This is a genomic window from Klebsiella sp. CN_Kp066 (genome assembly GCF_040065135.1).
GTDB lineage: Bacteria > Pseudomonadota > Gammaproteobacteria > Enterobacterales > Enterobacteriaceae > Klebsiella > Klebsiella oxytoca.
On record NZ_JBEAIU010000056.1, the window covers coordinates 226,972 to 284,642 of the forward strand.

The 57,671-nt window shown below is 56.8% G+C and carries 48 protein-coding genes and 1 pseudogene (2 of these 49 only partly in view); 26 read left to right on the plus strand and 23 right to left on the minus strand.

The window, feature by feature from the left end; translation table 11 throughout:
• A protein-coding gene (locus tag ABLV75_RS24700; RefSeq protein WP_032704698.1) for a PhnD/SsuA/transferrin family substrate-binding protein crosses the window boundary here: on the plus strand, nt 1–412 show its 3' portion. 389 nt of this gene lie to the left of the window's left edge; the window shows 412 of its 801 coding nt (coding positions 390–801); its start codon lies off the left edge, out of view; the stop codon is at nt 410–412.
• Nucleotides 413–605: 193 nt separating this feature from the next.
• Here the strand turns inward: ABLV75_RS24700 and ABLV75_RS24705 are convergent, their stop codons facing one another.
• The gene (locus tag ABLV75_RS24705; protein ID WP_004103197.1) at nt 606–1,292 is read right to left on the minus strand and encodes an RluA family pseudouridine synthase; all 687 of its coding nucleotides are present in this window, start codon (nt 1,290–1,292) and stop codon (nt 606–608) included.
• A gap of 59 nt (nt 1,293–1,351) precedes the next feature.
• Complete coding sequence (locus tag ABLV75_RS24710; protein WP_004103196.1) at nt 1,352–2,245, minus strand: LysR substrate-binding domain-containing protein; 894 nt, start codon at nt 2,243–2,245, stop codon at nt 1,352–1,354.
• 315 nt (nt 2,246–2,560) lie between these two features.
• On the opposite strand from ABLV75_RS24710, the gene pckA reads away from it, so the two are divergent.
• Nucleotides 2,561–4,201, plus strand: coding sequence for a phosphoenolpyruvate carboxykinase (ATP) (gene pckA / locus ABLV75_RS24715; RefSeq protein WP_004103194.1), 1,641 nt, complete (start codon nt 2,561–2,563; stop codon nt 4,199–4,201).
• A 232-nt stretch (nt 4,202–4,433) separates the two neighbouring features.
• Complete coding sequence (locus ABLV75_RS24720; protein WP_004103192.1) at nt 4,434–4,928, plus strand: hypothetical protein; 495 nt, start codon at nt 4,434–4,436, stop codon at nt 4,926–4,928.
• Nucleotides 4,929–5,006: 78 nt separating this feature from the next.
• On the opposite strand, the gene ABLV75_RS24725 is transcribed toward ABLV75_RS24720, so the two are convergent.
• Complete coding sequence (locus ABLV75_RS24725) at nt 5,007–5,534, minus strand: lipocalin family protein (protein ID WP_004103190.1); 528 nt, start codon at nt 5,532–5,534, stop codon at nt 5,007–5,009.
• A 213-nt stretch (nt 5,535–5,747) separates the two neighbouring features.
• Between ABLV75_RS24725 and uraH the strand changes: the two genes are divergently transcribed.
• Nucleotides 5,748–6,158, plus strand: a complete 411-nt coding sequence (uraH, locus tag ABLV75_RS24730; RefSeq protein WP_004103189.1) for a hydroxyisourate hydrolase — start codon at nt 5,748–5,750, stop codon at nt 6,156–6,158.
• A 96-nt stretch (nt 6,159–6,254) separates the two neighbouring features.
• Here the strand turns inward: uraH and ABLV75_RS24735 are convergent, their stop codons facing one another.
• A complete protein-coding gene (locus tag ABLV75_RS24735) occupies nt 6,255–6,689 on the minus strand; it encodes a PTS sugar transporter subunit IIA (protein ID WP_004103186.1) in 435 nt (144 codons plus the stop codon).
• Entirely contained in the window at nt 6,686–8,125 is a 1,440-nt protein-coding gene (locus ABLV75_RS24740; RefSeq protein WP_004103185.1) for a sugar porter family MFS transporter, read from the minus strand. The genes ABLV75_RS24735 and ABLV75_RS24740 overlap by 4 nt, the downstream gene beginning before the upstream one ends.
• Before the next feature lie 1,011 nt (nt 8,126–9,136).
• Between ABLV75_RS24740 and ABLV75_RS24745 the strand changes: the two genes are divergently transcribed.
• From ABLV75_RS24745 to ABLV75_RS24755, 3 genes are all read left to right on the plus strand, one after another.
• Complete coding sequence (locus tag ABLV75_RS24745) at nt 9,137–12,349, plus strand: molybdopterin cofactor-binding domain-containing protein (RefSeq protein ID WP_047721044.1); 3,213 nt, start codon at nt 9,137–9,139, stop codon at nt 12,347–12,349.
• 12 nt (nt 12,350–12,361) lie between these two features.
• Nucleotides 12,362–12,820 carry a (2Fe-2S)-binding protein gene (locus ABLV75_RS24750; protein WP_004103181.1) on the plus strand — a complete coding sequence of 153 codons (459 nt, stop codon included), beginning with the start codon at nt 12,362–12,364 and terminating at the stop codon, nt 12,818–12,820.
• Between the two features lie 65 nt (nt 12,821–12,885).
• Nucleotides 12,886–13,491 carry an NTP transferase domain-containing protein gene (locus ABLV75_RS24755; RefSeq protein ID WP_004103180.1) on the plus strand — a complete coding sequence of 202 codons (606 nt, stop codon included), beginning with the start codon at nt 12,886–12,888 and terminating at the stop codon, nt 13,489–13,491.
• 73 nt (nt 13,492–13,564) lie between these two features.
• On the opposite strand, the gene fdhF is transcribed toward ABLV75_RS24755, so the two are convergent.
• Both fdhF and ABLV75_RS24765 read right to left on the minus strand, forming a co-directional pair.
• Nucleotides 13,565–15,712 carry a formate dehydrogenase subunit alpha gene (gene fdhF / locus ABLV75_RS24760; protein ID WP_077252900.1) on the minus strand — a complete coding sequence of 716 codons (2,148 nt, stop codon included), beginning with the start codon at nt 15,710–15,712 and terminating at the stop codon, nt 13,565–13,567.
• 133 nt (nt 15,713–15,845) lie between these two features.
• Complete coding sequence (locus tag ABLV75_RS24765; protein WP_004103176.1) at nt 15,846–17,321, minus strand: nucleobase:cation symporter-2 family protein; 1,476 nt, start codon at nt 17,319–17,321, stop codon at nt 15,846–15,848.
• Nucleotides 17,322–17,831: 510 nt separating this feature from the next.
• Here ABLV75_RS24765 and ygfT point away from each other — a divergent pair.
• Nucleotides 17,832–19,772, plus strand: a complete 1,941-nt coding sequence (ygfT, locus tag ABLV75_RS24770; RefSeq protein WP_348855200.1) for a formate-dependent uric acid utilization protein YgfT — start codon at nt 17,832–17,834, stop codon at nt 19,770–19,772.
• Nucleotides 19,769–20,245 (plus strand): 4Fe-4S dicluster domain-containing protein, encoded by a 477-nt coding sequence (locus ABLV75_RS24775; RefSeq protein ID WP_004103174.1) that lies wholly within the window; start codon nt 19,769–19,771, stop codon nt 20,243–20,245. Before ygfT ends, ABLV75_RS24775 begins: the two co-directional genes overlap by 4 nt.
• A 98-nt stretch (nt 20,246–20,343) precedes the next feature.
• On the opposite strand, the gene ssnA is transcribed toward ABLV75_RS24775, so the two are convergent.
• Together ssnA and ygfK are read right to left on the minus strand one after the other, a co-directional pair.
• Nucleotides 20,344–21,675, minus strand: coding sequence for a putative aminohydrolase SsnA (gene ssnA / locus ABLV75_RS24780; protein WP_175438969.1), 1,332 nt, complete (start codon nt 21,673–21,675; stop codon nt 20,344–20,346).
• Nucleotides 21,676–21,677: 2 nt separating this feature from the next.
• Nucleotides 21,678–24,782 carry a putative selenate reductase subunit YgfK gene (gene ygfK / locus ABLV75_RS24785; protein ID WP_004103172.1) on the minus strand — a complete coding sequence of 1,035 codons (3,105 nt, stop codon included), beginning with the start codon at nt 24,780–24,782 and terminating at the stop codon, nt 21,678–21,680.
• Nucleotides 24,783–25,313: 531 nt separating this feature from the next.
• Between ygfK and ABLV75_RS24790 the strand changes: the two are divergent.
• Nucleotides 25,314–26,090, plus strand: a pseudogene (locus ABLV75_RS24790) (XdhC family protein); the annotation flags it as partial.
• Nucleotides 26,091–26,197: 107 nt separating this feature from the next.
• On the opposite strand, the gene arcC reads toward ABLV75_RS24790, so the two are convergent.
• From arcC to ygeW, 5 genes are all read right to left on the minus strand, one after another.
• Complete coding sequence (gene arcC / locus ABLV75_RS24795; protein WP_004103169.1) at nt 26,198–27,130, minus strand: carbamate kinase; 933 nt, start codon at nt 27,128–27,130, stop codon at nt 26,198–26,200.
• Between the two features lie 12 nt (nt 27,131–27,142).
• Entirely contained in the window at nt 27,143–28,549 is a 1,407-nt protein-coding gene (gene hydA, locus ABLV75_RS24800) for a dihydropyrimidinase (protein ID WP_004103167.1), read from the minus strand.
• A 50-nt stretch (nt 28,550–28,599) separates the two neighbouring features.
• Nucleotides 28,600–29,811: a YgeY family selenium metabolism-linked hydrolase gene (locus tag ABLV75_RS24805; RefSeq protein WP_004103166.1), complete on the minus strand. Its 1,212-nt coding sequence runs from the start codon at nt 29,809–29,811 to the stop codon at nt 28,600–28,602.
• A gap of 62 nt (nt 29,812–29,873) precedes the next feature.
• Nucleotides 29,874–31,073, minus strand: coding sequence for a diaminopropionate ammonia-lyase (gene dpaL / locus ABLV75_RS24810; protein ID WP_004103165.1), 1,200 nt, complete (start codon nt 31,071–31,073; stop codon nt 29,874–29,876).
• 61 nt (nt 31,074–31,134) lie between these two features.
• A complete protein-coding gene (gene ygeW / locus ABLV75_RS24815; protein WP_004103164.1) occupies nt 31,135–32,322 on the minus strand; it encodes a knotted carbamoyltransferase YgeW in 1,188 nt (395 codons plus the stop codon).
• 490 nt (nt 32,323–32,812) lie between these two features.
• Between ygeW and ABLV75_RS24820 the strand changes: the two genes are divergently transcribed.
• Nucleotides 32,813–34,597: a sigma-54-dependent Fis family transcriptional regulator gene (locus ABLV75_RS24820; protein ID WP_004103163.1), complete on the plus strand. Its 1,785-nt coding sequence runs from the start codon at nt 32,813–32,815 to the stop codon at nt 34,595–34,597.
• Between the two features lie 71 nt (nt 34,598–34,668).
• Here the strand turns inward: ABLV75_RS24820 and ychF are convergent, their stop codons facing one another.
• The gene (ychF, locus tag ABLV75_RS24825) at nt 34,669–35,763 is read right to left on the minus strand and encodes a redox-regulated ATPase YchF (RefSeq protein WP_004103162.1); all 1,095 of its coding nucleotides are present in this window, start codon (nt 35,761–35,763) and stop codon (nt 34,669–34,671) included.
• A 117-nt stretch (nt 35,764–35,880) separates the two neighbouring features.
• Nucleotides 35,881–36,465 carry an aminoacyl-tRNA hydrolase gene (gene pth, locus ABLV75_RS24830; protein WP_004103161.1) on the minus strand — a complete coding sequence of 195 codons (585 nt, stop codon included), beginning with the start codon at nt 36,463–36,465 and terminating at the stop codon, nt 35,881–35,883.
• Nucleotides 36,466–36,737: 272 nt separating this feature from the next.
• Between pth and ychH the strand changes: the two genes are divergently transcribed.
• Complete coding sequence (ychH, locus tag ABLV75_RS24835) at nt 36,738–37,013, plus strand: stress-induced protein YchH (protein ID WP_004103160.1); 276 nt, start codon at nt 36,738–36,740, stop codon at nt 37,011–37,013.
• 209 nt (nt 37,014–37,222) lie between these two features.
• Complete coding sequence (locus ABLV75_RS24840) at nt 37,223–38,269, plus strand: MerR family transcriptional regulator (protein WP_004103159.1); 1,047 nt, start codon at nt 37,223–37,225, stop codon at nt 38,267–38,269.
• Here ABLV75_RS24840 and dauA read toward each other — a convergent pair whose 3' ends face one another.
• The 4 genes from dauA to lolB all read right to left on the minus strand — a co-directional run bounded on the left by dauA (nt 38,270) and on the right by lolB (nt 42,788).
• Nucleotides 38,270–39,949: a C4-dicarboxylic acid transporter DauA gene (dauA, locus tag ABLV75_RS24845; protein WP_026055944.1), complete on the minus strand. Its 1,680-nt coding sequence runs from the start codon at nt 39,947–39,949 to the stop codon at nt 38,270–38,272.
• Between the two features lie 249 nt (nt 39,950–40,198).
• The gene (prs, locus tag ABLV75_RS24850) at nt 40,199–41,146 is read right to left on the minus strand and encodes a ribose-phosphate diphosphokinase (protein WP_004103157.1); all 948 of its coding nucleotides are present in this window, start codon (nt 41,144–41,146) and stop codon (nt 40,199–40,201) included.
• Nucleotides 41,147–41,328: 182 nt separating this feature from the next.
• Nucleotides 41,329–42,177, minus strand: a complete 849-nt coding sequence (gene ispE / locus ABLV75_RS24855; protein WP_024274374.1) for a 4-(cytidine 5'-diphospho)-2-C-methyl-D-erythritol kinase — start codon at nt 42,175–42,177, stop codon at nt 41,329–41,331.
• Nucleotides 42,177–42,788 (minus strand): lipoprotein insertase outer membrane protein LolB, encoded by a 612-nt coding sequence (gene lolB, locus ABLV75_RS24860; RefSeq protein WP_004103154.1) that lies wholly within the window; start codon nt 42,786–42,788, stop codon nt 42,177–42,179. The genes ispE and lolB overlap by 1 nt, the downstream gene beginning before the upstream one ends.
• Nucleotides 42,789–43,061: 273 nt before the next feature.
• Between lolB and hemA the strand changes: the two genes are divergently transcribed.
• From hemA to kdsA, 6 genes are all read left to right on the plus strand, one after another.
• Nucleotides 43,062–44,318: a glutamyl-tRNA reductase gene (hemA, locus tag ABLV75_RS24865; protein ID WP_004103152.1), complete on the plus strand. Its 1,257-nt coding sequence runs from the start codon at nt 43,062–43,064 to the stop codon at nt 44,316–44,318.
• A 42-nt stretch (nt 44,319–44,360) separates the two neighbouring features.
• Nucleotides 44,361–45,443 carry a peptide chain release factor 1 gene (gene prfA, locus ABLV75_RS24870; RefSeq protein WP_004103150.1) on the plus strand — a complete coding sequence of 361 codons (1,083 nt, stop codon included), beginning with the start codon at nt 44,361–44,363 and terminating at the stop codon, nt 45,441–45,443.
• On the plus strand, nt 45,443–46,282 hold the full coding sequence (prmC, locus tag ABLV75_RS24875) for a peptide chain release factor N(5)-glutamine methyltransferase (RefSeq protein WP_004103149.1): 840 nt from the start codon (nt 45,443–45,445) through the stop codon (nt 46,280–46,282). The genes prfA and prmC overlap by 1 nt, the downstream gene beginning before the upstream one ends.
• Nucleotides 46,279–46,671 carry an invasion regulator SirB2 gene (gene sirB2 / locus ABLV75_RS24880; RefSeq protein WP_004103148.1) on the plus strand — a complete coding sequence of 131 codons (393 nt, stop codon included), beginning with the start codon at nt 46,279–46,281 and terminating at the stop codon, nt 46,669–46,671. Before prmC ends, sirB2 begins: the two co-directional genes overlap by 4 nt.
• Nucleotides 46,672–46,674: 3 nt before the next feature.
• A complete protein-coding gene (gene sirB1 / locus ABLV75_RS24885; RefSeq protein WP_004103147.1) occupies nt 46,675–47,487 on the plus strand; it encodes an invasion regulator SirB1 in 813 nt (270 codons plus the stop codon).
• A gap of 251 nt (nt 47,488–47,738) precedes the next feature.
• The gene (gene kdsA / locus ABLV75_RS24890; protein ID WP_004103146.1) at nt 47,739–48,593 is read left to right on the plus strand and encodes a 3-deoxy-8-phosphooctulonate synthase; all 855 of its coding nucleotides are present in this window, start codon (nt 47,739–47,741) and stop codon (nt 48,591–48,593) included.
• Between the two features lie 88 nt (nt 48,594–48,681).
• On the opposite strand, the gene chaA is transcribed toward kdsA, so the two are convergent.
• On the minus strand, nt 48,682–49,782 hold the full coding sequence (gene chaA / locus ABLV75_RS24895; protein WP_004103145.1) for a sodium-potassium/proton antiporter ChaA: 1,101 nt from the start codon (nt 49,780–49,782) through the stop codon (nt 48,682–48,684).
• A gap of 265 nt (nt 49,783–50,047) precedes the next feature.
• Here chaA and chaB point away from each other — a divergent pair, with 265 nt between their 5' ends.
• Complete coding sequence (chaB, locus tag ABLV75_RS24900; protein WP_004103144.1) at nt 50,048–50,278, plus strand: putative cation transport regulator ChaB; 231 nt, start codon at nt 50,048–50,050, stop codon at nt 50,276–50,278.
• Between the two features lie 149 nt (nt 50,279–50,427).
• Complete coding sequence (locus ABLV75_RS24905) at nt 50,428–51,108, plus strand: gamma-glutamylcyclotransferase (RefSeq protein WP_004103143.1); 681 nt, start codon at nt 50,428–50,430, stop codon at nt 51,106–51,108.
• A gap of 35 nt (nt 51,109–51,143) precedes the next feature.
• On the opposite strand, the gene ABLV75_RS24910 is transcribed toward ABLV75_RS24905, so the two are convergent.
• Both ABLV75_RS24910 and ABLV75_RS24915 read right to left on the minus strand, forming a co-directional pair.
• Nucleotides 51,144–51,386: a DUF1883 domain-containing protein gene (locus ABLV75_RS24910; protein ID WP_004103142.1), complete on the minus strand. Its 243-nt coding sequence runs from the start codon at nt 51,384–51,386 to the stop codon at nt 51,144–51,146.
• A 238-nt stretch (nt 51,387–51,624) separates the two neighbouring features.
• Complete coding sequence (locus ABLV75_RS24915) at nt 51,625–51,978, minus strand: DsrE/DsrF/TusD sulfur relay family protein (protein WP_004103141.1); 354 nt, start codon at nt 51,976–51,978, stop codon at nt 51,625–51,627.
• A 68-nt stretch (nt 51,979–52,046) separates the two neighbouring features.
• On the opposite strand from ABLV75_RS24915, the gene nasR reads away from it, so the two are divergent.
• The 5 genes from nasR to nirB form a co-directional block, all read left to right on the plus strand.
• Nucleotides 52,047–53,243, plus strand: coding sequence for a nitrate regulatory protein NasR (gene nasR / locus ABLV75_RS24920; RefSeq protein ID WP_004103140.1), 1,197 nt, complete (start codon nt 52,047–52,049; stop codon nt 53,241–53,243).
• Nucleotides 53,244–53,489: 246 nt separating this feature from the next.
• Nucleotides 53,490–54,746 (plus strand): CmpA/NrtA family ABC transporter substrate-binding protein, encoded by a 1,257-nt coding sequence (locus ABLV75_RS24925; RefSeq protein ID WP_004103139.1) that lies wholly within the window; start codon nt 53,490–53,492, stop codon nt 54,744–54,746.
• Nucleotide 54,747: 1 nt separating this feature from the next.
• Complete coding sequence (gene ntrB, locus ABLV75_RS24930) at nt 54,748–55,632, plus strand: nitrate ABC transporter permease (RefSeq protein WP_004103138.1); 885 nt, start codon at nt 54,748–54,750, stop codon at nt 55,630–55,632.
• Nucleotides 55,633–55,642: 10 nt separating this feature from the next.
• Nucleotides 55,643–56,431 carry an ABC transporter ATP-binding protein gene (locus ABLV75_RS24935; protein WP_004103136.1) on the plus strand — a complete coding sequence of 263 codons (789 nt, stop codon included), beginning with the start codon at nt 55,643–55,645 and terminating at the stop codon, nt 56,429–56,431.
• 9 nt (nt 56,432–56,440) lie between these two features.
• Nucleotides 56,441–57,671: the 5' portion of a nitrite reductase large subunit NirB gene (gene nirB, locus ABLV75_RS24940; protein ID WP_004103134.1), read on the plus strand. 2,840 nt of this gene lie beyond the right edge of the window; 1,231 of the gene's 4,071 nt are visible here — the first part of the coding sequence; its start codon is at nt 56,441–56,443; the stop codon falls past the right edge of the window.

Here is a 57,671-nt window from a genome sequence, read left to right on the forward strand (position 1 = left end):
AATGATCGCGCCGCTGTCGCGCGATGGGCGTTTCTTCTCAACGGTCGCGTTTAGCGGCAGCCATCGCCAGTCGCTGCGTGAACTTCAGCAGGGGACGGCGGATATTGCCGCCATTGATTGCGTGACCTGGGCGCTGCTGCAGCGTCATCAGCCGGAGGCGCTGGCGGGGCTGACGGTGATTGCCCATAGCCCGCTGGCCCCGGGGCTACCGCTGATTACGTCGGCGACGACGCCCGCGGCGACGCTGGAGTTGCTCAGAGAGGCATTGCAGCAGCTGGTGAGCGATGAACGCTACCAGCCGCTTTGCGAAGCGCTGTTTATCTGCGGCTACAGCGATATGCGGCGCGCGGACTATCAGCCGCTGCTGGCGTGGCGTGAAGAGGCCGCGGCCAGAGGCGTTGTGCGGCTATAGTTGGCAATTGCCCCGGGCCGCGGCGCAAGCGCCTTGCCCGGGCTACCCGATCGCAGGCGGCTGTGAACCCGTAGCCCGGTCAGCACAGCGCCACCGGGAAGCAAGTCGCAGCGCGGTCAGCGAGTCGAATTCAGGCGTTGACGTCAATTGGCGTAGGGGAGCGTCGGCCCAGCGGGCTGGCGAGCGAAGCGAGTTAAAACGCGCTCGGGCTGACGGCGTCGATCCTCTCTCCGCTAACCGGATGCACGAAATGCAGTTCGCTGGCGTGCAGCATCAGGCGCGGTGCCTGTTCTGTTCCCGGAAGCGCCATGCCGCCGTACAGATCGCAGCCCAGAATAGGGTGGCCAAGGTGCTGGCAGTGAATACGCAACTGATGGGTGCGGCCGGTTTCCGGCGTCAGCTGGACTCGCGTTACCGGCACTTGACCTTGATAGCGCAGGCGCTCCACGACCCGATAGCCGGAGCGGGCAGGTTTGCCGTGGCGCGGGCAAATCGTCATCAGCGGAAACAGCGCCGGATCTTTGGCTATCGGAGCGTCAACGGTTCCTTCATCATCCGCCAGATGCCCGCACAGCAGCGCGCTGTAGACTTTGCTCACCGCACGCTGGCTGAACTGCTGGCAGAGCGCGGCGTTGATGGCCTTGTTGCGCGCAATCACCATCAGCCCGGAGGTGCCGAAATCAAGACGATGCGCCAGCGTGCAGCCGGGAAACTGTTGTACCAGTCGATAATGTACCGAGTCGAGATTCAGGGGATTTTTCCCCGACAGGCTCAGCAGGCCTGAGGGTTTATCGATCAGCAGCAGATGGTCATCCTGGTAGAGGATATCGATTTCAGCGTGGCACGGCGGGGCGATAAAGGTATCGATAACGGTAGACATCAGGCTGCACGGAGAGAGAGTGGAGGCGGATAATAGCGTATTATTCGCCTTCACGCGAGCTATGCGGTGACGGTACTCATGGCCTTAATATGCTGCCAGAAACGTTCGGCGGACTGGTTGAGCCGCGCACCGGAGCGATAAATATAGGCGCCGATCGGCAAGGACAGGCTCTCATCCATTATCGTCAGGCGGCCTTCCTCGAGCTCGCGCTTGATAGAGTATTGCGGCAGCCAGCCCACGCCGTCGCCGTTGAGGATCATACGTTTTAACAGCTCGCTCATTGAGGAGACAAAGGTCAGCGAGAAGGTAATTTCCGGCTTGCGGTCGATCACCTGATTCACCTGTCGTCCCATATAGCTGTCGTTGGCGTATTTCATCAGCGGCAGCACCCCGCGATGCAAATTAAAAAGCGGTCTGCCGTGCTTATCGCAGGGAGAAACGAGGTGCAGCGCTGAGTCGAAAATTTTATGATTGATAAACGGATAGTTCATCAGCTCTTCATTATAAAACGACAGGATAAAATCACTTTTTCCTTCTTTAAGATTAAATACGGCATCGTTGACATTAATCGATTCAACATGAAAAGTTTTATTCTTCCGGTCGGTATAACCGGCGATAATTTCTGGCAGTAATAAAACGGAAAGCGACGGCGCAGCGTCGATTCTTATTTTCTGCGTGGTGTTGTTCAGCCCTTTAATTCGGCTGATCTGGAAGTCCATATCGTCGAGCATATTTCGTGCGTAGCCAACGAAAATCTTCCCGCGGTTGGTCAGCTGCAGCGGGTTTGCCGAACGGTCGAAGATGCTGAAGCCCAGCGAAGACTCAAGCGCCTGAATGCGGCGGCTGAAGGAGGACTGCGAAATATTGCGGCTTTTGGCCGCGAGCGTAAAGCTTCTGGCTTCCTCAAGGGCAATCACATCGTAAAGCCATTTTACTTCAAGATTCGCCAGCACCGATCCATTCCTCATTCCTGCAATAAATGCTATGCAATTTTAGCATAACGCATAGAAACTATGCAATTAACATACTTACCTACAGGTGTTAACATTTTTAGCAGAGTTAGCTTATGAGGTATACGTGCCAACGATATTTCTAAAGTACAGGCGAAACCCTACACGAGCACGATTTTAAATCGCCGGCTCTGGTCTGTTCATCCTGGTTATTTAATTGCACGATGGTTTTTTTATTAAAATAAATCCATCTGCTTAACTGACGGGTTGAAATAACCGAATAGCATCTTATCCAGCCAATAGTTTGTCAGGAGTGCCATGTCACGTATTGAATCAGTAAAAGACGCTCTTCTTGCGCTCGGAATTCAGGAAAGCAGCGAGCTGTTTTATAACCCCGATTACGACTTGCTGATTGCGCATGAAACCAGTGCAGAGCTCACCGGCGCGGCGCGCGGCGTCATGACCGAGTCCGGTGCCGTTGCCGTGGATACCGGGATCTTTACCGGACGCTCTCCGCGCGACAAATATATCGTCAGAGACGAGCTGACGCGTGACACCGTCTGGTGGTCCGATTCCGGCCTTGGCCGCAACGATAATAAGCCGTTATCCACGGAGATTTGGGCTGACCTGAAGACGCTGGTTGCCGGACAGCTGAGCGGCAAAAAATTGTATGTTGTCGATGCCTGGTGCGGCGCCAGTCCGGCAACGCGCCTGGGCGTCCGCTTCGTCACCGAAGTGGCCTGGCAGGCGCACTTCGTCAAAAACATGTTTATTGCGCCGAGCGCGGAAGAGCTGGCTGAATTTACGCCGGACTTCGTCGTCCTCAACGGCGCGGGCTGCACCAACGACAAATGGCAGGAACAAGGGCTGAATTCCGAGAACTTTGTCGCCTTTAACCTGAGCGAAAAAATTCAGCTGATCGGCGGCACCTGGTACGGCGGCGAAATGAAGAAGGGTCTCTTCTCGGTGATGAACTATCTGCTCCCGCAGCAGGGGATCGCCTCGATGCACTGTTCAGCTAACCGCGGCGAAGCGGGAGACGTGGCGCTCTTCTTTGGTCTGTCAGGCACCGGCAAAACCACGCTTTCCACCGACCCGCTGCGTCAGCTGATCGGCGATGACGAGCACGGCTGGGACGATGAAGGCGTGTTTAACTTCGAAGGCGGCTGCTATGCCAAGACCATTAATCTTGACCCGCATGCCGAACCGGAAATTTACGGCGCGATTCGTCGTAACGCGCTGCTGGAAAACGTGGTGGTCAGAGCCGATGGCAGCGTGGATTACGCCGACGGCAGTAAGACTGAAAATACCCGCGTTTCTTATCCGCTGTCGCATATTGACAACATCGTGAAACCGGTATCGCGCGCGGGCCATCCGTCGAAGGTCATTTTTCTTGCCGCCGATGCTTTTGGCGTGCTGCCGCCGGTATCCCGTCTGACAACCGAGCAGATGCAGTATCATTTCCTGTCGGGTTTTACCTCGAAGCTGGCCGGAACCGAGCGCGGCATTACTCAGCCCACGCCAACCTTCTCCGCCTGCTATGGCGCGGCCTTCCTGCTGCTGCACCCGACGCAGTATGCCAGCGTTCTGGCTGCGAAAATGGCGGCATCGGGCGCCGAGGCCTGGCTGGTGAATACCGGCTGGAACGGAGAGGGCAAGCGCCTTTCGCTACGCGATACGCGCAATATCATCAGCGCGATCTTAAACGGCACTACCGGCGAGCTGCGCGAGGAGACGGTCCCTGTGTTCGGTCTGTCTATTCCGCAAACCGTGCCAGGCGTGGATAGCGCGCTGCTTGACCCGCGTAGCGGCTGGTCTTCCGCCGACAAATGGCAGGAGAAGGCCGAAAGCCTGGCGCAGTTGTTTATGGATAACTTCAGGCAATATAGCGATACCGAAGCCGGCGCCCGCCTGGCGTTAGCCGGTCCGACGCTGACAAAATCAGCCGTCACGGCCTAAGGCATTTTTTCAGCGACCAACCCGGGCAGCCGCCCGGGTTTTTTACGTTAGCCATCGCCGGGTGAATGGCGCAGGAACTTGACTCTGCCTGTTTAGCGATTATAAATAAAGGGATGCAGGGCTCAGGATTGGGTCAAAATAACCTCATGGCATTATTGTTATGAGAATTATCCTGGTAACCCCGCTGCGATGATCCCTCGATACGCTGATATCGATAAATAAAGGAATGACTATGAAACTCTGGAGTAAAACGCTAATCGCTTCTGCCGTATGCTTATTTCTTGCCGGCTGTGATGATTCCTCAAAGGTTGATGCTAATCTGGATAAAGCAAAAGATAACGCCCAACAAATTAAAGAGGCGGCGTCCGATAAAGCCGACGCCATTAAGGATGAAGCTGATAAACACATTGATGCAATAAAAAAACAGGCGGCGGACGAGGCCAACAATCTCAGCAGCCAGGCCTCCAGCATCAAGGCGGAGGCGGATAAAAAAGCGGAAGCAATTGCTCAGCAGGCCCAGGCCCAGGCTGATGCCGTCAAGCAGGATGCCCGGCAGAAAAGCGACCAAATCGTGCAGGAAGCTGGCAAAATTAAAGACAGCGCGATTGTTGATGCCAATAATCTGGCCAACGATGCGGCGAATAAAACAAAAGAAATTAAAGAGAGTATCGCTCCCGCTAAAACCGCAGAAGATGCGGCCAATGCTAACCAGCAGACATCACACTGATTATTTTTCGCCCTCCAGCCTTATGCCAACATTATCTTCAGCGCGTTGGTTCGCTGAAGATAATGTGGATTCTGCCTTTTACTTGTGGGTCACCCAGACGAGTTTATCGACCGGGAAGCCCAACTTCCGCGCAATGCTCACATACTCCTGCTTCACGGAGTCAGGGATGGTCGGCGTGCGCGACAGGATCCACAGATAGCCGCGATCGGGGCCGCTGACCAGTGCATATTGATACTGGCTATCCAGCGCGATCACGTTATAGCCACCGTAAAACGGGCCAAAAAAGGAGACTTTCAGCGCCGCAGTATCAGGAGCGCCGGTGAAATAAGCTTTACCCTCGCTCTCGTTCCATTTTTGTTTCTGCGGATCGTAACCACGGTTAACTACGCTAATGCCGCCATCGCTGCGTTGACCGTAGGTCGCGGTGACCTGCTCCAGGCCGCGTTCGAAACGATTTTCAAGGCGGGCAACTTCATACCATTTGCCCAGATACCGACTCGCGTCAAAGTCGCTTATGGGCTGGACACCTTTGGGTGGCGTGGGGGATTTACAGGCGACAAGGGTTAATGCGATAGCAACGCCAGTCAGAACAGGCCATATCTTCATGTGAAGTCCTTTTGTGAACGCAGGAACAGGAAGTATAGCGCAGGCTTATTCTTTTCCCGATCGTTGAGGTTATATTCAGAAAAATCTATCGTCCCCGGGACGAATAGCATTCTGCGCTTGTTTCCATAACCGCGTTTATCACGAAAAATTGAATATATTTTCACAGCCCAGCTGCTAACGTTTAATTGTTATTATCCGCAACAGGAAAACATTGTGAAAAAATTATCCGGTCTGGTTCTGTTATCTGCTATGTCTTTCATCCCCGCAGCGTTTAGTGCTCCCACCGGGACGCTCAGCGTACATATTCTCAATCAGCAAACCGGGCTGCCTTCCTCGGGCGTGACGGTGACCCTGGAAAAACAGCAGGCGAATAAATGGACCGAGCTTGCAAGCGGCGTAACCGACAACGATGGCCGAATTAAATCGCTGTATCCGGCAGAAGGGGATATGCAGCCGGGGATTTACAAAGTGACCTTCAAAACCGGCGATGACTTCAATAAGCAGAAACTGGCCTCATTTTTCCCGGAGATCCCGGTTCTCTTTACCGTGACGCGCACCAATGAAAAGCTACATATTCCTTTGCTGCTCAGCCAGTATGGCTATTCCACCTATAAAGGCAGCTGATCGCTCGCAATAAACACGCTTTACCTCACGCCATAAAAAACAAAAGCCTGCTTACAAGCAGGCTTTTATCTGACGACTTTCGGTAGCGCGCCGTGCTTATTGGTTTTGCTGGAGGATCCTTAAAAAGTCCGCTTTATTGGCAATCAATGACAGCGCTCTGGCGATAACTTCATCGCTAAAGATTGACGCGACTTCTCTTAGCACATCAATGTGCTCACTCTCTTTAGCAATCACGCCAATGGCAATGAACATGACGTTATTTCTGTCCCAGATTACGCCGTCAGGGAACTGATAAATCTCAACGCCGGTTTTAACTATGATGTTTGTGGCTGATTTAGGCAGATGCGGCAGCGTAATGCCGTTACCTAAAAAGGTGGAGACCTGGCGCTCTCTTTCAGCAAGAAAGGCCACGCAATCTTCACTGACATAACCCCTGGCCTTAAAGTCAGCGCCAATCATCGCCAGCACTTCCGCTTTATTTTTCGCCCGGCATGACAGATGAAGATTATCTTGCGTAATGTTATCGATCATAATCCGCTTTCCTTTGTTGCTGCATTGAGTCGTGCTGAAGATTTATTGGCCGACAGCTCTTCTTCCAGCTGCTCCAGCGATTTATTTGATGTTTCAGGTAGCGCCGTGACGACAAAAATAATCGCCATGTAGTTAATCGCGGCAAAAATCAGGAACACCGGGCCTAACCCGAGCTTGGCCTGCAATAATGGGAACAGATAGCTGACGATGGCGTTCATCACCCACATGAAAAATACCGATATGCCCATCGACAGTCCGCGGAACTTGAGCGGAAAGAGTTCCGCCAGCACCACCCAGGTGATAAAGCCCATCGTCCCCTGCATTACGCCAACGAACATCGCGCCGAGCAGCCAGATGGCCGTGGCTTTGATGTCGCCGACCAGGGTGTAGTCTACGCCGGCAATGATAAGGTGCAGGGTAGCCATGATCGCGAAACCATAAATAATGATGGTTTTACGCTTAAAACGATCGACCAGGAACAGAACGCCAAATAACATGCCGCCGACGGAGAACACGCCATTGAGTACGTTGCAGATGAGGGAGGTTCTTTCGGAGAATCCGGCGCTGCTCAGGATCTCAGTGCCATAGTACATAATGACGTTGACCCCGGTGGTCTGCTGCAGCGCCGCCCAAATCACCCCTACCAGCAGGAGTTTGAAAATCCATGGCGTCTGAAGGATGGTGATAAAGGCGTTTTGCGAATGGAGCTTTTTATCGGCTTCGGCCTTAATTAAGGTGGTGATATCGTTGAATTCTTTGGTTGCGCGTTCAAGCGGGCGGATTTGCTTTAAAATTTCCAGCGCTTCTTCATGGCGGTTTTTGCTAACGAGCCAGCGAGGGCTTTCCGGCGAACGCAGCATGCCGATAAACAGGCAGATAGCGGGAATGGTCTGTACCATCAGCATATAGCGCCAGACGTCGGGCAGATGGCCCCAGAGGATGCCAATAATGGCGTTGATGGCAAATGCGGCTAACTGGCCGATGACAATCGCGACTTCATTTAAGCCAGTGAGTTTTCCGCGCATTTCCGTTGGCGCGACTTCAGATATAAAGGTGGGGGCGGTGACCGAAGCGCCGCCGACGGCATAGCCGAGGATGAAACGTGAAATAAGCAGTACGGTGATATCTGGCGCCAGAGCGGACATCAGTGCGCCGATGAAAAAAATAAAGGATAAAAAAAGCAGGTATTTTCTTCTGCCAAAGAAATCGGCGAATTTTCCCCCGAACACGCTGCCTAGCGCAGCGCCGATCAGCAATACGCTCATGACCAGACCTTCAGTGGTCGGCGTCAACGCCATATATTGTTTCAGAGAGGAAAATGCGCCATTAATAACGCCGGTGTCATAACCGAATAACAGGCCGCCAAATGTCGCAACCAGGGTTATCTGGTGTAGTCGTTTTCTCTGCTGTAGGTTCAGATTCATAATAAGAGACATTTTTATACCTTTTGTTTTGATTAACGGCACGAGATAAAAACGTGTCATCCCATCCCCGTCATGGCCTGCCTTTGCGCCAGGCGAAGCACGGTCGGGATGAAATAATTTTTTGTTCTTAGTGCAACTATTTAGCGCGATTGCTATGCGCTAAATAAAACCGATCAAAGAGGTTTCTTTTTGATTAATGATGAATCATCGGTAGATGCGGGGCTGGGTCCTCCGGGATGGTCGACGTTCAGAAAGTCCCCGGCAGCGTGAGGGTGGAAAAGGGGTGGGCCAATATAAACGGTTCTGATAAATCCTGATCTCACTTCCTTCATTGCATCCTCCGGGGGGTTAGGATTTCTGCTGCGCCATTAAGGCGGGCAGAGTGCGTTTAGTGAGACGTTATTATTGACGTAATAAGTGAAATAAAAATGCAAACAGATCACATTTTGAAAGTTTTGTTTCGAGTGTGTTTTGTGAGGCAAGTGTAGCAGCCTTGTTTATACAAGGGCTTTGTTTATAATCATCTGATATATAGAGTAATTTTTTAGCTTGCAAATGGGGGGTGTAGCTATCAGTATGCCGATGTATTGTTAAAATTATGATATATATCACATTTGTTTACCGCATATTTTATGGAACTTAAATTCCATTATTGAAATTATTTTAATTTTTATTCGAAATTTGATGGCAAAAAGCTGCTGCCGTGGCGAGCGTTAACATTCACGGCTTAATCTCCTGAGTCCGCTTTTTGACCGCAAGCGAAGGCTGATATCTATGTATGTCGTCAATGATTAGCGGCGGGGCGGCCCCGGGAAAGAGAATTGAGAACAACCGATTATCATAGTGATACGCCTGTTCTCTTTTTGATAATTACCCGGCAGGCTTATCCATGTCATATTATTTCAGCGGCAGGTTTTTTTAGAGATGCTTCACATAACTTACCCTCAAATAACCCTTTATTTATAGGTGGCATAGCCATTGCTTTATTCAGTCATCTTTCTTTGTGAGTGGAGACTGAATAATATGGATACAGTGCTTGTTGGCAGTGAGGTGCCCCGCGTAGACGGGCTCGCCAAGGTGACGGGTAAAGCTGTCTACGGCGATGACATCACCATGAATAATATGCTGTATGGCGTATGCCGCTACGTCGATATCCCTGCCGGGCGTATTGATTCTCTCGACCTGTCGGAGGCGGAAAAAGTCCCGGGGGTCGTGCGCATCGCCACCTGGGACGATATACCCGGCCAGCGTAAACTGGGGGCGATTGTTCCCGATCATCCGCCGATTATTGACAAGGAGATCGCCTACCGCGGCGACGTGGTAGCCGTCGTGGCGGCGGAATCCTATGAGGCGGCCTGCATTGCCGTCGATAAAATCAAAATCACCTATACCCCGTGGGAACCGATTACTTCGCCGGAAGAGGCCATGAAGCCCGGGGCGCGCCTTATCCACAGCGAACTCGATAGCAATATCATCAATCGCCACCACACGGCGAAGGGCGATATAGAAGCCGGCTTTGCCGCCTCCACCCATATCTTTGAACGTGAATATGAAGTGGGTTTTCAGGAGCATGGCTATATTGAGCCGGAGTCCATTACTGCCTATCTGGACAATAATGAACAGATCATGACCATTGAAGGGTCGATTCAGAACGCTCACCGCACCCGGGCGGTGATTGCCAAATATCTCGACCTGCCCCAGGCGAAAGTCAATATTAAGCGTTCGGTCCTCGGCGGCTCCTTCGGCGGTAAGGATGACATTATCGATAATGTCTCCTGCCGCGCGGCGCTGCTGGTGCACCTGACCGGACGGCCGGTTAAGATCTCCTATAACCGTGAACAGTCGATGCGCGAGAGCTACAAGCGCCATCCTTATAAGATGAAATACCGCATTGGCGTGGACGACGACGCGCGTATTCAGGCGATTAAAATTGACATCATCGCCGATGGCGGCAGCTACTGCGGCCAGACGGTGTTTGTCACCTGGCGCAGTTCCGTCCAGGCGGCGGGCCCCTATAATATTCCTAACGTGCGCGTCGATCTGGTGGGGGTGTATACCAACAACAACTACACCTCGGCCTACCGCGGCTACGGCGCGCCGCAGGTCATTTTCGCCAACGAATCGCTGATGGATGACGTGGCGGGCGAACTGGGCCTGTCGCCCGTCGAATTCCGCCTGCGCAATATTCTCAAGCAGGGCGATACCAGCATGGCCGGGCAGGTCTTCAGCGAACACACCGTCTCCGCGCAGGAGGTGCTGGAGAAGACGCTGCTCAAGGCTGAATATGAGGCCAAACGCGAGCACTATAAAAAACTTAACGCGGAAGGCGGCCCGATCCGCTACGGGATTGGCTTCGCGCTGAGCCATCGCGGCTGCTCTCTGGGGGCGGAGGGGCTGGATGCGTCCTCGGCCCTGATTCAGGTGAATGCCGACGCCAGCGTGAACATTTCCACTTCGGTATCCGAGAACGGGCAGGGGCTGCAGACCACCATGTCGCTGCTGGCGGCGGAAGCGTTCGGTATTGCGCTCGATCGGGTGATGTTTAGCGAACCGGCCACCGCGATGATCGCCGACGGCGGCTCAACGGTCGCTTCGCGCGGTACCCTGATGGGCGGGCAGGCGATTCTGAGCGCGGCGAACAAAATTAAACAACGCATGGCGGACGCCGTCAGGGAAACGCTAAAAGCGCAGAGCATTGACGATATTGCCTGGCAAAATGGCAACGTGTTCAACCGCCACAACCCGGAGCTGAGTCTCAGTTTCCAGCAGGTGTGCGATATGACCCGGGCTACCGGGGCAAACCTCTCCGCCTACGGCTGGCACGTGGCGCCGAATATTCACTGGGATGAAGAGAAAGGCTGCGGCAGCCCCTATTTCACCTGGGTGTACGGCTGCCAGCTGGCCGACGTGGCGGTGGATATGCGCACCGGTAAAATTACCGTCAATAACGTCGTCGCCACTCACGATGTGGGAAAAGTCATTAACCCGGTTGGCTTTAGCGGCCAGGTTTACGGCGGCGTGCTGCAGGGGATGATCGGCTACGGCATGCTGGAGGATTTCAACACCGAGCACGGCGTGGTGAAATCGGAAAACTTCGATACCTATCTGCTGCCGACCATCAAGGATATGCCGCACATCGATATCATCGCGGTGGAAAACTATGATAAAGCGGGCCCGATGGGGGCGAAGGTTATCGGCGAACCGGTGCTCGAACTGGGCGCTGCGGCCCTCAACAACGCGGTGAGCTTCGCCATCGACCGACCCAACCGGACCCTGCCGCTGACGCTTGAACAGGTTCGCCTCGGCTATAACCTTAAGAAGCCGGAACGCCAGAGCGAGCAGATGCTGGAATCGGGCGATAAGAAACAGGTTCACCGCCTCAATACCCTGTCGCTGCGCGTCCCGCAAACCCTGAAAGAGGCTCTGACGCTGATGGCCGAGAAGGGGGCCATGCCTATTGCCGGCGGTACCGATGTGCTGGTTCAGGCCCGGATGCTGTCCGGCGAAGTGCCGCTTGTTAATATTGCCGGGCTGGCGGAGCTGAAGGAGATTTTTGACGTTGAGGGTGGCGTCTCAATTGGTTCCGGCGTCTGCTTTACCGATCTGGTTAAGCATCCGTTGATTCAGCAACGCTATCCGCTACTGGTCACTGCCTGTAAAACCGTCGGCTCCCTGCAGCTGCGCAATCGGGCAACGATCGGCGGCAATATCGTCAACGCCGCCCCGTGCGCGGACTCCATGCCGCCGCTCATTATTTATGATGCGGAAGTCGAGCTGCGCAGCGCGCGCGGAACGCGCCGGATGCCGGTCAGCGAATTCGTCGTGGGCGGCTATCGCACCCTTCTTGAACCCGATGAGCTGGTGGTCCGCTTTATCCTGCCGGCGCCGACGCAGCAACCGCTGATCAATCGCTATCTGCAGCTTGGCCGGCGCAATGCGTTGAACATTACGCGCCAGAGCTTAACCGGGCAGTTCATGGTCGATAAGGGCGTGGTTCGCCTGTGCCGTCTGGTGGATGGCGCGCTGATGGCTAAACCGCAGCGGCTGACTGAGGTTGAGCAGGCGCTCACCGGTAAGACGCTAGACGCCGCCACCATCGACTATGCGGCCGGCGTGCTTCACGACAAGGTAGAAAAAGCCATCGGCGGACGCTGGTCAGCCCCCTATAAAGTCCCCGTATTTATCGATATGTTCCGGCAGATGCTGCAGGAAGTCATGACAGAGCAGAAGAAATAAGGAGCCATGAACATGAACCATATTGAGCTAAAAGTGAATGGCATCCGCATTGCCCGCGATGTTAAAGACAATGTCCGCCTGATCGATTTTCTACGTGAAGATCTCAAGTTAACCGGCACCAAAGAGGGCTGTTCGGTGGGTGAGTGCGGCGCCTGCACCGTCATTCTGGACGGAAAATCGGTCTGCTCCTGCCTGCTGCTGGCCGCCCAGTGCAACGGGGCGGAGGTCACCACCGTCGAAGCGCTGCATCACGATCCGGTCGGCAAAAAATTGCAGAATGCCTTTATTCGTCACGGCGGCGTTCAGTGCGGCTTCTGCACCCCCGGCGTATTAATGAGCGCTAAAGCGCTGCTGGATGCCAACCCGGCCCCCAGCGACGATGAGCTGAAAGAGGCGCTGGAAGGGAATATCTGCCGCTGTACGGGATATCAGCCGATCATCACCTCGATTAAAGCCGTGCTGAAATCCTGACCATCGTAAGCGCCGCCGTCACCAGTTGACGGCGGCGCTTTTTCGGCCGCAGGAGGAGGATGACAATGAGCAAAAAATTCGATAAGCAGTGCATTATGCTGGCCGCCGGGCTCTCAAGCCGCATGGGCAAGTGGAAAATGATGATGCCGTGGGGCGAAGGAACGATTCTGGATAGCGCCCTGGCCAGCGCCCTGGCGTTCTGCGATCGGGTGGTGCTGGTCACGGGGTTTCGCGGCGATGAGTTGGCCGCGTGCTATCAGGACCATCCGGGCGTTGAGGTGGTCTTTAACCCGCGATATCAGGAGGGCATGTTCTCTTCGATTCAGTGCGGGGTGAGCCATATCCGCGCTTCGCGTTTCTTTCTGGCGCTGGGCGATATGCCGGAGGTCACGCCGGGCGTGTACCGCAGGCTATGGGCCAACGCCGACGCGGAAAGCTGCCTCATTCCGGCTTACGATCGCGGTAAAGGCCACCCGGTACTTCTGCCGCAGCGGGCGATATCTTTGATTAACCACGCGGCGGAAGAGGTCACCCTGAGGGAGGTCATCGGTCAGATGGCAGTGCGCGTTATCCCGGTGGAGAATGAGGGAATTCACTGGGATGTAGACACTCCGCAGCAGTATCTTGCGGTCGCGCGCCGCTGCCGCAAGGATCTGACGGCTGTCGGATAGCGTTGATGGACGTCACCAGAAAAAATAAGCAGAGACAATATCGCCCCGGGGATTGACCGCCGGGGCGATATTTTTACCCCGCGGCGCTTTCGCGCAGGCGGGCTTTCAGCTTGCTGTATTCCTCAATGACGTACCTTTCGGCGGCTTGCCGATCGGCAATGCGCTCAACGTTAACGGCGCAGTACTTGTACTCCGGGGTTTTGGTTATCGGGCTGAGATTCTCGGTGACCAGCTCGTTGCAGGCGCCGATCCACCATTGATAGGTCATATAGACGGCCCCTTTATTCGGCCTGTCGCTGATCTTCGCCCGGGAAATCACCTTGCCTTTGCGCGAGTGAACCCACACCAGTTCTTCGTCCTCAATGCCGAGACGTTTTGCGTCGGCGGTGTTGATCTGGATGTAGCCCGGTTCGTCCGCCAGTTTGGCCAGCGCCGCGCAGTTGCCGGTCATCGAACGGCAGGAGTAGTGGCCCACTTCGCGCACCGTGGAGAGCACCAGTGGATACTCGTCGCTCAGCTTATCGATCGGCGCTTGCCATTCGCAGGTGAAGAACTGCGCCAGCCCGTTCGGGGTGGAGAAACGTTCCGCAAACAGATACGAAGTGCCCTGGTCCGCCTCCGACTCGTCGCGACACGGCCACTGCACGTAGCCCAGTTCCCCCATTTTCTCGTAGGTCGCGCCGAAGAAATTGGGGCACAGGTGGCGGAGTTCATCCCAGATCTGCTGGGTGTTGTCGTACTTCATCGGATAACCCATACGGGTGGCGATCTCACAGATGATCTGCCAGTCGGTTTTCAGATCCCACTTCGGCTCTACCGCCTTGAAAAACCGCTGGAAGCCGCGGTCCGCTGCGGTATAGACGCCTTCATGCTCGCCCCATGAGGTCGAGGGCAGAATCACATCGGCCGCCGCGGCGGTTTTGGTCATAAAGATATCCTGGACGATGACCAGCTCCATCTCTTCGAAGGCCTGACGCACGGCGGAAAGCTCGGCATCGGTCTGGAGCGGATCCTCTCCCATGATATACGCCGCCCGCACTTCGCCGTGCGCTACGCGGTGCGGCAGCTCGCTGATGCGGTAGCCAGGGTTCTCCGGCAGGCTCCCGACGCCCCAGGCTTTGGCGAACTTCTCGCGGTTCTCCGGAAATTTCACGTACTGATAGCCGGGATAGGTGTCCGGCAGCGCCCCCATGTCGCAGGCGCCCTGGACGTTATTCTGGCCGCGCACCGGATTAACGCCGACGTGCGGTTTCCCCAGATTGCCAGTGAGGATCGCCAGGCTGGTCAGGGAACGCACCGTTTCAACGCCCTGCCAGAACTGGGTCACGCCCATTCCCCACAGAATCATGGCGTTTCCGGCGGTGGCATACAGCCGCGCGCATTCGCGAATCTGCCTGGCGCTGACGCCGGTGATGGCTTCCACCGACTCCGGCGTATAGCCTTCGACGATTTTGCGATACGCTTCGAAACCTTCGGAACGCCCGGCGACAAAGGATTTATCGTAGAGATCCTCTGCAATAATCACCTGCCCGATGGCGTTGAGCAGCGCAATATTGGAACCGTTTTTCAGGGCCAGATGCAGGTCGGCAATGCGCGCGGTTTCGATTTTGCGCGGATCGCAGACGATGATTTTGGCCCCGTTGCGTTTAGCATTGAGGATGTGATTCGCCACGATCGGGTGCGAATCCGCCGGGTTATAGCCGAAAATAAACACCAGATCGGTATTATCGATCTCGGTGATGGCATTACTCATTGCGCCGTTGCCGACCGACTGGTGCAGACCTGCAACCGAAGGGCCGTGTCAGACGCGTGCGCAGCAGTCGACGTTATTGGTACCAATAACGGCGCGCGCAAATTTTTGCATGATGTAGTTGGTTTCGTTGCCGGTGGCGCGCGAAGAGCCGGTGGTCTGAATCGCGTCCGGTCCGTATTTCGCCTTGATGTCGCTGAGGCGATTTGCCACATAATCGAGCGCTTCGTCCCAGGAGACGGATTCCAGTTTGCCGCCGCGCTGGCGGCGGATCATAGGGGTTTTCAGGCGCGGCGTGAGGATCTGCGGGTCGTCAATAAAATCCCAGCCGTAGTAGCCCTTAAGGCACAGAGTGCCCTGATTGTTTTTCCCCATCGCGGCGTCGGCGCGGGTAATTTTTCCCTCCTCTACCGTGAGCTGCATTTTGCAGCCGGAGGCGCAGTAGGGGCAGACGGTCGTTACTCTCTTCATAGCAGTGGTCCTTAAACTTAGAACAGCAGGGCATAACTAAAGCGGCAACTAAGGCCCTGCGCTATTCCCTGCTGCACGACGGGTATCGCCAGCAGCAGCAGGGTGATCAAGGCAAACAGGATTCGGGTGGGCATTACTGTCCCTCCTGGGCTTCTTCAGGCTGTCTCTCCTTCTGAACTTTGCGCAGCAGGAGCCACATTCTGACGGTTCTGACGGCCATATTGCGCGCCGCTGAGCTCGGCGGGGCCGGATCGGGGACCGGCGTTTCGTGGTTAACGCGGAAAGGTACGCTGCCGTTGAGGGTGAGGTTGGCGACGATAGCCGTCAGGGTACCGATGGTGATCCCGCTGTGCAGAAACAGCTGAACCATCGGCGGAAACTGGGTAAACAGATTGGGCACCAGCACCGGCATCATGCCGAGGCCGAGGGTCAACGCCACGACCATGCCGTTATTATTGTTGCGATAGTTCACCTGCCCCAGGGTACGAATACCGGAGACGGCCACCATACCGAACATGACGATGCCTGCGCCGCCGAGGATCGGCTTTGGTATCAGCACCACCAGCGCCGCCATCCTTGAGAACACGCCCATCAGAATCAGAATGATACCGGAGACCGACACCACAAAGCGGCTGCGTACCCCGGTTAAACCGATCAGGCCGACGTTCTGCGCGAACGCGGCGTAGGGAAACAGATTAAAAAAGCCGCAGATAGTGGTCGCGATGCCGCAGGTGTTAAGGCCGTTGCGCAGCATTTTCGCGTCAACTTTTTTCCCGACGATATCCCCGGTCGCCATCATTGAGGACATGGTTTCCACCATGACCACCACCATGACCATTGATAGCAGGGCGACGGGGATAATATGAAATTCAGGTTTGGCAAACGGCATCAGGGTCGGTAGATGGAGCCAGGGTGTGGCGTGGACCAGACTAAAGTCGAGAGGCTTAAAGCAGCTCCAGAGTACGGTGCCGATAATCAGGCCGATCAGTACCGACGTATTTTTCACCACGCCGGAGGCAAAGGTGTAAATATTAAGAATAATCACCAGAGTAATCGCCGCCATCAGCAGCGAGAAGGGGGCGCCAAAGCCGCTCATCTCGCTGCTGCCGCCGCCGATCCACCCGCCAGCGACCGGCATAATAGACATGCCGATAAGCGTGACGATGCTGCCCATGACCACCTTGGGAAAGAAGCGGATGAGCTTGCTAATCCACGGGGCGCAGCAGAGGATGAAAATACCGGAGACGATCACCGCCCCGGAAATACCGCCGATCCCATACTCCTTGCCGATCAACACCATCGGGATCAGCGCGGCGAAGGTACAACCCTGGATTAGCGGCAGCCGACAGCCGAGCCACTTACCGACCCCCAGCGACTGTACGATGGTGGCCGCGCCGCAGATAAACAGGTCGGCGCTAATCAGTAAAATAATGTGCTCCGGCGGGAGCCCTACCGCATTACCCACAACGAGCGGAACCGCCACGGCGCCCGCATACATCACCAGCACGTGCTGTAGTCCATAAAGAATCATTTGCGTAACGGGTAAAACCTCATCAACCGGTGCGGTTGAATGACCGTTGCGTGAGGCGGAATTGGCGATATCTTTCATGAAGTTGTTATCTCCTGTACGACTTCACTCCGTATAAACGTGAACGGAGCCGAAGTTACGATTCGAAGGCCGCTGCCTCCCTGAGCTGATGCGTTCACCAGCGTGTTGCGCGCACGTTGAGTGATATGCGTAAGATGTGCCAAAAATAAATATCCGGAGAATCGAAGGGGAATTGTGTGAAATAACTCACGGGAAAAAGGGCGGAATATCTCTCTGAGGGCCATATCTTTAAATAAGACACGTTGGCAAAAAATGTGCGCTATCACATTGAGATAGGGATAATCTCATTTTGGTATTACGCACGATACGTTGAATTATCAACATGATTAAATCCAGAACGCAGCGAATAATCTTCCCTCAGGGCGCGTGGATAATTATCTCGCCGTTACGCTGAGGGGCACTTTTTTTTGAGGCTGCTCGCAAAAATGAACAGCATATGAATACCCTGAAAAAAATCGCCTGATTATTGCATCGCTTCCCGGTGAGTCCTGGAATAATAAAGGGAAGCAAATGAATAAATTTATTGTTGCCGATTCTGCAAACTGTATTGGCTGCCACGCCTGTGAAGTGGCCTGCGTCACCTCTCATCGCCAGGACAGCTGGCCCCAGCAGCGCAGAGACTTTCTGCCGCGTATTCGGGTGTTCTTCCACCGCAACGCCAGCAGTGCGACAACCTGCCGCCACTGCAACGACGCTCCGTGCGTCGGCGCTTGCCCGACCCAGGCGCTGATCGTAGCCAACGACAGCGTTCAGTTTACAGAGGCGCTGTGCATCGGCTGTAAAAACTGCGTCATCGCCTGTCCCTTTGGGGCGATTGAGATGGTGGCCAACGATGACGACGCGCCGCAGCTGGCGCAGAAATGCGATCTTTGCCGTCAGCATCCTTCCGGTCAGCAGGCATGCGTGGCCAGCTGTCCAACCCAGGCGCTGCGTCTGATGGATGAAGCCGCGATTAACCAGCTGCGTACCGCGCGGCAGATCCGCTCCGCGCTGGAAACCCCGCTGGAAGCCGTTCGCGGCGTAAGACGTCGGGCGATACTCAATAAACCTCCGCGCGTTGGCGCGAAAAAAGTGCCCGCCGATGACCGCATGCAGCACTTCCGGGAAATTTATCAGCCGCTGAGCGAGTGCGATGCGGAGTACGAGAGCGAACGCTGTCTCTACTGCGCGCAGAAGGCATGGTGCAACTGGACCTGTCCTTTACATAATCATATTCCCGATTTCATTCGCCTGGTGAACGAGGGCAAGATTATCGAGGCGGCGGAGTTATGCCATCAGAGCAGCTCCCTGCCGGAGATTTGCGGCCGGGTCTGTCCACAGGACAGGCTGTGCGAAGGGGCCTGCACGCTCAAGAACGAAGGCGGCTCGGTCGCCATTGGCAACCTTGAGCGCTATATCACCGATACCGCGCTGGCGATGGGCTGGCGGCCGACAATCGGCAAAGTGGCCCCGCGACCGGAGCGGGTGGCGGTGATCGGCGCCGGGCCTGCCGGTCTGGGCTGCGCCGATATTCTCGTGCGCGCGGGCGTGCACGTTGACGTTTTTGACCGTCATCCGGAGATCGGCGGTCTGCTGACCTTCGGTATCCCGCCGTTCAAGCTGGATAAAAAGGTGCTTGAGATGCGCCGCGACATTTTTAGCGCCATGGGCGTCAATTTTCATCTCAATCAGGAGGTGGGTCGCGACGTGGCTTTTGCCGATCTGCTGAAAAACTATGACGCCGTCTTCCTCGGCGTGGGCACCTACGGTCTGATGGCCGCCGGTCTGGAGGGAGAGAACGCCCCCGGCGTGATTCAGGCCCTGCCGTTCCTGATTGCCAGCACCCGCGAGGTGATGGGGCTTGAAGAGAGCGCCGAGTATCCGCTGACCGACATCAAGGGGAAACGCGTGGTGGTGCTTGGCGGGGGAGATACGGCGATGGACTGTCTGCGCACCGCTGTTCGCCGCGGCGCAGCGAGCGTGACCTGCGCTTACCGTCGCGATGAACTGAGTATGCCCGGATCGAAAAAAGAGGTGGTGAACGCGCGGGAAGAGGGCGTGAAATTTGAGTTTAACGTGCAGCCGCAGCGCATTCAGCTCAACCGTAAGGGGCAGGTCTGCGCGGTGGAGATGATCCGCACGAAGATGGGCGAGCCGGGGCCGGACGGCCGCCGCCGGCCGCAGCCGATCCCGGATTCCGGGTTTGAACTTCAAGCCGATGTGCTCATTATGGCGTTTGGCTTTCAGGCTCACGAGATGCCGTGGCTACGCGGCCACGGCATTAAGCTGGACCGCTGGGGGCAGATAGTCACCGGTGGAAAAGGGCGCGGAACGACGCAAACCAGCCATGACAAAATCTTTGCCGGCGGTGACGCCGTGACCGGGGCGGACCTGGTGGTTACCGCCATGGTCGCCGGGCGGCAGGCGGCCAGCGAGATGTTGACGCAATTCAGGGCCCGGGAGGAGATATGACCAGTTTTATCGTTGCCAGTTCGCAGGCCTGCATCGGCTGCAGGACCTGTGAGGTTGCCTGTGCGCTGGAACATGTGGCGCCGGGGGCGGAGTTCCATCCCCGCCTGAAGGTGATGCGCCTCGACGATCTTAGCGTGCCGGTGATGTGTCATCAGTGCGAGAATGCGCCCTGCGTGGGCGCCTGCCCGACCGGGGCGCTGAGTATGGGGGCGGAGAAAGTTGAAGCCGACGGCGGACGCTGCATTGGTTGTCAGAGCTGCGTTGTCGCCTGCCCGTTTGGGGCGATTACCATCGAGGTGGAGGCCGGTCTGACGCCGGTTATCGTCAAGTGCGACCTTTGCGGTACCCGCGAGCGCGGCCCCGCCTGCGTTGATGTCTGCCCGACGGCGGCGCTGAGTATCATGACCGAAGAGCAGCTCAGAGCGCTGCAAAAGCAGCGCAATATCGCTACTGCCGCGCTGCTGTCGCTATAAACGTTGCGCCCGGCGGCGCGTAAGCTGCCGGGTCATTTCACGCGCGCTGTCTGCAAAAAAAACCGGCTTGTCAGGCCGGTTTAGCATTTTTGCACGGGCTATGCGGGGAGCGCATCCATTCGCGCCCACATTTTTTTCGCCACTTTCTGCGCTTCGCGGAATATCGGCTCGCAGTCGAAGCTGAACTGGCGATCCTCGTAGATCATCACGCCGTTCACCATCACGCTGCGCACGCTGTTTGCTCCCAGGCCGAAGGCGATATGTCCGGCGATATTTTCCGCGATCAGCGGCGTCGGCGCCATATAGTCGCAAATGGTGAGGTCCGCTTTATAGCCCGCCTCAAGGCGGCCAAAGTGGGCGTTGAAGTTGCGATTCAACAGTTCATTACCGTTACTCAGCGCCTTCGCGAAGCTGTCCGGCCACAGCGGCCCGTCGGCGTCGCGGTGTTTAAAGAAGGCAAACTTCAGCTCCTCGAACATATCGGAACCAATGCCGTCGGTGCCGAGCGCCAGATTACGGATCTGCGGCAGGCGGTAGTTGTAGCCGACGTGATTGTTCATATTGGAGCGCGCGTTATGCACCAGGAAACCGTCCTGCGCATTGAGCAGCTCCACGTCGGCATCGGAGATATACAGACCGTGAGCAATCAGCGTCTTACTGTTGATAAGGTCGAACTCCGCCAGCCGCACCAGCAGGTCCTTGCCGTAAAGGTGATGGCTGTGAGAAACATCGTAGCGGTCTTCCGCCGCGTGGATATGCAGGCCGCGGCCGGTGGCTTTTAGCGCTTCGCGCAGCATCGCCAGGCCTTCATCAGGCACGGTGAACGGCGCATGGGCGCCGATATGGGCCTCCACCAGATAAGGTTGCTCTCCTTTTTCGCGGGCGGCGTCGATCTCTCTGGCAAAGCGAATGTTCTCCTCAACGCTGTCGCGCAGCTCGCGGCTGCCAAAGTTGCGGTCGGTCGTTTCGAAGCAGGTCATCCCGCGCAGCCCGATTTTGAGAAAAGCGTTGCGCAGCTGGCTCAGGGAGCCAGCGATATAGTGGGGCGACGCATGATGATCGATAACCGCCGTGCAGCCGCTACGCACGGCCTCCATGGCGCAGATCAGCCCGCTGTAGAAAAGCGACTCTTCGTCCAGCGCCCGGTCAAGGCGCCACCACAGGTTTTTCAGCGTGGAGATAAAGTCCGGGCTGGGCGCGATATTAGCCTGAATCCCCCGGGACAGGCCGGAATAAAAGTGATTGTGCGAGCAGACCATGCCGGGCATTACCAGTTGCCCGCCCATCTCTTTCACCTGCGCCTGCGGATAGCGCTGGCACAGGCCGGGGCCGACGGCGAGAATTTTATCATCCTCAATGGCAATATCGACGTTCTCCCACACTTTCGCCGGATAGATCTGCGCGGCGGTGGCATTTTTCAGGATCAGGATACTCATACTTCAACGCCTCCCAGGAGATAGCTTTGATGCTGATGAATATGGCTTATGATGCGGCACATGGCGTCTAGCTGGGCCGGTACCTCGTTAAACTGGCCGCGGTCGTTAATTTCCAGCTGCCACGTCTGGTCGTTCTGACGCACTTTGACGCTGGCGCCCTTGACGAAGAAGCCCGGATTGGTGCTGTTGACAAAATCCTGCTCGAGGCTGAATACGGTGATTTTGTCTTTATACGGTTTCCCCTGCCACGGGCAGAACTGAGCGCAGTTGCCGCATTCGTTGCAATAAGCGTCCAGGTGCAGGGTCTGGAAACGATTCTGGAACCCCGGGACGGCCACGGAAATATTGGCGCGGTTTGGACAGACGTCGACGCACTTGCTGCACACGTAGTTGCACTCCAGGCAGCGGCTGGCTTCCTGCTCGACAAAAGCCTCGCGCTGGTTTTTATCCACCAGCGTGACGGCGATAGCGCCTTTACGCTGATACACCTTCGCCGGATCGACATTGTTCCAGACTTTATTCCCGTAGCTGCTGGCGATATTCTCCCGCGCCAGGATCACGTCCGTGGCCCGCCGCGCGTTGCCGATAGCGGAGACGATAGAAGAGGGGCCGCGCTGAACGTCGCCAATCAGAAAGACGTTCGGCTTGCTGGTCTCGCCATCGGCGTTGACCACCGGCCAGCCCTGCGGGTCGAGCGGGATCCCCATTGCCGACAGCGCTTCGCCGTCCTGCTGCTCGCCGATGGCGGTAATCAGGGAGTCGACTTTCAGCGTGCGAAGCTCATCGGTTTCTACCGGACGGCGGCGGCCTTTCTCATCCGGCTCGCCCAGCTTCATCACGCGTACGACGAGCGTTCCGTCGGCGTTAAACTGTTCCGGGTTGCATAGCCACTCGAAGTCAACGCCGTCGAGCAGCGCCTCATCGTACTCTTCGCGCCAGGCGGGCATCTCTTGCTGAGAACGGCGATAGACGATGGTTGCGCTCTGCACGCCCGGCACGCGTAGCGCCGCGCGGGCGCAGTCCATCGCGGTATTGCCGGCGCCGACCACGGCCACGCGTTTGCCCAGATCCAGTCGGTCGCCGCGGTTGAACTGGCGCAGGAACTGCAGCGACTTATGCACGTTCTGGTTATCGCCGCGCAGCTTCACGCCGCTGTTTTTATCGGTACCGGTGCCGACCAGCACATAACGAAAACCTTCCGCCTGCAGCTTTTCTACGCTCAGATGCGGGTCGCAGCCGTACTCAATTTTGACGCCGTGGGCGACGACAAAATCGATATCGTGCTGGATAAGCTCGCCGGGAATGCGGAACTGCGGAATGATATTCTGCACCACGCCCCCGGCGTTGGCTTCGCGTTCAAAAACCGTGACCGGATGCCCGGCGCGGGCGAGAAAGTATCCGGCGGCGAGACCCGCAGGGCCTGCGCCGATCACCGCTACCGGGTGCAGGGAGCCGGAGCCCGCGGGTTTGTGCCAGCGGCTGCGGTACTCGTCCCAGCCTTTCTCCAGCGCCACTTTTTTCAGCTCACGAATGTTGAGCGCGCTGTCGTAATCCAGGCGCGTACAGTTGTACTGGCACTGGTGGTCGCAGATATGGCCGGTAATGGCCGGCAACGCGTTACGCTGATAGATTAGCTCCAGCGCGTCGGCGTAGCGATGCTCGCCCAGCAGGCGAATATATTCCGGAATATCCTGCTTAATGGCGCAGGCCGTTACGCAGGGGGCGACGTAGCAGTCAAGCAGCGGCAGAGGCTCGCCGGTATCAATGCGCTCTTCCGGCTTCCACTGTTTCTGGGTGTAGTCCATGCTCACCGCTTTTTCCGCCAGCGCGTTGAGGCGCTCGACGTCGATCTGCGTCATGTTCCAGCCGTCGGCTTTTTCCAGCTCGCGCATGCACTCGCTCAGGCGCAGATATCCTCCCGGCTTCAGCAGGTCGGTGGCCATGGTGATAGGGCGAATGCCGGTTTCGAAAATTTCGCGAATATTCAGCTGGCTGGCGCCGCCGGAATAGGAGATCGGCAGCTTGCCGTCAAACGCCCGCGAGAGCAGGGCGGCCACGTTGATAGATAGCGGGAACAGGGCGCGGCCGGACATATACATTTCATCTCCCGGCAGCGCCCCCTTGTTATTGACGGTGCCGAGGGTGTTGGTCAGCTTGACGCCAAAGCCAAGGCTGCGCTCTTTCGCCAGCGCCATCAGGCGCGTCAGCATCTCCAGTGCCCGGTCGATCTTAAGGTCGTGGTCAAATGACTCTTCGCTAAGGCCGATATAGCCGAAGCCGCAGGCGTCGAGGATCTGGCGTACGCGTGGATAGCCGAGCAGGGTCGGATTGAGCTTCACAAAGGTGTTGAGGTTTTTCTCCGTCAGCATATAGCGGCAGATGGCTTCGATCTCATCCGGCGGACAGCCGTGCATCGTCGAGAGGGTCACCCCTTCCACCAGCCTGGCGGGCACGCGCTGGGCAAGGTTATCGAGCGCGTCTTTGCGCGCGCATGTTGGTAGGCGATCGATAAAGGTTCTATTTTGCAGCCAGCGGTTCAGGGTGTCGCGGTACTGGGCGAATTTAGGATGGGCGGAGGCGTCCATCATATTGTCGATAAATTCCTGCATTGGCGGCTGTTTAATACCGTCAAGGTTGTAGCCAACGCTCATATTGAAAATAAACGACTTGCTCTCTTTATGGGTGCCCAGCGGAAAGACCTGCTCGAGCAGATGCAGCGTGAACCAGGCTTTCAGGTATTCATCCCAGGCTTTCTTGAGGGTAAATTCGGTGGACCATTCGGTGTTAAAGCACTCATCTTCGGCATCGATACAGGGTTTTTCCAGCTCCAGCCGGTCAAGGATCTGTACGGTTTTCAGCTCGATAAACCGCCCGCCGGTGAGCCATGCGGTAATGATGTTTTGCGCCAGCTGGGTATGCGGCCCGGCTGCCGGGCCGAGCGGCGTCGCACAGCTTTCGCCGAATACGCCGATCGACCTCTGCGCCTGCGGCGTGTAAAACTGTTGCTCGGGAATGCCAAAAATAGTCCGCTGACTCTGATACTCGTCGAAAATGCGCGTTAAAAGCTCCTCAAACGGCACGGGACGCATTATATCTCCCATAACCCTCTCCTTAGATATCATTGTAAGATCGACATTGCCGGTGGTAATAATCCCGACGGATAACGAAAGAGGAGCAACAATCACACCAGTTATTCAAACCGCGGCGGCGAAATAATTAATTTGTGAACCAGGTCGAAACTCGACGATGCCGGGCGAATAATTCCATAACGGGTAAATGAGAACTCAAATCAATACGCTTTATCATTCGGCGAGATTTCTCAAAATCAGATCCGGAATATCAGAATGATAATTTATGTCGGCTATTCGGCGGTGATTTCAGCAGGCGGCTTATTTTTGCTGCGGTAACAGAGGAAATAATCGATGAGATACCCTCGTTGCAGCGTCAATAGGGCTAACGAAATGACCTGGCTCACAATTTACGATGAAAAATAGCGGCTAAGTATAAATATTGCATAGTTGCTACGGGTCGCTGCGACGCTATTTCAACGCCGGGTAGACTCTCAAACTGAGAACCCGGGGAAATATCGCAGATAATCAAATAGAGCCGTAAACATCGCCTTTGAGGTTGGTATGAATATTTTTGCAGAAGCTGCACGACTTGAGGAGCAGAACCGTCCCTTTGCCCTGGCGCAGATTGTCGAAAGCCGGGGCTCTACCCCCCGACACTCCGCTCAGATGCTCATCCGGGAGGACGGCTCGATTGTGGGCACCATTGGCGGCGGGATGGTGGAGCGTAAAGTCATCGATGAGGCGCTGGAGGCGCTGAGCGAGCGGGAGTCGCGAATGTTCCACGGCCGCATGGCGCGCACCGGTAGCGACGCCGTGGGCTCCGACTGCGGCGGCGCGATGTCGGTTTATATCAGCGTTCACGGCCTGCGCCCGCGCCTGCTGTTGGTCGGCGCCGGGCACGTCAATCGTGCGGTTGCCCACGCCGCGGCGCTGGTGGATTTTGACATCTGCGTGGGCGATATCTATCCCGCCAGCCTTTGCCCGGAGGCTTTTCCGCTTTCGGCGAGGCTGGTCCATGGCTCCAGCTTTACGGAAGTGGTCGAGGCGATGGCGGTGCGGCCGCAGGATTTCGTACTGATCGCCACCAACAACCAGGATCGCGAGGCGCTGGACAGGCTGATAACCCAGCCGGTAGCCTGGCTTGGGCTGCTGGCCAGCCGACGGAAAGTGCAGGCTTTTTTACGCCAGATGCGGGAGAACGGCGTGCCGGAGGCGGATATCAGCCGCCTGCGGGCGCCGATTGGTTATGACATCGGCGCCGAGACGCCAAACGAGATTGCTATCAGCGTACTGGCGGAAATCCTGCAGGTGAAAAACGGCGCGCCTGGGGGGCTTATGGATCAGGTGCGGCAATCTTGTCAGCCGGATTGTCTGGCTGAGGCGGTGGCAATCTGAAGAGCAGGGGAGAGTTGCCGGGAGGTTCCCGGCAACCCGTAGCGTACAGCTTATTGGCTTATGATGGTGCCCGTTTTTCCTTCTATCCCCTCTTTGGCTTTGCTTAGCATCGTGATCAGCGCTTTGCGCCCCGGGCCTGAGCGGGCGAAGGCGGCGGCGGCTTCCACTTTTGGCAGCATAGAGCCTTTGGCAAAGTGTCCCTCTTCGATAAAACGTTCGGCATCGCGCAGGGAGAGGTTATCCAGCCACTGCTCGTCAGGTTTACCGAAGTTGATCGCCACCTTCTCCACGGCGGTGAGGATGATCAGCAGATCGGCGTCGATCATCTCCGCCAGCTTCGCGCTGGCCCAGTCCTTGTCGATGACCGCGCTGGCGCCGCGCAAATGATTACCTTCGCGTATGACCGGAATGCCGCCGCCGCCGACGGTGATCACCACGTGGCAGTCATCCATCAGCGCTTTTACCGTTTGTTTCTCGATAATATCGACCGGCTTTGGCGACGCGACGACGCGACGGTAGCCGCGCCCGGCATCCTCTTTCATGATATAGCCGTTTTGGCTCAGCTTTTCAGCCTCTTCTTTGCTGAAGAATGAGCCGATGGGCTTGGTCGGATTAAGAAAAGCCTCATCGTTAGCGTCCACTTCCACCTGGGTTATCAGGGTGGCCACCGGAATGTCCAGCTGGCGCGTGAGCAGTTCTTCACGAATCGCGTTCTGCAGGTCGTAGCCGATGTAGCCCTGGCTGAGAGCCACGCAGACCGACATCGGTAGCATCGGCGTGTGGGCCTCGGTTTTTGCCGCGGCCTCGAAGGCCTGATTAATCATGCCCACCTGCGGGCCGTTGCCGTGAGTGACCACCACCTGGTGGCCAAGGGAGATAAGATCGACGATCGTCCGGGCGGTGTGCTGTACGGCCCGCATCTGTCCGGCGAGATCGTCGCCCAGCGCATTCCCGCCGAGAGCGAGAACAATTTTTTTACTCATAGCTTCCTCTCATTACGTTTCTGTTCCGCTGACGGCCTGGTGAGCGGTGGAAAAAGGTTGTCGGCGTAAAAAGCGGCCCTGTCCGGCGATGCCGGTAAAGGTGCCGTTATCAAAGATCACTCTGCCGTGGGAGAGCGTCTGGCGAATCGCGCCCTGGCAGATAAAGCCTTCATAGGGTGAATAGTCTGCGTTGTCGTGCAGCATGGCATGGCGGATGGTGGTCGTACGCTGTGGATCGATGATAACCACGTCGCCATCGGCGCCGGGCGCCAGCAGACCCTTCTGCGGCCACAGACCAAACAGCTTCGCCGGATTGGCGCTGGTGAGCGCCACAAAGCGCTCGGGGGTGATGCGCCCGGTCATCACGCCGTGCGAGAACAGCAGCAGCAGCCGGTTTTCCACCCCAGGCAGGCCGTTCGGGCAGCGGCTAAAGTCGCCGCCGGAGATCTGCCTGCGCTGCTGCGCAGAGAACGCGCAGTGGTCGGTGGCGACCGTGTCAATATCCCCATCATGGATGCCGCGCCATAGCGCATCGTTATTACTGGCGTTGCGCAGAGGAGGGCTGAGCAGGTAGTTAAGCGCATCTTCACGTTCATAGCAGCGCTCGTCGAGCAGCAGATACTGCGGGCAGGTCTCTACCCACACCGGCTGGTGGCGTCTTCTGGCAAGACGTAGATACTCCAGGCCCAGGGCGTTGGAAAGATGAACAATATAGAGCGGCGCGTTTCCCGCCAGCCTGGCGAGGTTGATCGTTCGGGCGATGGCTTCCGCCTCGCACTCCAGCGGGCGGCTCAGGGCGTGATAGCGCGGCGCGGTTTTACCGGCGTTGATAAATTCCGCCCGGCGCTGGGCGATGGCGGCATCGTTTTCCGGATGGACCGTCGTCAGCGCGCCGGCGCGCTGCAGGTGGCGCATTGCCTGCAGCAACTCGTCATCGTTAAGTTTGTACTGGTAGGTCAGATAGAGCTTAAAGCTGCTGATGCCGCTATCCACCATCATCGGGATCTCGTCGAGAATGCCGTGGTTAACGTGCTGGATAACGCCGTGAAAACTGTAGTCGATAACGGCTTTATAGGCGGCGTAGCCGCGATAGACTTCGAACTGGTGGCGCAGGTGGCAGCCGACGGGTCCAAAGCCCATATGATCAACAATGGTGGTGGTGCCGCCGCAGGCCGCGGCCCGGGTTCCGGTAAAAAAATCATCGCAGCTGCGGGCGAGCCCCACGTCAATATTGAAATGAGTATGAACGTCGACGCCGCCGGGCATCACGTAACAGCCCTCGGCGTCAATCACTTCGCAGGGTTGTTCTGCCTCAATAGAATCGGCAAGGCGCTTGACGAGGCCATCTTCAATGAGCAGGTCCTGCTTTACCTGTCCGTCGGCGTTGACGACGAGGCCATTTTTAATCAGTACGCGCATAGAAACCTCAACATACCGCCGCAGAGCGCGGCGGCAGACAGGACGAACAATTACTCCGTAGCCAGCCAGCTCAGCGGGATGGCGGCATACATTGCGGCGCAGGTCACCAGATGCGATTTCCAGGTTTTCTCATTTGGCGCGTGCGCTTCCGGCTCTTTCCCTGGCCCAAAACCGATAACCGGAATGCCGTGGCGGCCCATAATTGACACGCCGTTGGTGGAGAAGGTCCATTTATCCACCACCGGAGCTTTGCCGAACAGACCTTCGTAGGCGTTACTCAGGGCGCGGACGGTGAAGTGGTTCTCTTCCACTTTCCAGGTCGGGAAGTAGCATTCGGTCGGGTAGACCAGCCCGGTCCAGGAGGGGCGTTCGTAGTTGTACATTGAGACCACCGCGGCGGCTTTTTTCACCGCCGGCAGCGCGCGGATCTCTTCCAGCGCGCCTTCCCAGGTTTCGCCCCAGGTCAGACGGCGGTCAATGGAGACGGCGCAGCTATCCGCCACCGCGCAGCGGCTCGGCGAGGTGAAGAAAATCTCTGACACCGTCAGGGTGCCTTTGCCGAGGAACTCGTCGTAGCCCAGCTTCTGCGAAAGTTGTTCCAGCTCGGTGAGAATGGGGGCCATTTTGAAGATGGCGTTATCGCCGCGCTCCGGAGCGGAGCCGTGGCAGCTGACGCCCTGAACTTCCACGCGGATCTCCATACGCCCGCGCTGGCCGCGGTAAATCTGGCAGTCGGTGGGTTCGGTGCTGACGACAAATTCAGGACGAATGCCGGACTGTTCAATAATGTACTGCCAGCACAGGCCGTCGCAATCCTCCTCCTGAACGGTACCGGTCACCAGCAGGGTATACTCATCTTCCAGACCCAGATCTTTAATAATTTTACCGGCATAAACCATGGAGGCCATTCCGCCCTCCTGGTCAGACGCGCCGCGTCCGCCGATCAGCTCATCGGTCTCCATACCTTCGTACGGGTCGAAGTTCCAGTTTTTGATGTTGCCAATGCCGACGGTATCAATGTGCGCGTCCATGGCGACCAGACGCGGGCCGTGGCCGATGTAGCCCAGTACGTTGCCCATCGGATCGATTTCAACTTTGTCGAACCCGACTTTCTCCATCTCCTCTTTGATGCGGCGCACCACGCGCTTCTCATCACTGCTTTCGCTGGGGATGGCGATCATATCGCGCAGGAAGCGGGTCATCTCTTTTTCATACTGCTTTGATTTTTCCAGGATCGCGTTGAACGGAATTTGCTTAGCCATAAGGATGTTCTCCAGTTCTGAATACAGGTTTCCCGCCGGGCGGGAGGAATTTGATAAGTCGGCTACTGCGCGGCCGGATGTTTGCCTTCCCAGACGACTTCGCGATAGTGCTTAACGTCGGTGTCGCCCTCGGTGCTAATCACCAGCACCACGGAATCGCTATCCAGCTTGAGCTTGTGCATCAGCGCTTCGCGCTGCGGATGGAAATGAATCGCCGCCAGCAGGCCGAGACCGACGGCGCCGGATTCGCCGGAGATGATGCGAGGATCCTGGCCCGTCGGGTTTCCCAGCACCCGCATGCCGAGGGCGGCGACGGCGTCCTGACAGGAGACAAACTGCGTGGCGCAGTTGCGCAGCACTTCCCAGCCCAGCGGGTTAGGCTCACCGCAGGCGAGGCCGGCCATAATGGTGGCCATATCGCCGCTGACGTTAACGATCTGGCCCTTCAGGGCAGAACGGTAGAGACAGTCGGCCAGCTCCGGTTCGACGATAATGGAATGGAGATGCTTCGCGCCGTAGACATCGGCCAGGTAGCCCAGCACGCCGCCCGCCATCGCCCCCACGCCGCCCTGCAGGAGCACGTGCGTCGGACGGGCGATACCCATCGAGGAGAGCTGTTCTACCGCTTCATCAGCGAGGGTGGCGTAGCCCTGCATAATCCAGGTCGGAATTTTTGTGTAGCCTTCCCAGGCGGTGTCCTGCACCACCTCCCAGCCGTTTTTCTGCGCGGTCTGCATGGTAAAGCGGACGGTGTCGTCGTAGTTCATGTCGGTGACGATACACTCGGCGCCGAGGCGCAGAATGGCATCAACCCGCTCCTGTGCGGAACCTTTAGGCATATAGATAACGGCGTTCTGGCCTAACTGGCGGGCCGCCCACGCCACTCCGCGGCCGTGGTTGCCATCGGTGGTGGTGGCGAACGTCATCTTCTCTTTAATGCTGGATTTGAGCGTCTCGAAGGAGAGATCGTTGATATCTAAATGGTATTTTTCACAGAGCTGCCTGGCAATAGCGTAAGAGCCACCGAGCATTTTGAAGGCATTGAGGCCAAAGCGTCGTGACTCGTCTTTGACGAGGATTTTTTGCACGCCAAACAGGGCGGAAAGCTCGTTCAGCGCCACCAGCGGCGTAGGCTTATAGCCGGTAATTTTTTGATGAAAGCGGCGAGCCTGCTGCGCCTGCTGGCGTGAAAACAGCGGCGAAGTCTCCCCGTTGAAAAAACGGTTTTCGGCAATATCCATTTTCAGTGAGAAAGCAGACATACTCGATCCTTATCCTTTTATGGGCGAAGTCATGAGGCTGGCCCGCAGGCCAGCCTGGGGATTATTTGATGCGTTTCTGCGCTTCCTTGAGCAGCTGCTCCAGCACCTTGCCCGGATTGGCGTATTTGCGGCACACGATCATCGCGGCGATGATATACGGCTTCCAGCTGGCCTCTTTGTAGGTCGGGATACGGTACTTCTCGAAGACGCCCTCGGTGACTTCGCCCGCGTCGCAGGAGACGCCGGTGATATCCGCCGGCAGGCAGTGCATGTACAGCGCGTCGCCGTCGCGGGTGTGTTTCATCATCTCTTCCGTACAGTGCCAGTCTTTATGTCCGGCGTTCTGTTCAAGGCAGGCTTTTTCCAGCGCCTTCAGGCCTTCATGGTCATTCGCGCGCAGCAGCTCGGTGCGTTTTTCCATCACCTTGTACGGCGCCCAGGATTTCGGGTAGACGATATCGGCGTCTTTAAATGCTTCTTCCATGCTGTTTACCTGGCGGAAGCTGCCGCCGGAAGCTTTGGCGTTGTTTTTTGCCACTTCAATAACGTCCGGGATCAGGTCGTAACCTTCCGGGTGGGCGAGGGTAACGTCCATTCCGAAGCGGGTCATCAGGCCGATAATGCCCTGCGGTACCGAGAGCGGTTTGCCATAGCTCGGCGAATAGGCCCAGGTCATAGCGATTTTCTTGCCCTTCAGGTTCTCCAGCGAACCGAAGTGCTCGCGCAGCCAGGCGAGATCGGCCATGGATTGCGTCGGGTGGTCGATATCGCACTGCAGATTGATCAGCGCCGGACGCTGCGGCAGGACGCCCTGCTTGTGGCCGTCATCCAGCGCTTCGCCTACCTCACGCATGTAGGCATTGCCCGCGCCAAGGAACATGTCATCGCGGATGCCGATGGCATCGGCGCAGAAGGAGATCATGTTGGCGGTTTCACGGACCGTTTCGCCGTGGGCAATTTGCGATTTTCCCTCATCCAGATCCTGCTGGGCCAGACCTAACAGGTTGAGCGCGGAGGCATAGGAGAAGCGGGTGCGGGTTGAGTTATCGCGGAATACGGAAATACCTAATCCGCTGTTAAACACTTTGGTGGCGATATTTTCATCGCGCAGGGTTTTCAGCGCGGCGGCGACATCCAGCACCTGCTTCAGCTCATCCGGCGATTGCTCCCAGGTCAGCAAAAAGTCTTTCTCACTGAGATGAGAGTTAAGTTTATTGATATCCTTAATCAGTTCGTTAACAGTTTTCATGTTTCAATCCTGGTCGTGAATGACGGCTTAATGATTGCTGTGCGGTCGGATATGCAGAGTTGCCGAATTAGCGACTGCCAGCGCTGTATAATCACTAACAATAAGCGTGCCAAATCCTCCGCAAGAGGCGACGGTCAAAATTGAATGGTTGAGATTATGCTAACTCGGTCACGAATTCAGGCGTGTTTCTCCGGCAGGGAAACGCTGACATTTGTGCCACTGGCGTCAATTCCAGCAGTACAGGCAAGGGAGGGCGCAGTGAATAATACGATTATCATCTTCACACTGCGCCAATATGATAAAATCCGCTGTGAATTTATCATATTGATAAGGAACTGTGATAGCTATTGCATATTTAAGATAAGGTGGGGGGATCGGCCCTATCTATATCAATGCTCGCCGCTAAAGGGAGTGGTATCATTCTTCAGAGATAAATAAAACCGCCTCGCTCGATGCCGATCAGGTGAGCAATAATAGAAGGCCGATATACATGATACCGTCCAAAGCACCTTCCATTTTAATGCAGATTCAGCCTACAATTCAGAAGTTTGCAAGGATGTTGTCCAGCGTACTACAGTTGGAGGTTGAGATTGTCGATAACGAATTATACCGCGTTGCGGGAACCGGGGCTTATAGTAAGCAGATTGGCTATAAATTAAATTCAAATTCACGGCTTCTTCGTTACATTATTGAAACACAGAGCGAAAAGGTCGTCACCCATTCCCGCTTCGATCCTCTCTGCAAAGATTGTAACAATAAGGACAAGTGCGAAGAGAAAGCGTTCCTCGGCACTCCGGTGATGTATCACGACCGCTGCGTTGGCGTTATTAGCCTGGTGGCGCTAACCCGCGAGCAGCAGGAACGTATTAATGAGAACATTCAGGAATTTTCAGATTATGTTCGCCACGTCTCCAGCATATTCGTTTCCCGCTTTTTACAGGAACGGGCAGTTGGCGATAATATCCACAAAATATTTTTAACCATGATTGAAAATATGGACCAGGGCGTGCTGGTGGTAGGCAACGATCAAAAAGTTAAATTTGCCAACCAGGCCGCGCTGAAAATAATGAGCGTGACGCAGGGCCACGTTATTGGCAAGTCCATCCAGTTTCAGCCTTTGACCTTCGAAGATAATTTTAAGCACGGCCATATGCAGCACATTATCTCCTTTGACGATCGCAAGGAGCTCATTATCGGCCAGCTGCACGCGGTGCAGGATCAATGGCTGTTTTTAATGGCCTTTCACCAGTCGCACTCTTCTGGCGATTTCAGCTGCGGGCAGGAAGGGCCGCAAATTGAAGCAATGGTTGGCGAGTGTCGGCCTATGCGGCAGTTGAAAAAGCTCATCAGCCGCGTGGCGCCAAGCCCGTCCAGCGTGATGATAGCCGGCGAGAGCGGGACCGGGAAAGAGGTTGTTGCCCGCGCTATCCACAAGCTCAGCGACCGCCACACGAAGCCCTTTATCGCCATTAACTGCGCCGCCATCCCCGAGCAGCTACTGGAGAGTGAACTGTTCGGCTACGTGAAGGGGGCGTTTACCGGCGCATCGGCTAACGGTAAGACTGGCCTGATTCAGGCGGCCAACAGCGGAACGCTATTCCTGGATGAAATTGGCGATATGCCGCTCACCCTGCAGGCCAAGCTGCTGCGGGCCATCGAATCACGAGAGATTCAGCCGGTAGGCGCCAGCCATCCGGTTCAGGTCGATATCCGCATTATTTCCGCAACCAATCAAAACCTTGACCAGTACATTGCGGAAGGGAAGTTCCGCGAAGATCTCTACTATCGCCTGAACGTCATCCCGCTGCGTCTGCCGCCGCTACGCGAACGCCAGGACGACATTGAGCTACTGATTCACTATTTTCTGCATTTGCATACCGGTCGGCTCAACCTGGTTTACCCCGGCGTCGCGCAGGATGTGATCGATTTCCTCAAACGCTACCGCTGGCCGGGCAATATTCGCGAACTCAGCAATTTGATGGAGTACCTGGTCAACGTGGTGCCCTCGGGCGAGATTATCGATATGTCCCTCCTGCCGCCCAATCTGTTGAGCAGCGGTGAACTGGCGAGCCAGCCGACAGCGCCTGTTTCAGCGGCAGCGACCATCGCCCAGGAGGAAAACGTAACGGCGCTGGAAGAGATGGAGCGGCAGATGATCCGTGACGCCCTCTCTCGCTACAGTAATAAAAAGCAGGCAGCGGACGAGCTGGGTATCGGCATCGCCACGCTGTATCGCAAAATAAAGAAATATTCGCTGGCGGCGGGTCAGAACTGACGGGAACGGCGTCAATAAAAAATCCACGCGAGAGCGTGGATTTTATGACTGGTCTCAGAGCGCAGAAAGGCTTAAACGTTGAACAGGAAGTTCATCACATCGCCATCTTTTACGATGTAGTCTTTACCTTCAGCGCGCATTTTCCCGGCTTCTTTGGCACCCTGTTCGCCTTTGTAGGTAATAAAGTCTTCATAGGCAATGGTCTGCGCGCGGATAAAGCCCTTTTCGAAATCGGTGTGGATTTTACCTGCGGCCTGCGGAGCCGTTGCGCCGACCGGGATAGTCCACGCGCGAACTTCCTTCACGCCTGCGGTGAAGTAGGTCTGCAGGTTCAGCAGTTCGTAACCGGCGCGGATAACGCGGTTCAGGCCAGGCTCTTCAAGACCCAGTTCGGCCATAAACTCATCGCGGTCGGCATCGTCCAGCTCGGCGATATCGGACTCAACGGCGGCGCAAACGGCGACGACCACCGAACCTTCGGCAGCGGCGATTTCGCGGACTTTATCGAGATAAGGGTTGTTCTCAAAGCCGTCTTCGTTGACGTTGGCGATATACATGGTCGGCTTCAGGGTCAGGAAGCTCAGGTATTTAATCGCCGCTTTGTCTTCGTCGGTCAGATTTTTCAACGAACGCAGCATACCGGCATTCTCAAGGTGCGGCAGGCATTTTTCCAGCGCCGCCAGCTCGGCTTTCGCGTCTTTATCGCCGCCTTTGGCTTTCTTCTGCACGCGATGGATGGCGCGTTCGCAGGTATCCAGGTCGGAGAGCGCCAGTTCGGTATTGATCACTTCAATATCGTCAGCCGGGTCCACTTTATTGTTAACGTGGATAATGTTGTCGTTTTCGAAACAGCGCACCACGTGACCGATAGCTTCGGTTTCGCGGATGTTGGTCAGAAACTGGTTGCCCAGGCCTTCGCCTTTGGAGGCGCCTTTGACCAGGCCCGCGATATCAACGAATTCCATCGTGGTCGGCAGGATACGCTGCGGTTTAACGATTTCAGCCAGTTTGTCCAGACGCGGATCGGGCATCGGCACGACACCGGTGTTCGGCTCAATGGTACAGAAGGGGAAGTTGGCCGCTTCAATACCCGCTTTGGTGAGCGCATTGAACAGGGTGGATTTGCCGACGTTGGGCAAACCGACGATACCGCATTTGAATCCCATGATTTAAATCACCTTAATCTTTGGATAATCAACCTGTTACAGTGAACAGATTGTAGAAAAGTAAATAACTTCGCCTATTATACACGGTGCGTGACAAAAATTCCGCACGCCGACCGGTTATTGCGCTTTAAAAGCGTGTAAACGGTTGGTCGCTTTGGTCAGGCCATCCTTCATCCACACTTCGGTGCAGCGTACCGCTTCGTCAACGGCCTCATCAATCAGCTTCTGCTCGCTGGCGGGCGGCTTGCCCAGCACAAAACCGACAACTTTATTTTTATCGCCCGGATGGCCGATTCCCACGCGTAAGCGGTGAAAGTTCGGGTTATTGCCCAGCTTGCTAATGATGTCTTTCAGGCCATTATGGCCGCCGTGACCGCCGCCCAGCTTGAACTTAGCGACGCCAGGCGGTAAGTCGAGCTCATCGTGGGCGACCAGGATTTCATCCGGATTAATGCGAAAAAAGGTCGCCATCGCGCCGACGGCTTTACCACTCAGGTTCATAAAGGTCGTTGGGACCAGCAGGCGAACATCCTCGCCCGCAAGGTTAATCCGCGAGGTATAGCCGAAGAATTTGCTCTCTTCGCGCAGCGGCGCGCGGTAGCGTTCTGCCAATAAATCCACGTACCAGGCGCCGGCGTTATGTCGGGTCGCTGCGTATTCAGCGCCGGGGTTCGCCAGGCCGACAATCAGTTTTATGCTCACTTTTTTATCCTGCTTGGATCGTTCTCTGGCGCGTAGTGTACTGTCTGCGCGCGCGGTTGACAAAATTCTGCCAGCGAAGCGCGGCCGGAACGGATAATCACGGCTTTGAACAATTAGAATTTGATGTTGTTCAGTAGGTTATTTGTAAACTTTTGTTGGCAAGATGTTCGCTTATGTGATCGTCCACGCAATCGCTATATTGGCTATTGTCTATACTACACCTATAAGATTTGGGGATATTCCCATGCAACCCAAGGTTCCGGAGGTGACATATGAAACGCAGAAACGCTTCGTTACTCGGTAATGTGCTGATGGGGTTGGGGTTGGTCGTCATGGTTGTCGGCGTTGGTTATTCCATTTTAAACCAGCTTCCGCAGCTTGACCTGCCGCAGTTTTTCGCACACGGCGCGATATTAAGTATCTTTGTCGGCGCGGTACTGTGGCTGGCGGGCGCGCGTATCGGCGGTCATGAACAGGTCAGCGACAGATACTGGTGGGTTCGCCACTACGATAAACGCTGCCGCCGCGATCAGCATCGCCACAGCTGAGTGAATTCTTTACCACCAGCCGTTGTCAACGGCTGGTGCGTTTTCATGCAACCTGGTCAGGTTGTCTTTTTGCTGTCGTCTCAATTCCTTATTTCTCTCATTGTGCTTCTTCGGCATAGTCTGCTTAATACCCTCCCCGTATTTAGCGCTTGACCCTGACGTCACGTCAGGCAGCAGAGTCGTGCCACTGGTATACGAAAGGAGCAGCCATGTTAATTCAGGTGGGAGAACTGGCGAAGCGCGCCGGAATGACCGTCCGCACGTTACATCACTATGAACAAACGGGGTTGCTGACGCCTTCGGCCAGAAGCGCGGCGGGTTACCGGTTATATAATCTGGCGGCCGTTCAGCGGCTGCATATGATTAAAGCGCTGGCGCAGGCCGGGCTGGAACTCGCCACAATTAAGGACTATCTCGACCGGGACGCCTTCTCGCTGTCCGATCTGCTGGTCAAGCAGATCGCCACCCTCGACCGACAGCTGCAAACTCTCTCAACGCTGCGCCAGCGCCTGGCGCTGCTGCGCGAAGAGCTGGACAGCGGAGGCGAGCCCGATCTCGAGTCCTGGGTACAAACGCTGGAGCTGATGAAAATGTACGATCGCTGGTTTAGTCAACAGGAATTACAGGTGCTGCCGTTTGCGGAGCAGGATGAGCAGCGTAACCAGACATGGCTGGAGTTGGTGGGGGAAGCGCAGCAGCTCATGGGCGAACGCTGCCCGGCAGATGAGCCGCGGGCGATTGCGCTGGCAACCCGCTGGATGGAGCAGCTGGAGCAGGATACCGCCGGCAGGCCGGAGTTTCTGACTCGCCTGAATGAGATGCACGCCGCCGAACCGCAGATGCGTGAACAAACCGGGGTGACGCCGGAGATGATTGATTTCATTACCCGTGCTTTTGCCGAAAGCAAGCTGGCCATCTGGGCGCGCTATCTGAACGCCGAAGAGCTGGCCTTTACCCGGCAGCACTATTTCGATCGCCTGATGGAGTGGCCGGCGCTGATGGCCGACTTGCATCGGGCCTGTCGTGAGAAGCGAGACCCGGCCTCCCCGGAAGGTCAGCAGCTGGCGCAGCGCTGGCTGGCGCTGTTCCAGTCTTACGCGGGTAAGGATGCGCAGACGCAGCAGAAGTTTCGCTATGCCATGGAGCAGGAGCCGCATTTGATGAAGGGAACGTGGATGACTTCGGAGGTGCTCAGCTGGCTTCAGCAGGCGATTGGCGTGATGATGCGGCAGGCGCAGGGGCCTGCCGCCGAATAATTAAATATCCGCCAGCGCGGCGTTGCGGTCCGGGTAGAAGCTCAGACGGCCCGGAATGGGTTTAACGCCGGCGCGCGCCAGCGTGCGCAGCGGCTGAAACTCCAGATTCGACACGCGCAGTTCACAGCCTTCCGGCAGCTTATTCACGAAGCGCTGGAAGGCATCCAGCCCGCCGGCATCCAGCACCGGCACCGCATCCCATTTCAGCACCACGATACGCTTACCTTCCACTCTGGTTTCGAGGTCGGTAAATAGCCCTTCCGCAGCGGCGAAAAATAGCGGGCCAATCACGCGCAGCACCAGCACGTCGTCAGGAACTTCGACGTTAACCGGCGCGAGGCGGGTCATACGCGCGATCCGGCGCATAAACAGCAGGGAGGCCAGCACAATACCGACGCTGATTGCGATGACCATATCAAACAGTACGGTCAGCGACATGCACATCAGCATGACGATAATGTCGTCTTTTGGTGCATAGCGCAGCAGGTTAACAACCTTGTGCGCTTCGCTCATATTCCATGCCACCATCAGCAGCAGCGCCGCCATAGCGGAAAGCGGCAGCCAGGAGAGCAGGGGAGCGAGGATCAGCAGCGCCATAATGACCAGCAGCGCGTGGATCACGGCGGAAATCGGCGAAGTCGCCCCGGCGCGAACGTTGGCCGCCGAGCGGGCGATGGCGGCGGTGGCGGTAATGCCGCCGAAGAACGGAGCGACGATATTGCCCAGCCCCTGGCCAATGAGCTCGCTATTGGCCTTATGTTTGGTGCCGGTCATGCCGTCCAGCACTACGGCGCACAGCAGGGACTCAATCGCCCCGAGCATGGCCATGGAAAACGCCGCCGGCAGCAGCGCCCGCAGCGAGGACCAGCTAAGCGTGAACTCCGAACCGGGCATATCCCACGGCAGCACCAGTTGCGGCAGCAACTGCGGAATACCGTTGCCCTGACTGCCGTCGGCGAGAATATAGTGGAACTGAGAGCCGATGGTGGCGACGCTGCCGCCGAGCAGATTAACCACGCCCATGACCGCGCAGCCTGCCAGCAGCGCCGGCAGGTGGCCCGGCAGACGAATACCCAGGCGAGGCCAGATAATCAGCGTGCCCAGCGTGACAATACCGATGGCGGCATCGCCGGGATTAATCGTCGGCAGCGCCATAACCAGCGCGCCGACTTTCTGCAGATAATGTTCAGGCACGTGCGCCATCTGCAGACCGAGAAAATCTTTAATCTGCATGGTACCAATGGTGATACCGATCCCGGAGGTGAAGCCGAGGGTAACCGATAGCGGGATATATTCAATCAGCCGGCCAAAGCGTGCCAGGCCGAAAAGAATCAGGAAGATCCCAGACATCAAAGTTGCAACCAGCAGTCCCGCAAGGCCGAACTGCTGCGAGACCGGGTAGAGAATGACCACAAAAGCGGCGGTTGGCCCGGAAACGCTGAAGCGCGAGCCGCCGGTTAACGCAATCACGATCCCCGCCACAGCAGAAGTGTAGAGACCATACTGCGGCGCCACGCCGCTGCCAATTGCCAGCGCCATCGCCAGCGGGATAGCGATAATCCCGACGGTAATCCCGGCGATCGCATCACGGGTAAACCGCGAAGCGGTATATTTTTCTTTCCAACAAGCGTCGATGAGGGCGCGGAAAGGCATCACATGTGAGGAAAATAATCTGTTCACAATAATGTTTCATCCATGAGCGCATCATCTGTCAACTAAATGGCAGGTGAAGGAGGCATTGGTCATATCCACGTCATTCTTCGGATGCCTCTCTGTTGGCTGCGTTCATTTACCTCGATCACGTACTGCCGGTACGCTCCCGGGGATTCATTCACTTGCCGCCTTGACGCATGCCGAATGATATTGTGGAAGAATAAAAGGTTCAGAGACAAAAAAACCCGCCGCAGCGGGTTTTTGTGCCGGGCTCGATTAATGTTCGAACATAGCAGAGATAGATTCTTCGTTGCTGATACGACGAATCGCTTCGGCCAGCATACCAGACAGCGTCAGAGTACGTACCTTTTCCAGCGCTTTGATTTCCGGCGTCAGCGGAATGGTATCGCAGACGACGAATTCGTCAATCACAGAGTTTTTGATGTTCTGGATGGCGTTGCCGGAGAAGATCGGGTGCGTTGCGTAGGCGAATACGCGTTTAGCACCGCGCTCTTTCAGCGCTTCTGCGGCCTTACACAGGGTGCCGCCGGTATCGATCATATCGTCAACCATCACGCAGTCACGACCAGCGACGTCACCGATGATGTGCATCACCTGAGAAACGTTAGCGCGCGGACGGCGTTTGTCGATGATAGCCATATCGGTATCGTTCAGCAGCTTGGCGATAGCGCGAGCGCGAACCACGCCGCCGATGTCCGGAGAAACCACGATAGGGTTATCCAGGTTCAGCTGCAGCATATCTTCCAGCAGGATCGGGCTGCCGAATACGTTATCCACCGGAACGTCAAAGAAGCCCTGAATTTGTTCTGCGTGCAGGTCAACGGTCAGAACGCGGTCAACGCCGACGCTTGACAGGAAATCAGCAACCACTTTCGCGGTGATAGGAACACGAGCAGAACGAACACGACGGTCCTGGCGAGCATAACCGAAGTAGGGGATAACAGCGGTGATACGACCTGCCGAAGCACGACGCAGAGCATCAACCATAACAACCAGTTCCATCAGGTTGTCGTTGGTGGGAGCACAAGTGGACTGGATGATGAAAATATCACCACCGCGTACGTTTTCATTGATTTGTACGCTGACTTCGCCGTCGCTAAAACGACCTACAGCGGCGTCGCCAAGAGAAGTGTACAGGCGGTTGGCAATACGTTGTGCTAGTTCCGGGGTGGCGTTACCAGCAAAAAGCTTCATATCAGGCACGAGAAGAACCTCAGGCATGCGTCCAGTGGTGGATGAAATGGGCCAAAAACTGTGCGGGTGGGCACGATTTCATCCAGGCGGTGTATTTAAAGAGCCCGATGCAACGTCTGGAACAGGGTGACGTTGTCACCGTAACTCAGTTTCCCCGGCGTTTTCGCCAGATTTGCTATAATAAGCAGAACTTAGCGCAGCGCCTGCTTGAGCGGAGAGATGTTAACACCTCGCGCCACGAAGCCATGCAGCCATGCCGGGGCTTTTTCAAGCACCTGACGAGCGGCGGATTCAGTGTCAAATTCAGCAAATACACATGCACCGGTGCCAGTCAGGCGCGACGGCGCATATTCTAACAGCCAGGAAAGCGCCGCATCAACCTCACGAAAACGTTTTCTTGCGATAACCTCGCAATCATTGCCGAATTTACATTTTAATAACGTATTAATTGACCTGGCCGGGGTATTGCGCGGAAGTTCCGGATCGCGAAAAATGATCGGCGTTGGAATGCTGACCCCCGGATGCGCCACCAGATACCATTTTTCCTCCGGTTCGGCCGGGGTGAGAATTTCCCCGATGCCTTCAGCAAAGGCCGCATGGCCGCGAACGAACACCGGCACGTCGGCGCCGAGCTGCAGACCCAACGCCGCCAGCTCATCTTCCGGAAGATTACAGCCCCACAAGTGATTCAGCGCCACCAGTACGGTGGCCGCGTTGGACGAGCCGCCGCCGAGGCCGCCGCCCATCGGCAGCACCTTATCAATGCTGATATCGGCGCCGCTGCCTGCAGGAAGCTTCCCGTCCTGCGCTGCGGCCTGCATTAACAGCCTGGCCGCGCGAATAATCAGATTCTCTTCATCCGGTACGCCGTCAACCGGCGTTAGCAGACGCAGTTGGCCATCGTCGCGCGGTTCAATCGTCAGCGTGTCGCCATAATCCAGAAACTGAAAAAGCGTCTGCAGCGTGTGGTAACCGTCGGCGCGCTGCCCGGTAATGTATAAAAACAGATTCAGTTTTGCGGGAGAGGGCCAGCGGGTCATCATTTCACAATCCAGTTATCCATTTTCAGCTTGATGCGCTGACTGCCGTCGTTAAGTTCCATATTGGCCGGTAGCGAAGGTTTGGTGTCTGAGGTGTAGCCGCCCCAGGTGACGTGCCAGGTTTTGCCGTTTTGCGTGTAGTTCAGCTCGCGCAGGCGATACTGGTCATCAAGCGAGTAGTCGGTGGCCTCGCCCGGCAGGCCAATGATCCACTGCCGCAGGCTATTGAGCGGAATCGGCATGCCGGTCAGGCGGCCAATCATCTCTTCGGCGTCGGTCGCCGTGTAAGTCTGGCCTTTATTGTCAATCAGCTGCACGTTGCCCGGCTGGGCGGTTAACGACAGTTCGGTGCTACCGAGCGGGTTAGTCAGCAGCAGGCGGTAGCGGTCCTGGCCCGTTTGCTGCCAGAAGAAACGGGCATAGACTTTTTGCTCATCAGAAAGATAAGCAAAAGCGCCGCGCGTCTGGAACTGATTAAGATTGCGGACATCTTGCTGGTGCTGACGCCACTGTGGAGAATCCGGGCTTTTACCCGGCCCTTTCGGAGCATTAATCGCACAGGCGGTCAGAACGAGGCTTGCCAGCGGCAACAGGCGGAACAGTCGATTCATAATGATGACAAATCCTTGATGTCTACAGTGAAATGCGGCGGATGAGAGAAACAGGTGGCCGATTTGTGTAGCGGGTTACAATTATAACCATTAATGCTAGCGTTGCCGGGCGGTAGCGTCTACGTTCAAGTTGTCTGAAATCAAAAAATTACCGTTAATGGCTATTACAGATTAGCTATTACTCCAAAAGGGGAGCCTCTCTTTTATTGATTACGCGCATCCTGTATGATGCCTGCAGACTAACCTTAGCAACGCTGGTACTACTCCCTCACAATGACCCTTTTAGCTCTTGGCATTAACCACAAAACAGCTCCTGTAGCGCTGCGAGAACGCGTAACGTTTTCGCCGGATACGCTCGATCAGGCGCTGGAGAGCTTGCTGGCCCAGCCAATGGTGCAGGGCGGAGTGGTGCTGTCGACCTGTAACCGCACGGAACTTTATCTCAGCGTCGAAGAGCAGGATAACCTCCAGGAAGCTCTTATTCGCTGGCTGTGCGACTACCACGGTTTAAATGAAGAGGACCTGCGTAAAAGCCTCTACTGGCATCAGGACAACGAGGCGGTCAGCCACCTGATGCGCGTCGCCAGCGGTCTTGATTCGCTGGTGTTGGGCGAACCGCAGATCCTCGGGCAGGTGAAAAAAGCCTTTGCGGATTCCAGCCGTGGGCACCTGAACGTCAGTGAACTGGAGCGCATGTTCCAGAAGTCGTTCTCAGTGGCCAAACGGGTGCGCACCGAAACCGATATCGGCGCCAGCGCGGTCTCCGTGGCGTTCGCTGCCTGTACTCTGGCGCGGCAAATCTTCGAATCACTCTCCAGCGTGACCGTGCTGCTGGTCGGCGCCGGTGAGACTATCGAACTGGTGGCTCGCCATCTGCGCGAACATAAAGTCCGCAAGATGGTGATTGCCAACCGCACCCGCGAGCGCGCTCAGGCGCTGGCCGATGAAGTCGGCGCGGAGGTGATCGCGCTGAGCGATATCGACGAGCGGCTGAAAGAGGCCGATATCATCATCAGTTCTACCGCCAGCCCGCTGCCGATTATCGGCAAGGGGATGGTGGAGCGCGCGCTGAAGGCGCGCCGCAATCAGCCGATGCTGCTGGTTGATATCGCCGTTCCGCGCGATGTCGAACCGGAGGTTGGCAAGCTGGCGAACGCCTATCTCTACAGCGTGGACGATCTGCAAAACATCATTCAGCACAATCTGGCGCAGCGTAAAGCCGCGGCGGTGCAGGCGGAAACCATTGTTGAGCAGGAAGCCAGCGAGTTTATGGCCTGGCTACGCGCCCAGAGCGCCAGCGAGACCATCCGCGAATATCGTTCCCAGGCCGAGCAGGTCCGCGAGGAGCTGACGGCGAAAGCGCTGGCAGCGCTCAATCAGGGCGGCGATGCGCAGGAAATCATGCAGGATCTGGCGCGCAAGCTCACTAACCGCCTGATCCACTCGCCAACCAAATCTCTTCAGCAGGCCGCCCGTGACGGGGATGATGAACGCCTGCATATTCTGCGCAACAGCCTCGGGCTGGAATAGCGCACCTTTATCTCTTTTTTAGGACAGGGTGAATTTACGCCTATGAAGCCTTCTATTGTTGCCAAACTGGAAGCCCTCTATGAACGCCATGAGGAAGTTCAGGCGCTCCTCGGCGATGCCGCAACCATCGCCGATCAGGATAAATTTCGCGCGTTGTCGCGCGAATATGCGCAGCTGAGCGACGTCGCGCGCTGCTATACCGACTGGCGTCAGCTGCAGGATGATATTGAAGCCGCGCAGATGATGCTCGACGATCCGGAGATGCGCGAAATGGCGCAGGAAGAGCTGCGCGAAGCGAAAGAAAAGGGTGAGCAGATGGAGCAGCAGCTGCAGGTTCTGCTGTTGCCAAAAGATCCAGACGACGAGCGTAACGCGTTTGTTGAAGTTCGCGCCGGCACCGGTGGTGATGAAGCGGCGCTGTTCGCGGGCGATCTGTTCCGTATGTATAGCCGTTACGCGGAATCACGCCGCTGGCGCGTGGAAATCATGAGCGCCAACGAAGGCGAGCACGGCGGCTTCAAAGAGGTGATTGCCAAAATCAGCGGCGACGGCGTCTATGGGCGACTGAAGTTCGAATCCGGCGGCCATCGCGTTCAGCGCGTCCCGGCCACCGAATCCCAGGGGCGTATCCACACCTCCGCCTGCACCGTGGCGGTGATGCCGGAGCTCCCGGAAGCCGAAATGCCGGATATCAACCCGAGCGACCTGCGCATCGATACCTTCCGCTCCTCCGGCGCGGGCGGTCAGCACGTTAACACCACCGACTCGGCAATTCGTATTACCCACCTGCCGACCGGCATTGTCGTCGAATGCCAGGACGAACGTTCCCAGCATAAAAACAAAGCCAAAGCGCTGTCGGTGCTTGGCGCGCGTATCCGCGCCGCGGAAGTCTCCAGACGCCAGCAGGCGGAAGCCTCCGAGCGCCGTAACCTGCTGGGCAGCGGCGATCGCAGCGATCGTAACCGTACCTATAACTATCCGCAGGGCCGCGTGACCGATCACCGCATCAACCTGACGCTTTACCGTCTGGATGAAGCGATGGAAGGCAAGCTGGATATGCTGATTGAGCCGATCGTTCAGGAGTATCAGGCCGATCAGCTGGCAGCCCTTTCCGAGCAGGAATGATGACTTTTCAGCAGTGGCTGACGCAGGCCATCGCTCGTCTGAGCCAAAGTGAAAGCCCGCGCCGGGATGCCGAAATCCTGCTGGGTCACGTGACCGGCAAAGCGCGGACCTATATTCTCGCCTTTGGCGAAACGGCGCTGACGGCGGAGCAGGCCGTCGAGCTGGAAACGCTGCTGAGCCGTCGCGCACGGGGCGAGCCGGTGGCTCACCTGGTGGGCCAGCGCGAATTCTGGTCGCTGCCGCTGTTCGTTTCTCCGGCCACGCTGATCCCGCGTCCGGATACCGAATGCCTTGTTGAGCAGACGCTGATGCGGTTACCCTGCAAGCCGTGCCGCATTCTCGATCTCGGTACCGGCACCGGCGCTATCGCTCTGGCGCTGGCCAGCGAACGCCCCGATTGCCACGTCACCGCCGTTGACTTTATGCCCGATGCGGTTGCGCTGGCGGCGCGTAACGTTGAGCACCTCGCCATCAAGAACGTTACCGTGCTGCAAGGCCACTGGTATAGCGCGCTCGCCGCACAGCCGTTCGACATCATCGTCAGTAATCCACCCTATATTGATGAAACCGACCCGCATCTTGCGCAGGGCGATGTGCGCTTTGAGCCGAAAACGGCGCTGGTCGCCGCCGATGGCGGCCTCGCCGATCTGGCTTACATCATTCGCGAAGGCCGCCGCTTCCTGACTCCCGGCGGTTTGATGCTGCTGGAACACGGCTGGAAGCAGGGGGAAGCGGTGCGCGCAATCTTTCGCGAGGCGGGTTATGGCAATATTGCTACCTGCCGCGACTACGGCGACAACGAGCGCCTGACGCTCGGGCAATATCAGGGAGGCGTATGAATCTGTTTAACGCTGTCCTGTATCTGCATATCGCCTGCGTGGTGGTCTCGGTCAGCCTGTTTGTCCTGCGCTACTGGTGGCACTGGAGCGGCAATCGCCGGCTCGACCAGCGCTGGGTTCGCATCGCGCCGCACTGCAGCGATACGCTGCTGTTTCTCAGCGGCGCCGGATTAATGGCAATAACGCACTATCTGCCGTTTACCGAAGAGGGTACATGGCTGACTGAGAAGCTGTTTGGCGTTATCATTTATATCGCATTGGGATTTATCGCGCTGGGCCGTCGTCGTCCGCGCAGTCAGCAGAGCCGGTTTGTCGCCTTTCTGCTGGCCCTGGTGGTGTTGTTTATCATTATTCAACTCGCCATCACAAGAACACCGTTACTGGGGTAAGGCATGAGGTCGTTAGCTGATTTCGAATTTAATAAAGCGCCGTTATGTGACGGCATGGTCCTCATTTCTGAATTAATCCGCGACGATTTTCCGACGCACTATGTGCAGGATGAGCTGGAGCGGCTGCTGGCCCTGGCGCGTGAGGAGATTGCCTCCTCGTGGGACCAGGAGCGCCAGATAGAGCGTTTGCTGGAGCTTTTCTACAATGACTGGGGCTTTAGCGATTCGCGCGGCGTTTACCGTCTGTCCGACGTGCTATGGCTTGATAAAGTGTTGAATAATCGCCAGGGTAGCGCGGTGTCGTTAGGCGCGATCCTGCTGTGGATTGCTCAGCGTCTGGCGCTACCGGTGGTGCCGGTGATTTTCCCGACCCAGATGCTGCTTCGCGCCGACCCTGAAGAGAGCGAGGAGATGTGGCTCATTAATCCGTTTAACGGCGAAACGCTCAACGAGCATACGCTGGAAGTGTGGCTGAAGGGCAATATTAGCCCGGTTGCCGAGCTGTTTAACGAAGACCTTGATGAAGCGGATAACGCGGAGGTGATCCGCAAGCTGCTCGATACCCTTAAATCGGCGCTGATGGAAGAGCGGCAGATGGAGCTGGCGCTACGGACCAGCGAAGCGCTGCTGCAGTTCAATCCGGAAGACCCGTACGAAATTCGCGACCGGGGGCTGATATACGCCCAGCTGGATTGCGATCACGTGGCGCTGCAGGACCTTAATTACTTCGTTGAACAGTGCCCGGAGGATCCCATCAGCGAGATGATCCGCGCGCAGATCAACACCATTTCGCACAAACAAATTACATTGCATTAAAGCCAATCCCAGCAGGCGTTCCTGGCGCAGCCAGTTTGGACACGGACAGCGCGCAGAAACCGGAGCGTACACGTAGTACGTGAGGATTGACTCGCGACGCTCGCCCTCCGGGCCGCCTTGAAGGGCGTTCAAAATACTTTCGTATTTTGTCGAGCACTGCCCAGGTCCAAAATGGCAAGTAAAATAGTCCTGATTGATTGGATAGGCTTTAGTCTGAAACCATTCCGGTTACACCCTGATAAGGCGAACTTATGAAACAAAAAGTGGTTAGCATTGGTGATATCAACGTAGCAAACGACCTGCCATTCGTGCTGTTTGGCGGCATGAACGTGCTGGAGTCCCGCGATCTTGCGATGCGTATCTGCGAACACTACGTGACCGTTACGCAGAAGCTGGGCATTCCTTACGTGTTCAAAGCCTCTTTTGATAAAGCTAACCGTTCTTCCATCCACTCCTATCGCGGGCCGGGTCTGGAAGAAGGGATGAAGATTTTCCAGGAGTTGAAACAGACTTTCGGCGTGAAAATAATCACCGACGTTCACGAAGCCAGCCAGGCGCAGCCGGTCGCTGACGTGGTGGATGTTATTCAGCTGCCAGCGTTCCTCGCCCGTCAGACCGATCTGGTTGAAGCGATGGCGAAAACCGGCGCGGTTATCAACGTGAAAAAACCGCAGTTCGTGAGTCCGGGCCAGATGGGCAATATCGTCGATAAGTTTATCGAAGGCGGCAACGACAAAGTGATCCTTTGCGATCGCGGCGCAAACTTCGGCTACGACAACCTGGTCGTCGATATGCTGGGCTTTGGGGTGATGAAAAAAGCCTCCAATAACTCACCGGTTATCTTCGACGTTACCCACGCCCTGCAGTGCCGCGACCCGTTTGGCGCGGCCTCCGGCGGCCGTCGCGCTCAGGTTGCCGAACTGGCGCGCGCCGGGATGGCGGTTGGGATCGCGGGCCTGTTTATTGAAGCGCATCCGGATCCGGAGCACGCGAAATGCGACGGTCCTTCCGCGCTGCCGCTGGATAAACTGGAGCCGTTCCTCAAGCAGATGAAAGCCATCGACGATCTCGTTAAAAGCTTTGATGAGCTCGATACCAGCAAGTAATCGCCGCTGAAACGACAAAAGCCTGCCGGTTTTACAACCGGCAGGCTTTTTTGATCTCCCCGAACGGCATCACGCCGCCGGGGGAGGCTCAGGCAAAAATGGTCATCAGGTAGGCAGCGAACAGCGCCAGATGCGCCGCACCGTTCAGCACATTGGTGCGTCCGGTAGAGAACGATATCTGGCACAGCAGCAGCGAGGCGACCATCACGACCATCTCCGGGGCGCCAAGGCCAAAACGCAGTTCGTTACCGGTGAGGAAGGCGATAAGCGTCACTACTGGTACGGTCAGGGAAATGGTGGCCAGCACGGAACCGAAAAACAGGTTCATCGCCCGCTGGACCTGATTGTTTAATACGGCCTTCAGCGCGCCAAGGCCCTCCGGGGAGAGGATCAGCAGCGCCACCAGGAAGCCGGTAAAGGCAACGGGAGCGTTCATGCTGGTCAACAGCGTCTCCAGCGGATTGGCATTCATTTTAGTGACCGCAATAACCGCAACCAGATGTATCAGCAGCCAGGCGGTGTGCCACTTGCTGCTGTGCGCCGACGGTTTGCCGTGATGCGGGTCATCGTCGTCGCCGTCATCCTCATGTTCGTAAACAAACAGGCTCTGGTGCGTTTTCGTTTGAATCAGCAGGAAGACGCCGTACATAGCGGCGGAGATCAGCGCCACCAGCAGCGCCTGGCCGGTGGTAAAGTTGGCCCCGGGCAGCGCCATCGGGAAGACCAGAACGATTATCGCCAGCGGAAAGAGGGCGATAAGGTACTGTTTAATCCCGAACAGATTCATATACTGGGTGGCGAATTTGCGCCCGCCCAGCAGTAAAGAGAAACCGACAAGCCCGCCGGTAACAATCATAATGATCGAATAAAGCGTATCGCGCATCAGAGTCGGCGCGGCGTCGCCGGTAGCCATTAATGCGGAAATCAGGCTGACTTCAAGAATCACCACTGAGAGGCTTAAAATTAACGATCCGTAAGGTTCGCCAAGGCGGTGGGCCAGCACGTCGGCGTGGCGGACGACGCTAAAGGCGCTGCTTAGTATGCCGACCAGCGCCATAATATTAATCGCAACGACCACTGGCAGTGACTGGCTGCTTCCCCAGAAGAACAGCACCGCCAGCGCCAGAACCGGAAAGGCGAGGGAGGTCTCCTTGTGGCGGGTTTTTACCGCCTCATGTGCATCGGTCATGAATTATCTCCAGCTATGCAGGTGTTATAATTATAGATATCGTAAGTTAATAAAATAACAGACATTGATTAAACTAATTTGTTTTTTTACTTAAATTTACCACTATAGTCCTGTAAAAGTGATAGATTGCCATAAACTGCGGTTACTATTTTTTTGTATTTATTATTCAGATAATTACTAAAACATCTTTCTCATTTATCTGTCGCCTTGCCAGCCGGTTGATCCTCTACCAGACTCACTATTCACCCTTAAATCGGAGGTGGCCATGCCCTATAGCAACAAAAGTGAATTGCCCGACAGCGTTCAGCACGTACTGCCCGCCCACGCCCAGGAGATTTACAAAGAAGCCTTTAATAGCGCCTGGGAGCAGTATAAACATAAAGAGGACCGGCGTGATGACGCCAGCCGCGAAGAGACGGCGCATAAAGTGGCCTGGGCAGCGGTGAAAAATGAATATCAAAAAGGTGAGGATGATAAGTGGCATAAGAAGAAATAATACCTTTTGCCGCGGCCTCCGCTGACTGTCCGCTTGCCCGCAGCCCGTTCATTGCTTATTGTCGAATAAAGCTGGATAATAATTCGGCAATACTTCACGGATGGCACCAGATAATCGCCGGAAGCGGGCAGTGGCGGAGGTAGTAGACAGTGTTAACTCGTGATTTCTTACTGAATGCAGATTGTAAAACGGCGTTTGGCGCTATTGAGGAATCGCTTCTCTGGTCGGCAGAACAACGGGCCGCCTCTTTGGCGGCGACCCTGGCCTGTCGTCCGGATGACGGCTCGGTGTGGATCTTTGGTTACGGTTCGCTAATGTGGAACCCGGCGCTGGAATATCGCGAATCCTGTACCGGTACGCTACCGGGCTGGCACCGCGCGTTCTGTTTGCGGCTCACCGCCGGGCGCGGTAGCGCCATGCAGCCGGGCCGCATGCTGGCGCTGAAAGAAGGTGGGCGCACGACCGGCGTCGCCTACCGCCTGCCCGATGAATCGCTGGAAGAAGAGCTGACGCTGCTGTGGAAGCGGGAGATGATCACCGGCTGCTACCTGCCGACCTGGTGTAAGCTGGAGCTTGACGATGGTCGCACCGTCAATGCGCTGGTCTTTATTATGGACCCGCGACATCCGCTGTTTGAGGCGGACACCAGCGCGCAGGTGATTGCGCCGCTGATAGCGCGCGCCAGCGGGCCGCTTGGCACCAACGCTCAGTATCTGTTCGCGCTCGATCAGGAGTTGCGCAAACTCGGCATGCACGACGCTTGCCTCGACGATTTAGTCGGTAAGGTACGTCATCTGCTTGGGGAGAATAGCCAGCCGGGGCTGGCGTAAGAATGAATCGCCCGGGGAGACCCGGGCGTTTGCTATCAGGCGGGAACGTAGCTGATAGAGTGTTCCAGCGACTGGCTGTGGCTGTCGATGAGAACGTTCCAGGTGCCGCTGTAAGGCACGGTCAGATACGCGCTATCTCTGTCCTGTACGCTCAGAACATCAGCGTGACTATCGCCAGGCACTTTGGCACTCATCAGGTGAATATGGCAGCGTTCAGAACAACGCACCACCAATGTGTCACCGCCAAACAACGTCAAACTTGCTTTTACCATTGCCATTTAATCTTAACCCCGTTTCTGTCTACAGCATCCTGCCAGCCCATTAACCCGCGTGATATTGTTCACACTTTGCTCTGTGCATAACACCAAAGGGGAGGGATGCGGATGCTGATTTTGATCAAAAAAAAGAATAAAGATTAAACAAAAATGACGTTGTGCCTGAAAGCTTTCAGCTGGCATTGTTTTCGATTAGTAAACGCCGCCAGCTTAATATTTAATCCCGTGAGCGCGGGGATTTTTAGAAGGTCAGGACTTTATCCGCCGCCAGCGTCCACTGCGCCAGCTCAACGAGGGTGCCAATCTCCACGCCATCAATCAGCGGCAGCGCGCTGATCCCCCGGCCATCGGTACAGGTTTTACACAGCTTCACCGGCACATTTTGCGCGGTGAGGATCTCCAGCATCTGCTGAATATTGTAGCCTTCCGCTGGCTTCTGCCCGCGCAGGCCGGCGGTGACCGCATCGGACATTAAAAACAGTTTGAGTTCAAGGTCGGACTGCTGCTCGCGCAGGGCGATCGCCAGACGCAGGCTATTGAACAGAGATTCGCTGCCGTAGGCGGCACCGTTAGCGATAATCACAATACGTTGCATAAGGACTCCTTCTATAAGGCACGGTTATTGCTTGGCTGAAGTATAAAGCGTTAACCCGGGAGAGGGGTATGAATAATACGGCTGGCAATAGGCCTGAGGTGGTCGACTGGTTTGTGCGCGCGCGGCGACGCCAGAAACAGCAGCTACGTCAGCTGTCGCAGCTGGGGTCGCTGGCAGGAGAGATAAGTTCGCTGGTGCATATGCTGCAGTGCGAACGCGGCGCGTCGAATATCTGGCTGTGCTCGGGCGGCAGACTGTACTCGGCGGAGTGCCGGGCGGCAGCGGCGCTGGTCGATGAGCAATTCACACGTTTCAACGCCGCGCTGGAACCCGCCCGTGATGCTGCCAGCAGCGCGCTCTGCTGGCGCATTGCCTGCGCGGCGTGGTATTTGACGCAGCTTGCGGCGCTGCGCCAACGCGTGCGCGCCCGGAACATTCCTGCCGAAGAGGCGACCGGGCAGTTTAGTCGTATTATTCGCCATCTGTTGAATATTGTTCCGCAGCTCAATGACAGTATCGACGACCCGCAAATCGCTGGACGTATGGTAGCGCTCTATAGCTTTATGCAGGGAAAAGAGCTGGCCGGACAGGAACGTGCGCTGGGCGCGCTAGGCTTTGCCCGCGGGCAGTTCAGCGATGAACTGCGTCAGCAACTGGTGGACCGCATTGATGGTCAGCAGCCCTGTTTCGATAGTTTTCAGGCCTTAAGCTATCCGCCCCTCACCACTCTGTTTGCCAGCCAGTGCCTGGCCAGCCTGGAGATTGAACAGCTGCGGCGGGTTGCCTGTACCCGCCAGCCTCCAGTAGACGAGGGAGAAACGGCGCTCCGCTGGTTTTGCGCACAGACCCAGCGCCTTGAGCAGCTCCGTGGCGTGGAAGAGCGGCTGATCGTCGACCTGCTCAACGCCACCGCCGCCCTGCTGGAAGGCGAAGAGCAGAGCATGCAGTTGCCGCCCGCAAACTGGGATGAGGCTGAGGACAGTATCGCCCTGCGGCTGGACAAACAGCTGCTGCCGCTGGTACGCCAGCAGGCCCTTGAGCTTCAGCAACTCTCCTGCCAGCTTGCATCGTTAAAGGAAGCCCTTGAAGAGCGCAAACTGATTGAGAAGGCGAAAAGCGTGCTGATGACCCATCAGGGGATGCCGGAGGAACAGGCCTGGCAGACGCTGCGAAAAATGGCGATGGATAAGAACCAGCGGATGGTGGAGATAGCCCGTGCGCTGCTAACGGTAAAATCACTCTGGCAGACAACCCCAAAGGAGTAGTTGCACGATTAGCGAGCATTTATTGCCAGCCGACGGTGCAGCGTTTTGCGTATAGCAAGGCCGCTGGCTAAGCAAAAGCGCACAATATGGCCTTCTGCAAATCTGGCATCTGCTTTGCATTAGAAAAAATGAGTGAATAAGGTTTTGGGCAGCGGGCCAATGGCGGTGCGTATGTCCATGGATAAAGGCGTCCTGCGGTGCGTAAGCACCGCCGGGCGCTTTTTTTTGCGCGTTTCTGGAGCAGATATGGGCGATACGTTTTCAATTTCACGACGGCGTTTATTACAGACGGGGGCGGCGCTAGGCGGCGCGATGCTGCTGCCCGGCATGATGCAGGCGGCATGGGCGGCGGGGACGGATAAGCCGGAACAGACCACCGTGCGGGTGGGTTTTATTCCGCTGACCGACTGTGCCCCCTTAGCCATCGCTTCCCTAAAGGGATTCGATAAAAAGTACGGCATCACCCTCGTCCCGAGCAAGGAGGCCAGCTGGGCGGCAGTGCGCGACAAGCTGGTTGCCGGAGAGCTGGACGCCGCGCACATTCTGTACGGCATGCTCTACGGCCTTGAGCTGGGGATCGCCAGTAAACCCCAGGCGATGGCCAATCTGATGACTCTTAACCGCAACGGGCAGGCGATTACGCTCTCCAGCGAGCTGCAGGAGAAGGGCGTCACCGACCTGGGCGGACTGAAAAAACGGATCGACCAGCAGGCGCCGGGCAGCTACACCTTCGCCCATACCTTTCCAACCGGCACCCACGCGATGTGGCTCTATTACTGGCTGGCGAGCGGTGGAATTAACCCTTTCGACGATATCCGCACCGTCGTTGTGCCGCCGCCGCAGATGGTGATGAACATGCGTATCGGCAATATGAGCGGTTTTTGTGTCGGCGAACCGTGGAACGCGCGCGCCATTAACGATCGCATCGGCTTCACCGTCGCCACTTCTCAGGATATCTGGCCGGAACATCCGGAAAAAATTCTCGGCACCCGCAGCGAATGGGTTGAGCGTAACCCGAATACGGCTCGGGCGTTGGTGGCGGCGCTGATGGAGGCCCAACGCTGGATTGATGCTTCCGTGGAGAATACTCGCGAAACGGCGCGGATACTCGCCAGACGCGCGTGGCTGAACACGAAAGAGCAGTACCTCACCGGGCGCATGCTCGGCGCATACGACAATGGTATCGGTCGCCGCTGGCAGGATGCGCACCCGATGCGCTTCTACGAACAGGGGGAGGTGAGCTTTCCATGGCTCTCGGACGGCATGTGGTTTTTGACCCAGTTCCGCCGCTGGGGATTGTTGAAGGCGTCGCCGGATTATCAGGCGGTGGCGCAGCGCATTAATCGCATTGACGTCTGGAAAGAGGCGGCGCTGGCTGTCGGCGGGATCGGCGCGCCGAAGCAGCCGATGCGCAGCAGCACATTGCTCGACGGCAAGGTCTGGAATGGGGCCGACCCGGAAGGCTATGCCAGCAGTTTCGCGATTCAACGTAAAGGGGCATGAGATGAAACACGCATATAAAACTCAACCGCAGGCCAGCGCTGGAAAGGCGCCCGGCGAAGTGATCACCCTGCCGCCGCTGCAGGTTCGCAAAACCACGCCTCCGTTCAGCCGCTGGCTGCGCGATGCTACCCAACGTCTGCTGCCGCCGCTGCTCGGGCTGGGATTGCTGCTGTTGGGCTGGCAGCTGGCAGCAATAAACAGCAAAGGTTTCCCGACGCCGCTCAGCACGCTGGATTCCGCGTTGACCCTTTTTGCCGATCCGTTTTATCAGGACGGGCCGAACGATATGGGGATCGGCTGGAACGTGCTGGCGTCGCTGCAGCGCGTGGCGGTGGGGTTTGGCCTTGCCGCGCTGGCGGGCATTCCTCTGGGCTTTCTGATCGGTCGTTCGCCATTCTTCGCCCGGATGTTTAACCCGTTGATTGCGCTGCTGCGCCCGGTCAGCCCGCTGGCCTGGCTGCCTATTGGCCTGCTGCTGTTCCAGAAGGCGGAACCGGCCTCGAGCTGGACCATTTTTATCTGCTCGATCTGGCCGATGGTTATTAACACCGCCGAGGGCGTGCGGCGTATTCCTGAGGACTACCTCAACGTGGCCCGCGTGCTGCAGCTTTCCGAGTGGACGGTGATGCGCAAGATCCTCTTTCCGGCGGTCTTACCCGCGGTGCTGACCGGGGTTCGTCTCTCGATTGGTATCGCCTGGCTGGTGATCGTCGCCGCCGAAATGCTCACCGGCGGCTTAGGGATCGGCTTCTGGATCTGGAACGAGTGGAACAACCTCAACGTTGAAAACATCATCATTGCCATCGTCATTATCGGCGTGGTCGGGTTGCTGCTGGAACAGGGGCTGATGCTGCTCGCCCGTCGTTTTAGCTGGCAGGATAAATAAGGAGTCGCAGATGAAACCACTCATTCAGGTCCAGGGCGTCAGCCAGCGTTTCAATACCACCAGCGGCGAATTCCTCGCACTGCAGAATGTCTCATTCGATATTTACGAGGGGGAGACCATCGGCCTGATTGGTCACTCAGGGTGCGGTAAGTCAACTCTGCTGAATCTGATTGCCGGGATTACCTTGCCGACGGAGGGCGGCCTGCTGTGTGATAACCGTGAAATCGCCGGGCCGGGCCCGGAACGCGCGGTGGTGTTTCAGAACCACTCTCTGCTGCCGTGGCTGACCTGCTTCGATAACGTTGCGCTGGCGGTGGATCAGGTCTTCCGCCGCAGCATGAGCAAAGGCGAGCGCAAAGAGTGGATTGAGCACAACCTCGAACGGGTCCAGATGGGGCACGCCCTGCACAAGCGCCCGGGAGAAATATCCGGCGGTATGAAGCAGCGCGTTGGCATTGCCCGGGCGCTGGCGATGAAGCCGAAAGTGCTGCTGCTGGATGAACCCTTTGGCGCCCTTGATGCCCTGACGCGGGCGCATTTACAGGACGCGGTGATGCAGATTCAGCAGTCGCTGAATACTACCATCGTGATGATTACCCATGATGTTGATGAAGCGGTGCTGCTTTCCGACCGGGTGCTGATGATGACCAATGGTCCGGCGGCGACGGTCGGGGAGATCCTCGATGTTAACCTGCCGCGCCCGCGCAATCGCGTGCAGCTGGCGGACGATAGCCGTTATCACCATCTGCGTCAGCAGATCCTGCACTTCCTCTATGAAAAACAGCCGAAAGCGGCATAGGGGGCGGCGATGACGCGGCAACTGGTGATTATTGGTAACGGTATGGCGGCCACGCGCCTGGCGCAGGCATTGGTAGAACGGGATGCGCAGCGGTTTAGCATCACCATTATCGGCGATGAACCCGGCCAGGCCTATAACCGCATTCAGCTGTCGCCTGTGCTGGGCGCAGAGAAAACAGCAGGCGAGACGAGACTGCTGCCCGAGACGTGGTATCAACGGCATAACGTTAAGGTACGCGCCGGCGAGACGGTTACGGCGGTGGATATTCATGCCCGTACGCTGCAAACCACCGCAGGGGTAGTTAGCTGGGATGAACTGGTGTTCGCCACAGGCTCGCTACCGTTTGTGCCGCCGTTACCGAGCATTACGCAGCCGCACGTTTTTGCTTTCCGCACTCTGGCGGACGTCGAGGGCATCCTGGCCATCGACGGCCCGGCGGTGGTTATCGGCGGGGGCGTACTCGGCGTAGAGGCCGCCGCGGCGCTGCGGCGTTATGGTGACAGTGTCACTTTACTTCATCGCGGAAGCGGGCTGATGGAGCAGCAAATCGATGCTTTTGCCGGCGAGCAGCTGCAAATGCTGCTTGCCGATCGCGGGATTCGCTGCGTGATGGAGAGCCGTATCGCCGCTATTGATGCACATCAGGTGCGGCTGGAGGACGGCCGCGCGTTTGCCGCCTCGCGGGTGGTGCTGGCGACCGGCGTGCAGCCGAACAAACGGCTGGCCGAGCGCAGCGGGCTGGCCTGCGCCCGCGGAATCCTCGTTGACCGCCAGCTGGCAACCGTGCAGCCGGGCGTCAGCGCCATCGGGGAGTGCTGTGAAATCGACGGTCGGACCTGGGGGCTGGTGGCGCCATGCCTGCGCCAGGCGGAGGTGCTGGCTGCCCGCCTGTGCGCTACCCCAGGCGAAGATTTTTGCTGGCAGGATAGCGGCACTCGTCTGAAGGTCAGCGGTATCGAGTTGTTCAGCGCGGGCGAGCTGCGGGCCGCAGAACAGGATGAAAGCTGTATCAGCTGGGACCCGCTGGACCGCCACTACCGGCGCCTGCTGCTGCGCGACGGTAAGCTGCGCGGCGTACTGCTGCTGGGCGATTGCAGCAGCGCTGCGCCCCTCACCGCTCTGCTGGGGGCGGATGCCCCGGCGCCGGCAGAGTGGCTCTTCGATCCCTCTTCAACGATGCAGCCGCGCGCTGCGGGAAAAATTATGATGACAAAACCTGTTTTAGTGCTGGTCGGACACG

Bases quoted from the DNA above. Each gene is read 5' to 3' on its own strand.
- ABLV75_RS24705 (WP_004103197.1), bottom strand. From the start codon at position 1,292: ATGTCTACCGTTATCGATACCTTTATCGCCCCGCCGTGCCACGCTGAA.
- pckA (WP_004103194.1), top strand. From the start codon at position 2,561: ATGTCACGTATTGAATCAGTAAAAGACGCTCTTCTTGCGCTCGGAATT.
- ABLV75_RS24720 (WP_004103192.1), top strand. From the start codon at position 4,434: ATGAAACTCTGGAGTAAAACGCTAATCGCTTCTGCCGTATGCTTATTT.
- ABLV75_RS24725 (WP_004103190.1), bottom strand. From the start codon at position 5,534: ATGAAGATATGGCCTGTTCTGACTGGCGTTGCTATCGCATTAACCCTT.
- ABLV75_RS24735 (WP_004103186.1), bottom strand. From the start codon at position 6,689: ATGATCGATAACATTACGCAAGATAATCTTCATCTGTCATGCCGGGCG.
- ABLV75_RS24740 (WP_004103185.1), bottom strand. From the start codon at position 8,125: ATGTCTCTTATTATGAATCTGAACCTACAGCAGAGAAAACGACTACAC.
- ABLV75_RS24745 (WP_047721044.1), top strand. From the start codon at position 9,137: ATGGATACAGTGCTTGTTGGCAGTGAGGTGCCCCGCGTAGACGGGCTC.
- ABLV75_RS24750 (WP_004103181.1), top strand. From the start codon at position 12,362: ATGAACCATATTGAGCTAAAAGTGAATGGCATCCGCATTGCCCGCGAT.
- ABLV75_RS24755 (WP_004103180.1), top strand. From the start codon at position 12,886: ATGAGCAAAAAATTCGATAAGCAGTGCATTATGCTGGCCGCCGGGCTC.
- ABLV75_RS24765 (WP_004103176.1), bottom strand. From the start codon at position 17,321: ATGAAAGATATCGCCAATTCCGCCTCACGCAACGGTCATTCAACCGCA.
- ygfT (WP_348855200.1), top strand. From the start codon at position 17,832: ATGAATAAATTTATTGTTGCCGATTCTGCAAACTGTATTGGCTGCCAC.
- ABLV75_RS24775 (WP_004103174.1), top strand. From the start codon at position 19,769: ATGACCAGTTTTATCGTTGCCAGTTCGCAGGCCTGCATCGGCTGCAGG.
- ygfK (WP_004103172.1), bottom strand. From the start codon at position 24,782: ATGGGAGATATAATGCGTCCCGTGCCGTTTGAGGAGCTTTTAACGCGC.
- arcC (WP_004103169.1), bottom strand. From the start codon at position 27,130: ATGAGTAAAAAAATTGTTCTCGCTCTCGGCGGGAATGCGCTGGGCGAC.
- hydA (WP_004103167.1), bottom strand. From the start codon at position 28,549: ATGCGCGTACTGATTAAAAATGGCCTCGTCGTCAACGCCGACGGACAG.
- ABLV75_RS24805 (WP_004103166.1), bottom strand. From the start codon at position 29,811: ATGGCTAAGCAAATTCCGTTCAACGCGATCCTGGAAAAATCAAAGCAG.
- dpaL (WP_004103165.1), bottom strand. From the start codon at position 31,073: ATGTCTGCTTTCTCACTGAAAATGGATATTGCCGAAAACCGTTTTTTC.
- ygeW (WP_004103164.1), bottom strand. From the start codon at position 32,322: ATGAAAACTGTTAACGAACTGATTAAGGATATCAATAAACTTAACTCT.
- ABLV75_RS24820 (WP_004103163.1), top strand. From the start codon at position 32,813: ATGATACCGTCCAAAGCACCTTCCATTTTAATGCAGATTCAGCCTACA.
- ychF (WP_004103162.1), bottom strand. From the start codon at position 35,763: ATGGGATTCAAATGCGGTATCGTCGGTTTGCCCAACGTCGGCAAATCC.
- ychH (WP_004103160.1), top strand. From the start codon at position 36,738: ATGAAACGCAGAAACGCTTCGTTACTCGGTAATGTGCTGATGGGGTTG.
- ABLV75_RS24840 (WP_004103159.1), top strand. From the start codon at position 37,223: ATGTTAATTCAGGTGGGAGAACTGGCGAAGCGCGCCGGAATGACCGTC.
- ispE (WP_024274374.1), bottom strand. From the start codon at position 42,177: ATGACCCGCTGGCCCTCTCCCGCAAAACTGAATCTGTTTTTATACATT.
- lolB (WP_004103154.1), bottom strand. From the start codon at position 42,788: ATGAATCGACTGTTCCGCCTGTTGCCGCTGGCAAGCCTCGTTCTGACC.
- hemA (WP_004103152.1), top strand. From the start codon at position 43,062: ATGACCCTTTTAGCTCTTGGCATTAACCACAAAACAGCTCCTGTAGCG.
- prfA (WP_004103150.1), top strand. From the start codon at position 44,361: ATGAAGCCTTCTATTGTTGCCAAACTGGAAGCCCTCTATGAACGCCAT.
- prmC (WP_004103149.1), top strand. From the start codon at position 45,443: ATGACTTTTCAGCAGTGGCTGACGCAGGCCATCGCTCGTCTGAGCCAA.
- sirB2 (WP_004103148.1), top strand. From the start codon at position 46,279: ATGAATCTGTTTAACGCTGTCCTGTATCTGCATATCGCCTGCGTGGTG.
- sirB1 (WP_004103147.1), top strand. From the start codon at position 46,675: ATGAGGTCGTTAGCTGATTTCGAATTTAATAAAGCGCCGTTATGTGAC.
- kdsA (WP_004103146.1), top strand. From the start codon at position 47,739: ATGAAACAAAAAGTGGTTAGCATTGGTGATATCAACGTAGCAAACGAC.
- chaA (WP_004103145.1), bottom strand. From the start codon at position 49,782: ATGACCGATGCACATGAGGCGGTAAAAACCCGCCACAAGGAGACCTCC.
- chaB (WP_004103144.1), top strand. From the start codon at position 50,048: ATGCCCTATAGCAACAAAAGTGAATTGCCCGACAGCGTTCAGCACGTA.
- ABLV75_RS24910 (WP_004103142.1), bottom strand. From the start codon at position 51,386: ATGGCAATGGTAAAAGCAAGTTTGACGTTGTTTGGCGGTGACACATTG.
- ABLV75_RS24915 (WP_004103141.1), bottom strand. From the start codon at position 51,978: ATGCAACGTATTGTGATTATCGCTAACGGTGCCGCCTACGGCAGCGAA.
- nasR (WP_004103140.1), top strand. From the start codon at position 52,047: ATGAATAATACGGCTGGCAATAGGCCTGAGGTGGTCGACTGGTTTGTG.
- ABLV75_RS24925 (WP_004103139.1), top strand. From the start codon at position 53,490: ATGGGCGATACGTTTTCAATTTCACGACGGCGTTTATTACAGACGGGG.
- ntrB (WP_004103138.1), top strand. From the start codon at position 54,748: ATGAAACACGCATATAAAACTCAACCGCAGGCCAGCGCTGGAAAGGCG.
- ABLV75_RS24935 (WP_004103136.1), top strand. From the start codon at position 55,643: ATGAAACCACTCATTCAGGTCCAGGGCGTCAGCCAGCGTTTCAATACC.